At 58.0% G+C, this 57671-nt stretch carries 52 protein-coding genes and 4 tRNA genes (1 of these 56 cut by a window edge); 26 read left to right on the forward strand and 30 right to left on the reverse strand.

Annotated features, from left to right (window positions below; all coding sequences use genetic code 11):
* Positions 1-44 precede the first annotated feature (44 nt).
* A complete protein-coding gene (locus tag BQ9846_RS05465) occupies positions 45-842 on the reverse strand; it encodes a class II glutamine amidotransferase (protein WP_075879630.1) in 798 nt (265 codons plus the stop codon).
* A gap of 20 nt (positions 843-862) precedes the next feature.
* Positions 863-1285: a hypothetical protein gene (locus BQ9846_RS05470; protein WP_075879631.1), complete on the reverse strand. Its 423-nt coding sequence runs from the start codon at positions 1283-1285 to the stop codon at positions 863-865.
* A 71-nt stretch (positions 1286-1356) separates the two neighbouring features.
* On the opposite strand from BQ9846_RS05470, the gene BQ9846_RS05475 reads away from it, so the two are divergent.
* On the forward strand, positions 1357-3498 hold the full coding sequence (locus BQ9846_RS05475; RefSeq protein WP_075879632.1) for a S9 family peptidase: 2142 nt from the start codon (positions 1357-1359) through the stop codon (positions 3496-3498).
* Here the strand turns inward: BQ9846_RS05475 and BQ9846_RS05480 are convergent.
* From BQ9846_RS05480 to BQ9846_RS05510, 4 genes are all read right to left on the reverse strand, one after another.
* Positions 3470-4072: a biliverdin-producing heme oxygenase gene (locus BQ9846_RS05480; RefSeq protein WP_075879633.1), complete on the reverse strand. Its 603-nt coding sequence runs from the start codon at positions 4070-4072 to the stop codon at positions 3470-3472. The two genes, BQ9846_RS05475 and BQ9846_RS05480, sit on opposite strands and share 29 nt — an antisense overlap.
* Complete coding sequence (locus BQ9846_RS05485; protein ID WP_075879634.1) at positions 4059-5558, reverse strand: GAF domain-containing protein; 1500 nt, start codon at positions 5556-5558, stop codon at positions 4059-4061. Before BQ9846_RS05485 ends, BQ9846_RS05480 begins: the two co-directional genes overlap by 14 nt.
* A gap of 66 nt (positions 5559-5624) precedes the next feature.
* Complete coding sequence (locus BQ9846_RS16325; RefSeq protein ID WP_083651483.1) at positions 5625-9899, reverse strand: EAL domain-containing protein; 4275 nt, start codon at positions 9897-9899, stop codon at positions 5625-5627.
* 181 nt (positions 9900-10080) lie between these two features.
* Complete coding sequence (locus BQ9846_RS05510) at positions 10081-11553, reverse strand: methyl-accepting chemotaxis protein (RefSeq protein ID WP_075879635.1); 1473 nt, start codon at positions 11551-11553, stop codon at positions 10081-10083.
* Between the two features lie 282 nt (positions 11554-11835).
* Here BQ9846_RS05510 and BQ9846_RS05515 point away from each other — a divergent pair, with 282 nt between their 5' ends.
* The 3 genes from BQ9846_RS05515 to BQ9846_RS05525 all read left to right on the forward strand — a co-directional run bounded on the left by BQ9846_RS05515 (position 11836) and on the right by BQ9846_RS05525 (position 17540).
* On the forward strand, positions 11836-14232 hold the full coding sequence (locus BQ9846_RS05515; protein ID WP_075879636.1) for a putative bifunctional diguanylate cyclase/phosphodiesterase: 2397 nt from the start codon (positions 11836-11838) through the stop codon (positions 14230-14232).
* 175 nt (positions 14233-14407) lie between these two features.
* Positions 14408-16165, forward strand: a complete 1758-nt coding sequence (locus tag BQ9846_RS05520) for a methyl-accepting chemotaxis protein (protein WP_075879637.1) — start codon at positions 14408-14410, stop codon at positions 16163-16165.
* 142 nt (positions 16166-16307) lie between these two features.
* Positions 16308-17540: a sensor histidine kinase gene (locus BQ9846_RS05525; RefSeq protein WP_075879638.1), complete on the forward strand. Its 1233-nt coding sequence runs from the start codon at positions 16308-16310 to the stop codon at positions 17538-17540.
* Here BQ9846_RS05525 and BQ9846_RS05530 read toward each other — a convergent pair.
* Positions 17537-18259 (reverse strand): Crp/Fnr family transcriptional regulator, encoded by a 723-nt coding sequence (locus tag BQ9846_RS05530; RefSeq protein WP_144049382.1) that lies wholly within the window; start codon positions 18257-18259, stop codon positions 17537-17539. The genes BQ9846_RS05525 and BQ9846_RS05530 overlap by 4 nt on opposite strands.
* A gap of 293 nt (positions 18260-18552) precedes the next feature.
* Between BQ9846_RS05530 and BQ9846_RS16680 the strand changes: the two genes are divergently transcribed.
* Positions 18553-18714, forward strand: coding sequence for a hypothetical protein (locus BQ9846_RS16680; protein ID WP_159437907.1), 162 nt, complete (start codon positions 18553-18555; stop codon positions 18712-18714).
* 141 nt (positions 18715-18855) lie between these two features.
* On the opposite strand, the gene BQ9846_RS05535 is transcribed toward BQ9846_RS16680, so the two are convergent.
* The 7 genes from BQ9846_RS05535 to grxD all read right to left on the reverse strand — a co-directional run bounded on the left by BQ9846_RS05535 (position 18856) and on the right by grxD (position 24231).
* Positions 18856-19299, reverse strand: coding sequence for a YcgN family cysteine cluster protein (locus BQ9846_RS05535; RefSeq protein ID WP_160865845.1), 444 nt, complete (start codon positions 19297-19299; stop codon positions 18856-18858).
* 30 nt (positions 19300-19329) lie between these two features.
* The gene (locus BQ9846_RS05540; RefSeq protein WP_075879641.1) at positions 19330-19635 is read right to left on the reverse strand and encodes a YcgL domain-containing protein; all 306 of its coding nucleotides are present in this window, start codon (positions 19633-19635) and stop codon (positions 19330-19332) included.
* Complete coding sequence (gene rnd, locus BQ9846_RS05545) at positions 19632-20777, reverse strand: ribonuclease D (RefSeq protein ID WP_328585372.1); 1146 nt, start codon at positions 20775-20777, stop codon at positions 19632-19634. Before rnd ends, BQ9846_RS05540 begins: the two co-directional genes overlap by 4 nt.
* A 131-nt stretch (positions 20778-20908) precedes the next feature.
* A complete protein-coding gene (gene recR, locus BQ9846_RS05550; protein ID WP_075879643.1) occupies positions 20909-21514 on the reverse strand; it encodes a recombination mediator RecR in 606 nt (201 codons plus the stop codon).
* 3 nt (positions 21515-21517) lie between these two features.
* Positions 21518-21844, reverse strand: coding sequence for a YbaB/EbfC family nucleoid-associated protein (locus BQ9846_RS05555; protein WP_075879644.1), 327 nt, complete (start codon positions 21842-21844; stop codon positions 21518-21520).
* Positions 21845-21936: 92 nt separating this feature from the next.
* A complete protein-coding gene (dnaX, locus tag BQ9846_RS05560; RefSeq protein WP_075879645.1) occupies positions 21937-23769 on the reverse strand; it encodes a DNA polymerase III subunit gamma/tau in 1833 nt (610 codons plus the stop codon).
* Between the two features lie 111 nt (positions 23770-23880).
* A complete protein-coding gene (grxD, locus tag BQ9846_RS05565) occupies positions 23881-24231 on the reverse strand; it encodes a Grx4 family monothiol glutaredoxin (protein ID WP_075879646.1) in 351 nt (116 codons plus the stop codon).
* Positions 24232-24404: 173 nt separating this feature from the next.
* Between grxD and argF the strand changes: the two genes are divergently transcribed.
* A complete protein-coding gene (gene argF, locus BQ9846_RS05570) occupies positions 24405-25322 on the forward strand; it encodes an ornithine carbamoyltransferase (RefSeq protein WP_075879647.1) in 918 nt (305 codons plus the stop codon).
* 50 nt (positions 25323-25372) lie between these two features.
* On the opposite strand, the gene BQ9846_RS05575 is transcribed toward argF, so the two are convergent.
* Positions 25373-25448, reverse strand: a tRNA-Ala gene (locus tag BQ9846_RS05575).
* A gap of 157 nt (positions 25449-25605) precedes the next feature.
* Between BQ9846_RS05575 and uvrY the strand changes: the two genes are divergently transcribed.
* The 7 genes from uvrY (at position 25606) to nadB (ending at position 30856) form a co-directional block, all read left to right on the forward strand.
* On the forward strand, positions 25606-26256 hold the full coding sequence (gene uvrY, locus BQ9846_RS05580; RefSeq protein ID WP_075879648.1) for a UvrY/SirA/GacA family response regulator transcription factor: 651 nt from the start codon (positions 25606-25608) through the stop codon (positions 26254-26256).
* A gap of 75 nt (positions 26257-26331) precedes the next feature.
* Entirely contained in the window at positions 26332-28146 is a 1815-nt protein-coding gene (gene uvrC, locus BQ9846_RS05585; RefSeq protein WP_075879649.1) for an excinuclease ABC subunit UvrC, read from the forward strand.
* A gap of 93 nt (positions 28147-28239) precedes the next feature.
* Positions 28240-28788: a CDP-diacylglycerol--glycerol-3-phosphate 3-phosphatidyltransferase gene (gene pgsA, locus BQ9846_RS05590; RefSeq protein ID WP_075879650.1), complete on the forward strand. Its 549-nt coding sequence runs from the start codon at positions 28240-28242 to the stop codon at positions 28786-28788.
* 70 nt (positions 28789-28858) lie between these two features.
* A tRNA-Gly gene (locus BQ9846_RS05595) sits at positions 28859-28933 on the forward strand.
* Positions 28934-28943: 10 nt separating this feature from the next.
* A tRNA-Cys gene (locus tag BQ9846_RS05600) sits at positions 28944-29017 on the forward strand.
* A 31-nt stretch (positions 29018-29048) separates the two neighbouring features.
* Positions 29049-29135 (forward strand) — tRNA-Leu (locus tag BQ9846_RS05605).
* A gap of 137 nt (positions 29136-29272) precedes the next feature.
* The gene (gene nadB, locus BQ9846_RS05610; protein ID WP_075879651.1) at positions 29273-30856 is read left to right on the forward strand and encodes an L-aspartate oxidase; all 1584 of its coding nucleotides are present in this window, start codon (positions 29273-29275) and stop codon (positions 30854-30856) included.
* Here the strand turns inward: nadB and BQ9846_RS16475 are convergent.
* Entirely contained in the window at positions 30830-31231 is a 402-nt protein-coding gene (locus BQ9846_RS16475) for a hypothetical protein (RefSeq protein WP_159437908.1), read from the reverse strand. The genes nadB and BQ9846_RS16475 overlap by 27 nt on opposite strands.
* Entirely contained in the window at positions 31191-31484 is a 294-nt protein-coding gene (locus BQ9846_RS05620; RefSeq protein WP_075881656.1) for an FAD assembly factor SdhE, read from the reverse strand. The genes BQ9846_RS16475 and BQ9846_RS05620 overlap by 41 nt, the downstream gene beginning before the upstream one ends.
* A gap of 249 nt (positions 31485-31733) precedes the next feature.
* Here BQ9846_RS05620 and BQ9846_RS05625 point away from each other — a divergent pair, with 249 nt between their 5' ends.
* From BQ9846_RS05625 to lapB, 3 genes are all read left to right on the forward strand, one after another.
* Positions 31734-32030: an integration host factor subunit beta gene (locus tag BQ9846_RS05625; RefSeq protein ID WP_075879652.1), complete on the forward strand. Its 297-nt coding sequence runs from the start codon at positions 31734-31736 to the stop codon at positions 32028-32030.
* 88 nt (positions 32031-32118) lie between these two features.
* Entirely contained in the window at positions 32119-32424 is a 306-nt protein-coding gene (locus BQ9846_RS05630; RefSeq protein WP_075879653.1) for a lipopolysaccharide assembly protein LapA domain-containing protein, read from the forward strand.
* A complete protein-coding gene (lapB, locus tag BQ9846_RS05635; RefSeq protein WP_075879654.1) occupies positions 32425-33624 on the forward strand; it encodes a lipopolysaccharide assembly protein LapB in 1200 nt (399 codons plus the stop codon). It abuts the gene before it with no gap.
* A 12-nt stretch (positions 33625-33636) separates the two neighbouring features.
* Here lapB and pyrF read toward each other — a convergent pair whose 3' ends face one another.
* On the reverse strand, positions 33637-34353 hold the full coding sequence (gene pyrF, locus BQ9846_RS05640) for an orotidine-5'-phosphate decarboxylase (RefSeq protein WP_075879655.1): 717 nt from the start codon (positions 34351-34353) through the stop codon (positions 33637-33639).
* Between the two features lie 188 nt (positions 34354-34541).
* Between pyrF and BQ9846_RS05645 the strand changes: the two genes are divergently transcribed.
* Positions 34542-34814 (forward strand): ComEA family DNA-binding protein, encoded by a 273-nt coding sequence (locus BQ9846_RS05645; RefSeq protein WP_075879656.1) that lies wholly within the window; start codon positions 34542-34544, stop codon positions 34812-34814.
* A gap of 31 nt (positions 34815-34845) precedes the next feature.
* Here the strand turns inward: BQ9846_RS05645 and BQ9846_RS05650 are convergent, their stop codons facing one another.
* The 6 genes from BQ9846_RS05650 to BQ9846_RS05675 all read right to left on the reverse strand — a co-directional run bounded on the left by BQ9846_RS05650 (position 34846) and on the right by BQ9846_RS05675 (position 43457).
* Positions 34846-36330 (reverse strand): bifunctional 2-methylcitrate dehydratase/aconitate hydratase, encoded by a 1485-nt coding sequence (locus BQ9846_RS05650; RefSeq protein WP_075879657.1) that lies wholly within the window; start codon positions 36328-36330, stop codon positions 34846-34848.
* Positions 36331-36456: 126 nt separating this feature from the next.
* On the reverse strand, positions 36457-37635 hold the full coding sequence (prpF, locus tag BQ9846_RS05655; RefSeq protein WP_075879658.1) for a 2-methylaconitate cis-trans isomerase PrpF: 1179 nt from the start codon (positions 37633-37635) through the stop codon (positions 36457-36459).
* A gap of 98 nt (positions 37636-37733) precedes the next feature.
* Positions 37734-40352: a Fe/S-dependent 2-methylisocitrate dehydratase AcnD gene (acnD, locus tag BQ9846_RS05660; protein WP_075879659.1), complete on the reverse strand. Its 2619-nt coding sequence runs from the start codon at positions 40350-40352 to the stop codon at positions 37734-37736.
* 92 nt (positions 40353-40444) lie between these two features.
* Positions 40445-41572 (reverse strand): bifunctional 2-methylcitrate synthase/citrate synthase, encoded by a 1128-nt coding sequence (prpC, locus tag BQ9846_RS05665; protein WP_075879660.1) that lies wholly within the window; start codon positions 41570-41572, stop codon positions 40445-40447.
* Positions 41573-41677: 105 nt separating this feature from the next.
* Positions 41678-42583 carry a methylisocitrate lyase gene (prpB, locus tag BQ9846_RS05670; protein WP_075879661.1) on the reverse strand — a complete coding sequence of 302 codons (906 nt, stop codon included), beginning with the start codon at positions 42581-42583 and terminating at the stop codon, positions 41678-41680.
* An 82-nt stretch (positions 42584-42665) separates the two neighbouring features.
* On the reverse strand, positions 42666-43457 hold the full coding sequence (locus BQ9846_RS05675; RefSeq protein WP_083651485.1) for a GntR family transcriptional regulator: 792 nt from the start codon (positions 43455-43457) through the stop codon (positions 42666-42668).
* A 260-nt stretch (positions 43458-43717) separates the two neighbouring features.
* Between BQ9846_RS05675 and pabB the strand changes: the two genes are divergently transcribed.
* Positions 43718-45070, forward strand: coding sequence for an aminodeoxychorismate synthase component I (pabB, locus tag BQ9846_RS05680; RefSeq protein WP_075879663.1), 1353 nt, complete (start codon positions 43718-43720; stop codon positions 45068-45070).
* 131 nt (positions 45071-45201) lie between these two features.
* Positions 45202-45840 carry a phosphoadenosine phosphosulfate reductase domain-containing protein gene (locus BQ9846_RS05685; protein ID WP_075879664.1) on the forward strand — a complete coding sequence of 213 codons (639 nt, stop codon included), beginning with the start codon at positions 45202-45204 and terminating at the stop codon, positions 45838-45840.
* Between the two features lie 82 nt (positions 45841-45922).
* Here the strand turns inward: BQ9846_RS05685 and cysB are convergent, their stop codons facing one another.
* Positions 45923-46897, reverse strand: a complete 975-nt coding sequence (cysB, locus tag BQ9846_RS05690) for an HTH-type transcriptional regulator CysB (protein ID WP_075879665.1) — start codon at positions 46895-46897, stop codon at positions 45923-45925.
* A 241-nt stretch (positions 46898-47138) separates the two neighbouring features.
* Here cysB and trxA point away from each other — a divergent pair, with 241 nt between their 5' ends.
* Complete coding sequence (trxA, locus tag BQ9846_RS05695) at positions 47139-47459, forward strand: thioredoxin (RefSeq protein WP_075879666.1); 321 nt, start codon at positions 47139-47141, stop codon at positions 47457-47459.
* A gap of 85 nt (positions 47460-47544) precedes the next feature.
* Here trxA and BQ9846_RS05700 read toward each other — a convergent pair whose 3' ends face one another.
* Positions 47545-48675: an AI-2E family transporter gene (locus BQ9846_RS05700; RefSeq protein ID WP_075879667.1), complete on the reverse strand. Its 1131-nt coding sequence runs from the start codon at positions 48673-48675 to the stop codon at positions 47545-47547.
* A 149-nt stretch (positions 48676-48824) separates the two neighbouring features.
* Between BQ9846_RS05700 and BQ9846_RS05705 the strand changes: the two genes are divergently transcribed.
* The gene (locus BQ9846_RS05705) at positions 48825-49613 is read left to right on the forward strand and encodes an SIMPL domain-containing protein (protein ID WP_075879668.1); all 789 of its coding nucleotides are present in this window, start codon (positions 48825-48827) and stop codon (positions 49611-49613) included.
* A 3-nt stretch (positions 49614-49616) separates the two neighbouring features.
* On the opposite strand, the gene serS is transcribed toward BQ9846_RS05705, so the two are convergent.
* Complete coding sequence (gene serS / locus BQ9846_RS05710; RefSeq protein WP_075879669.1) at positions 49617-50894, reverse strand: serine--tRNA ligase; 1278 nt, start codon at positions 50892-50894, stop codon at positions 49617-49619.
* Between the two features lie 178 nt (positions 50895-51072).
* Between serS and BQ9846_RS05715 the strand changes: the two genes are divergently transcribed.
* The 5 genes from BQ9846_RS05715 (at position 51073) to BQ9846_RS05735 (ending at position 55734) form a co-directional block, all read left to right on the forward strand.
* Positions 51073-51357, forward strand: coding sequence for a damage-inducible protein J (locus BQ9846_RS05715; RefSeq protein WP_075879670.1), 285 nt, complete (start codon positions 51073-51075; stop codon positions 51355-51357).
* Positions 51354-51632, forward strand: a complete 279-nt coding sequence (locus BQ9846_RS05720; protein WP_075879671.1) for a type II toxin-antitoxin system RelE/ParE family toxin — start codon at positions 51354-51356, stop codon at positions 51630-51632. The genes BQ9846_RS05715 and BQ9846_RS05720 overlap by 4 nt, the downstream gene beginning before the upstream one ends.
* A 53-nt stretch (positions 51633-51685) precedes the next feature.
* A complete protein-coding gene (locus BQ9846_RS05725; RefSeq protein ID WP_075879673.1) occupies positions 51686-52276 on the forward strand; it encodes a DUF4202 domain-containing protein in 591 nt (196 codons plus the stop codon).
* A gap of 89 nt (positions 52277-52365) precedes the next feature.
* Positions 52366-55494: a D-2-hydroxyglutarate dehydrogenase YdiJ gene (gene ydiJ, locus BQ9846_RS05730; protein WP_075879675.1), complete on the forward strand. Its 3129-nt coding sequence runs from the start codon at positions 52366-52368 to the stop codon at positions 55492-55494.
* Between the two features lie 33 nt (positions 55495-55527).
* Entirely contained in the window at positions 55528-55734 is a 207-nt protein-coding gene (locus tag BQ9846_RS05735; protein ID WP_075879677.1) for a DUF2905 domain-containing protein, read from the forward strand.
* Positions 55735-55780: 46 nt separating this feature from the next.
* Here BQ9846_RS05735 and BQ9846_RS05740 read toward each other — a convergent pair whose 3' ends face one another.
* From BQ9846_RS05740 to trpD, 3 genes are all read right to left on the reverse strand, one after another.
* Positions 55781-56008: a hypothetical protein gene (locus tag BQ9846_RS05740; RefSeq protein WP_075879679.1), complete on the reverse strand. Its 228-nt coding sequence runs from the start codon at positions 56006-56008 to the stop codon at positions 55781-55783.
* Positions 56009-56189: 181 nt separating this feature from the next.
* A complete protein-coding gene (trpC, locus tag BQ9846_RS05745; protein WP_075879681.1) occupies positions 56190-56993 on the reverse strand; it encodes an indole-3-glycerol phosphate synthase TrpC in 804 nt (267 codons plus the stop codon).
* Between the two features lie 145 nt (positions 56994-57138).
* Positions 57139-57671, reverse strand: the 3' portion of a protein-coding gene (trpD, locus tag BQ9846_RS05750) for an anthranilate phosphoribosyltransferase (RefSeq protein ID WP_075879682.1). 487 nt of this gene lie beyond the right edge of the window; only the last 533 of its 1020 coding nucleotides appear in the window; its start codon lies beyond the right edge, outside the window; it ends in the stop codon at positions 57139-57141.

The raw sequence follows: 57671 nt of genomic DNA on the forward strand, positions 1-57671 counted from the left end.
ACGACTCTACCAATACTGTAAAACGATCGATTGAAACTTTTGTTTTATTCTGACGTTGAGTCCGTGCTAATGCGCGTTTGGATTTCGCCCTCTTTCCACACCAGAAGCTCACCAGGCGCCATTCGCTGCCAGGTCTCGTTATGGGTGAGCGGTTCGGTGGCGATCACGGAGACCACATCATTGGGCGTTGTGTGCTCGGCAAAATTCACCGTCAATTCCGCGTCCGAGAGTTCGGCCTCGCCGAAGGGCGCGCGACGGGTGATGTGCGCCAGTTTGGTCGAGCAGTAAGTGTATAGATAGATGCCATCGGAGAGCAGTAGATTAAAGACACCCAGCCCGCGCAAGCGTTCACACAGCCCATGAAGATGCTGCCACAAACGCTCTGGCTGCGTCGGTGGTTCGGGAAAGGCGCGACGTAACTCGCCCATCAAAAAACAGAACGCGTGCTCGCTATCGGTGGTGCCCACCGGCGTATAGGCGCCCAGTGGTAAGGCCTTCCACTCTTTGTTCAGTTGGCCGTTGTGGGCATAGCACCACGGCCGCCCCCACATCTCCCGAGTAAAAGGGTGGGTATTGGCAAGGCGCACGCCCCCCACATTGGCCTGCCGAATATGGCTGATGACCACGTGGGATTTAATTGGGTAGTCGCAAATCAGCCGAGCGATGGGCGAATCCACCGAGGGGTGCGGGTCGCGAAACTCCCGATACCCTCCCTCTTCGTAAAACGCGATCCCCCAGCCATCGCGGTGCGGTCCTGTCCCGCCACCGCGATGCAGAAAGCCGGCGAAACTAAAGCAGATATCGGTCGGCACATTGGCGCTCATGCCCAAAAGCTCGCACATTCTGACGCTCCTTGGGGACGTTAGAGCACCGGTTCACGGCGGCGTGGCGTTTGTGGCTCGGACTCAGCGTGCGGTTCGCGCTCCTGGCGCTCACCAGCACTTGGGCGGCGCCACCACCAAAGTGCCACACCCACCAAAGCGCCCAGCACCACACCCAATAACAACCACATCAGTCCCGCGCGAAGGGCACCGGCGTTACTTTCCATAACGCCCACGGCCGCCACCATCGCCGAGGGCGCCCAACCGGTGTAGAACTCGCCCTCTTCCACCAGCGGTAAGCGAAAACGCGCCGGTGCCCACATGGCGCCAGCGACGCCCCAGGTCACGACCAAGCGCGCTAGACGCGGGAGTAGCGCCAAGGCAAAGTAAACGGCGATCAAGACAACCAGCGAAACAGCGTAATAGCTCAACCAAAGCAGTGACATTGAATCAGCAAACAGCATAATACCCTCACACGATACGATTCTCGCGGGCCAACGTACCCGACACTCATTTAGCTAATGGTACCTATCAATTGAGCAAAGCACAGCCAAGCAACGCAAGCGCTTCGCCGGTGGCGCGCTATTTTCGCGCCGATGACCCGCACTGGCACTGGCTGGAAGACGCCGAAGCGCCCGAGGTCCGTGACTTCCTGACCGCGGCCAACGCGCAGCACGCCGCCTGGTTCGCGCCGCTTGAACCGCTCGCCAAGGCGCTCTATGAGGGCCACCTGGCGCGTCGGGAACTTGCCATTACCGGCCTTGAGACCGCGCTTGACCACTTTACCGTCTACAGCGAAACCGGCGCCGATGACGACTACCCGCGCTGGTGGCGTTACCCCATCGGCCAGCCGCAAAGCCGCGAGTGTTTTTTTGACCTCCCCGCGCGCGCCGCCGGGCACGATTTTTTCGACATTGGCGATATGGCCCTCCCCCCTGACGAGCAGTGGCTCGCGTGGACGGAGGACACCCAGGGCGACGAACGTTTCTCACTGTGGCTTAAGCGCCTACCCGATGGCGCACCTCAGCGGCTGCTCGAGGATATTGGCCCTAGCCTGTGCTGGGCGGAGGATCAAAGCGCCCACGGCGCAACGCTCCTTTTCACCCGTTTTGATACCACCCAGCGACCGGAGAGTATTTGGCGGCTCCCCCTTGCGTGGCACACCCACACCGATAGCGCCGCCGCCGGCACGCCCGAACGCGTCTTTATTGAGCCGGACCCGGAGTTTTGGGTCGGCATCGGTAAAACGCGCTCAAAAGCGTGGCTACTGGTGGAATCCGCCTCCAAGGACACCAGCGAGGTACAAGGGGTTCCCGCGCACAAGCCGGATGCCCCGCTGGTGTGCCTCCACCCGCGAACGCCCGGGGTCGAGGCGAGCATCGACCACCGGCCCGGCGCCTTCTACCGCCTGCACAACCACGCTGGCCCTCACTTTCAACTCGATGTCATCAGTGAGGCGCACGCGTTGGCGGGTGGTGTCGACGCCCAAACCCCTTGGCAAACGCTGCTTGCCCACCGCCAAGAGGCCACCCTGGAAGGTGTCGATGCGTTCGCCTGGGGGTTAGTGGTCGCCGAACGCGACCATCTTGAAGCGCAGGTTTACCTGCGCCGATTAGTGCTTGATGACCCAAGCAGCGCCTCCCCAGCGCGCCACCCGCATATCATTGGCGATGAGCGTTTAGCACTCCCCGAAACGCCCTGCTCGCAGTTTTTAGAAGACGCGCCGCACTTCGCCACCACGACGCTGCGTCTGCGCGAAGAGTCGTTTACTCAGCCGCCACGCTGGGTTGAGCTGGAGGTCACCTCCGGCCAGCGCCGTGTGGTCAAAACCCAGCCGCTTTACGGCGACCTTCAACCTGAGCAGCTTGTAAGCCGGCAAATCTGGGCGCAAAGCGCCGACGGCGAGCAGGTGCCGGTATCGATGGTGATGCGCGCCGACCTCGCCACTCAAGTGGACAATGGCCAACCGCTGCCAACACTGCTTTACGGCTACGGCGCCTATGGCGAGCCCTTGGACCCGTGGTTTTCCATCGCGCGACTGGAACTGCTCGCCCGCGGCGTTGTGTTTGCGGTGGCGCATGTGCGCGGCGGCGGCGAGCGTGGCGAGCCGTGGTACTTAAACGGTAAGATGGCGCATAAAGAGAACAGCTTTCACGACTTTCTCGCCGCGCGCGACGCTCTGGTCGAACAGGGTGTCAGCGATGCGCGCCGCATCGTCGCCGTGGGCGCGAGCGCAGGCGGCATGCTGGTGGGCACTTGTGTTAACCGAGCGCCCAACGCCTTCTGCGCGGCGGTGCTTGATGTGCCGTTTCTCGACGTGCTGCGCACCATGCAAAACCCCGAGCTTCCGCTCACCACCGCCGAATATAGCGAATGGGGCAACCCCCAAGCGCCCGAGGTGGCAGAGCGCATGGCCGCCTACTCGCCGCTGGATAACGTCACCGCACAGACCTATCCCGCGCTGTGGATAGAGGGAAACTGGTTTGATACGCGGGTGGGCTACTGGGAACCGGCGAAGTTTTATGCCCGGGTGAGCCAGTGCCAACAAGGCGGGGCGCCCGTTCTGCTGCACACTGATATGGAGAGCGGCCACGGCGGCGCTTCGGGCCGGTTTAAAGCGTGGCGCGATAACGCGCGTCAAGATGCGTTTATTCTTTGGGCGCTGGGCTTGGCGTAAGAAGAGGTTGCGCTAGGGACAATTTAGTTTCAAAGCTCGCAAACGCTTGCCATGCCCCATCCCCCACGGCTTGCCACTCGCGGGGAGCGCATTCAGCGACGGCAAAGCGCCAAAAGAGCGGCCAAAAGCCGGGGCCTAGGGGATGTGGCGCGGTGAAAAATCTCCGCGGCACGGTCTCTCCTAGACGCTTTTGCACGTGACGGGCGATCATTTCGCCCCCCAGGCGCGAGCCCTCCAGCACGTAAAGGGCACCTAAGGCGTGCGCCTTGGAGGCGGGCAAACTGGCCTTAGTCGTTATCCCGGTCGGTGCGACCCAGCCAAGCGCTGCCAGGTCGGCGGCTAACAGCGCGCTACGCGACACGACAGGGTAAGCCCATCGATAGGCAGTGGCGGCGTTCATGACGCTCTGTTCAAGCCAACAAACGGCGGGATAAAGCGCGGTTAACGCATATCCGTAGTGGTTAACCTCCAGCTTAGCCTGCATCAGCGGCTTAAGCAGGGGGTGTTGGTCTACCCGGTGGTGCGCTTGGCGCGTGTAGGCTTTGAGAAAACGCGCTAGCTTATCCGCTTCCACTGTCACGCTCCTCTTCGAGGTGACGTTTGGCTTGCTGTAACAGCGCGCGTAGTTTAAGCAGATAAAGCTGGATATTTTTGGACCACGGCCGGCTATGGCCTAGGCGCTGCTCCACCCAGGCTTCAAACGAGCGCCGAGGGGCAATACCGCGCCCGCCTTGGCGGTAATCCGCGGGTTTATCGGGGTTACCGCCCCACGTCACTTGGTAGATGTACTCCTCACGGCATAGGTAAAGATGGGCCGTTTCGTGCGGGTCCAACGGAAGGTCGCGCACCACGGCGACCCCCGCCACGCTCGTGAGCGGCAGATTAGGGCAGTCATAAGAGAGCCGGTCGCTCAGCCACAATGAGCGCCCCTCCTGGCGAATCCGCGCGTCCACCGCCGCGATGCCCTCTTTGGGTAGCACGCTGCCCTGGGTGTAATAGGTCGTACCGATTTGCAGGACAACGCCATCGGCATTGAACGTCTCCAGCAACCACTGGCTTAGCTCGGGCCAGGCTTTTTCGATGGAGCCGTGATGCTTCAATACCGTCTGCGCCTGGCCAAAGTGGTGTTGCAAGCCTTCAAATATTTGAAGCCGCCTGCGTGCTTTAAAATCGCGTAGGCGCAGGTTAAATGCATCAAGCTCTTCGCGCATCGCGCTCAGTTGGCTAACGGTCAGCGGGCGCGGGGTCGCCGCATGGCAAGAAATCAGCGCGTCGAGCTCGCCGCCGAACACAATGGGCAGCGACACCGCGGCACCCACGCCCATATTGGCCATGTACTCCTGATGGACCGGCGAGACACTGCGCAAATCGACCCAGGAGAGATTGGGTACGGCATCTTCCTCTCGGCTGACAATCGGCACCGGCTCCGCCTTGGCATCGGGAATGGCACGCCAGGGATTGGCCAGATACAACTCGCGGGCGACTTGGGGAATATCGCTTGCCGGAAAGCGCAGGCCCCTATAACGCCCCATGCTCGCTTCGCGCAGCACTTCACCTTGGACTTCCCCATCGCCTTCGGGGAGAAAACGGTAGTAAAGCACTCGGTCGTAGCCGCTCATTTCGCGTAGGGTCTCAAGCAGCTGCTGGCACTGCGCATCAAGCTCAGCGCTGTCTCGGGGGATAGGCTGCGTTGCCACCGGCGCCATCAACGCCTTGGCATGCGCTATGACCGGGTAGAGTTCAAAGAGGCGCTGCTCACCGTTGTCGCTTATGACGACATCAAACTCCTGTGCCGAGACGTGACTTTGGCCCAGATAATGCTCACCGGCATTTAGTGGTGCCGCGCCAGCATCCACCTCGCGCAAAAAATGCGGCAACGGCTGCCCCAGCAGCGCTGCGGGTGTGGCCTTTTCGCCTAACCACTCAGCAGCATTAGCCGACACATGCGAAAGCCGCCCTTGGCGGTCGCACACCAAAAGCACGCCATGGGGCTGTATGGCACCCGAGAGATGCAGTTTTTCCTCTTCGCACTGGGCAATAAAGCCAGGACTATACGCCATTCATAACACCTCTTGTGGGTCGCCCTGTTTAGATGCCATCAACGGAAACGGGGGCCGCGCTTAACGTCATTGGCGCTCGGTCATCAACCGTGTGTAATCCTCAAGCGTTAATGGGCGGGAGAGCCAATAGCCTTGAACAAAATCGCAGCCGTTATCCGCCAACCATTGAAGCTGCGCCTGTGTTTCGACCCCCTCGCCCACCGTACGAATTTTGAGGGCTTTTGCCATACCCAAAATGGCCATGGCAATCGCTTGGTCGCTCTCGTCATCCCCGCCCAAGCCATCCACAAAGCTTTTATCAATCTTAAGCTCCGCCAACGGCATCCGCTTTAGGTAAGCCAGCGATGAGTAGCCGGTGCCAAAATCATCCACCGCCAATTTGATGCCCGCCTCGCGCAGCTTCTCGATATTGCCAAGCGCCGAGCTTGAGCGATCCACGAGCGTGCTCTCGGTAATTTCAACCTGGACTAATGCATACGGCACGCGGTACTGGGTCAATAGACTGAAGAGGTGCGCGACAAAACGCTCCTCTTGGAAGCTGCGTGCCGACACGTTCATGGCAATGGGATACGGCGTGTTCCCTTGAGCGATCCAGGAGGCCAATTGTTGGATCAGCATAAAAGCCACGTAACGGTCAAGCTCCAGAATCAAACCGGTGGCCTCGGCAACCGGGATAAAATCGGCGGGGCTCACCTGGCCAAGCGCCGGATCTTGCCAGCGCAACAGCGCCTCGGCGCCCACGAGTTTGTCGGGGTCTGCACTGGAAAATTTGGGCTGATACACCAAGGTCAGGCGCTCGTGCTCCATGCCATCGCGCAGCCCCTGCTCAATTGCCACATCGCGCATTAACTGCTCTTGCAGCTCGGGCTTAAACAGCTCGAAGCGGTCACGCCCGTTCTCTTTTGCTCGGTACATGGCGGTATCCGCCGCTTTTGTCAGTCCGGCGACGTTTTCCCCGTCCACCGGGCAGAGCGCCATCCCGATGCTCGCGGTGACAAACAGCGAGTGTCGACGCACGTCAAACGGGCGAGCCAGCGACTCGACAATGCGCTTGGCAACCTGCTCCGCCCCTTCAATGGTGGTATCCACCAGAATAACAGTGAATTCATCACCACCGAGGCGAGCGACAGTATCCAGCTCGCGCACCAACTCCCGCAGCCGCGCGGCCACCTGAATCAACAGTTCGTCGCCCACATCGTGGCCGAGGGTGTCGTTGATACTTTTAAAGTTGTCCAGATCCAAAAACATCAACGCGCTGAGTTGCTGGGTGCGGCGGGCGTTAGCAATGGCCACCTGCAAGCGGTCCTGAAACAGGGTGCGATTGGGCAAGCCCGTTAGCGCGTCATGCGTGGCCAGGTACTCAGCGCGGCGCTGGGACTCTTTAATATGGGTAATATCGGAGAAAACGGCGACATAGAGCCGCCCATCGTAGCGGTCGGGCTCGATACAATTCAGCGTTAACCACTGCGAGAAAAGCGTACCGTCGCGCCGCTGGTTGAACACCTCGCCCTGCCAGAAGCCATGATGCTTGACCACCTCCCAAATGATGTCGCAGCTATCCCCACCTTGATCGCTCTCTCCATGGCTAAGCGCATCGCGGCGTAACAACTGGGTCAAATCATCGTCGGCCATTTCACTCGCGGAAGTACACGCTTCGGCCTTTTCCAGCCCCGCGTATAAAAATGTAGCGGCAGATTTCTCTATGACGTCGTGGGCTTCGAAACCGGTAATCCCGGTAAAGGCGGCGTTGACCGATTGCACCTGGCCGCGCGCGTTAATAACCACAATCGCTTCGCCGGCTTGTTCGTAAACCTTGGCGGCCACCTGCATTTCCCGCTCGGCGAGCTTACGCTGAGTGATGTCTTCCGCTTCGGTCAAAATGAGCTGCGGATGGCCTTCTTCATCGCGCAGCACCTGATGCACCGTGGAAAAGATTTTTTGTATGCCGTCATCGGCCAATGCATGCTCGGCCTGCACGATCGTCTGGTAGCGCAACGCTTCCAAGTCCCGCGTCCAAACCGAACCGGCAAACGCCTCAGGGAATACCTCAAACGGATTCTTGCCAATCAGATCCTGCTCTTTAAGACCAAACGTATTGAGAAACTGAGGGTTGGCAAAGGTATAGCGGCCGCTTAAATCCTTCAGCGCCAGCAGGATGCGAGTGTTCTCCATCAGCGCGTGCAGCTGCGCCTGCGACTGCTTCAGCTTGGCCTGGGCGAGACTGAGATCGGTGACATCTTTCAATGTCACGACCAGTAACTCCACGCGCCCCTCACGGCTAACGCCGGGTGTGACCACCCGTTGAAGCAAGCGCCCCTCAAACTCGATGGTTTGCTCGTCGGGCACCCCTTGATCCATCACCTGCGCTAATAGCGCGGGCAGGTCGCTTAGCGCCTCGGGCAACGTCAATCCCGTCACCGGTCGTGTCAGCGCCGTTGGGCGAAAGTTAAAGGCGTGAGCCGCCGGGGCGTTGTAGCGCTTTAAGCAGCACGCCGTATCAAAAACCAGCAGCGGAAACTCTAAGGCGTCGTAAAGGTAGGCATACTCTTCATTAAGGTGAGAAAGCTCAGCGGTTTTGTCGTTAAGCTCCTGGTTAAGGCTAATGAGCTCTTCGTTGGTCGCCTGGAGCTCCTCGTTGGACGCCTCCATCTCTTCGTTGGTGGCTTGTAGCTCTTCATTCGACGCTTGTGCCTCTTCGTTAAGCGTCTGCATCTCTCTGTTCGCCGCCGCCAACTCTTCCACCAGCGTTTGCAAGTGCTTGCGAGTGGCCGCTAGCTCTTCTTCCACGGTTGCGCCATCGGCAAGCTCAAGCGGTGCCATTAATCGATCCAAGGCGCTTTCATCGGTAGGCAGCTCAGCCACCGGTTCCAGAGGCGGCTTATCTTGCTCACGCCTCCCCCACGTTGGCATTGACGAAGGTGGTTGGCTTTTCTGGGCAAGCTCATGGTGGCCATCCCGCTTGCAAAAAATGCGTTCGCGCTGATCAAGGGGGGTAAAGAGCGATTCGGACTGGCTAATGCTTTCCGAGCGACCTAAAAACAGCACCCCTTGCGGAAGCAAACCAAAGTGAAAGCGCTGCAACACCCTGGCTTGCAGTTCTTTGTCAAAATAGATCAGCACATTGCGGCAGGTGACTAAATTCAAACGTAAAAACGGCGGGTCGCTCACCATGTTGTGCTTCGCGAATACGATCATGTCGCGCAGCGTCTTACCTACCTCAAAGCCGTCCTCATTTGGCGTGAAGTAACGCTCAAGTAGGGGTGGCGACACCTTTCTGAGCGCGGGCGCGGGATAGCATCCCCGCCGGGCGACTTCCAGCGCCGCCTCGTCGATATCCGTGGCAAAAACCTGCACAATGCTTTGGCTTTCCAGCTGCCGCTTGGCCTCCGCCAGCACCATCGCCACCGAATACGCCTCTTCGCCCGTGGCGCAGCCGGCAACCCACACCCGTACTTCACCCTCACCAGCCTCTTTGATAAGCGTATACGCTGCGCGCTCTAGCGCTTTAAAGGCATCGCTGTCGCGGTAAAACGCCGTCACGGAGATCAAAATATCGCGGGCGAGCCGATCGAGCTCGTCGGGGTCGCGTTCCGCCAGGTGAAGGTACTCGGTAAGATCTCCTTGCTGAGTGGCCGCCAAACGGCGCCGGATGCGCCGACTTAGGGTGGCAGGCTTATAGCCGGCAAAATCGAGCTGACAGCGCGCTTTTAACAGCGTGAGCAACTGATCTATGACCGTTTGCTGGCTCTCTTCGTGGTTTACCTGCTCGGCGCGAGAAAGCTTGGCTAAAAATTCGGCCATCGCTTCCGGCGGCAGCACGTAATCTCCGACGCTCGCCTGTAGCGCCGCGTGGGGCATACCGGCATATTGGGCGCTGTCGGGCGATTGCACCATGGTGATGCCCCCGGCGGCTAGAATTTCGCGCAAACCGGCCGTCCCGTCCGAGCCGGTACCCGAGAGCACAATCCCCACCGCGGCATCGCCGGCATCGATTGCCAGCGAGATGAAGAAATCGTTAATCGAGGGATTGGGAGTCAGGTGCGCCTTGGCTGGCGTCGCGTGGAACACCCCCTCTTTCATGGTGGCGGTAATATTGGCCGGCACGACGTAAATCACCCCGGCTTTTGGGGCCTTCAGATGGGTCAAACGCTCCACGTTAAGGCGCGTTTCTCGACTCAAAATATCCACCAACCGGCTTTTGTGCGCCGGTGAAACGTGCTGTAGCACGACGTAGGCCATCGGCAGCTCGGGGTCGAGGGAGCGTATCAGTTGGGTAATCGCCTCTAGCCCCCCTGCAGAGGCCCCCACTCCCACCACGATAGGCGATACCGAAACACTCATGAACAATCCTTGGGGTAGTTATCTCAGCAAAGCAGCGACGTATTTTGATCATTAGCATATTTTGCGGAACAGTCTACCTAGACAAAGCACAATAAGACACGCTTGCATGCACCACAAATGCCTACGCCCGCACAGAGGCGGGCGTATAACGCGGATACATGGGGGTTTAACGCGGCATAGCTTACGAAGGCAGTAGCCGCTGACCAGAGGGCGCACTGCTTGGCAGGGTGAATCCACTGACCGCGCGCACCAGCGTATCGGCGGTGGCGGAGAGCTGTTCGGCCATGTCGTGCGATGCTTCCACCGCCTCCCGCGAGAGCTCCAAGGCGTTGTGAATTTCATTCACACTCTGCTCCAACTCCTCGATGCCCTGGTGCTGCTGCTGGACAGCATTATCCATGCTGCTTAAGCGCTCGGCCACTTGCTCAAACCCTTTTACCAGCGACTGATTGGTTTCGCCGACTTTAACGGTTTGCGCCACGCCCTGTTTCACCTGATCGGTAGTGGCATTGATGGTCGTACGGATACGCGCGGCGGTCTCTTGCGTGTTGCCGGCGAGCTTGCGCACCTCGGTCGCGACCACGGCAAAACCACGCCCGTGCTCGCCGGCACGCGCTGCCTCAACCGAGGCGTTTAATGCCAGCAGGTTGGTTTGAAAGGTAATGTTATCGATTTCGCCCAGCATCTCGGCAATTTGGCTCGCCTGTGCATTAAGCGACGCCATCATCTCGCGCATGGCCGCCACTTGCTCGCCGCTTTCACGCGCCACTTTCTCCGCCTCACCGGCAAGCTGGCGCACGCTTTGCGACTCCTCGGCGGTTTCGCGGGTAGTCGCGGCAAGCTCGGTGGCACTGGTGGAAATCCGCTCAATCTGGCTGTTGTTACGCGTTGTCTGCTCGCGTAATTGCTCTTGAGCGCGAAAAAGCCGTTGGCTATAGGTGGTGACGTCATCTGCCGCGGATTGGGTATGGCGCAAACTCTGCGCCACTTGGTCACGCATTGTCGCGATCGCGGCCACGGCGGGAAGACGCGTTTCAGCCGCCGAGAATGCCATATCCAGCTTGCCTTCACCCGCCTGATGGGCAAAGCGGCTTACGTGTAAGCCCTCCGCCACCATGCGCGCCAGCACTTTAGCCAAGTACCCCAGTATCACGACTTGCACCACCACTGCACCGCCGTGCATCACAAGGCACGCTAATAGCTCGGCGATACCGTGAACGTCGCCACCCATTCCCATCATGCTGCTATAGAGGTCGACATAGCCCAAGTGCTGCAGCCAGGTAAATAGCGCGTGGTGAAGCGCGATGACGGCGCCCCCCACCATAATCACGCGCCAATCGCTGTACAGAATCAACGCCGAGAGCAGAATGAAAATACTGAAGTGTGCCTCGATCAAACCGCCGCTTTGCTCGATCAGTACCGCCGACCAGCCCATCATCACGGCGGCTTTCACGAAGCCGTTAACCGAATGGCCGGTAAAATGGCGCTGAAGCCAAAATGTCAGCGGTAGCGTCACCACAGCGTAGCTCACAGCCAGCAGGAGTGTTTGGGTAAAAACGCCCACAATCAGGCATAAAACGGCAATCAGCCCGAGGGGGAACCACATTAAGCGGTCGGTGTGCGCCCTATGGCGCGAAAACAAAGCGTTGGACATGGTGTTCCTCAGAGGCAGGCAATCGCTTGAACGTAGCGTCACTTGGGGTAGACGCTGATCAGCGGCTGTAAGTATTTTCCGGGCCGGCACTTTAAAAATCCTCGGCGCCATTATCAATCCTTTTTGTGATATCCATAGAAAGATTTCCCTACTTCGACTCACGCCATTTCAACGTAGGCTGGCATTGATGGCGTCGTATGATAGTTGCAGCCAATTACCTCGTTAGTTAACGGCTATGTATGTTACAAATAGAGTTTCCTCATATAACAAGACGCAACATCGATGAATGCCCTCAACCTTAAAGCCCTCCTACTGGTGACCATCGTCTGTCTCGTCGCGCTGGGTAGCGTCGTGGCGGTCGTCATGGGTGGGGCGGGACTTTGGGTTAGCGCCGCGTTGAGCGCGGTCACGATGCTGCTTGGGGGTATCGGCTTAGCCATCATCATGGCCAAACATAGCGCGCGCACCCGTGAACTCTCGCTCGCCAAGCGCCAGCTAGAGAGCCAAAACCGCCTGCAGGCACTGATTGCGCGCGGTGCCCCCTACCGCACCACCCTTGAGCACGCCTGCCAATTTCTTGAACAGCAAATTCCCGATGCCCACGCCCTGGTATGGAGTGCCCGTACCGGCGATGCCAATGGCGAGCTCATCTCGCTAAGCGCCGCCACCCCTTTGGCACAAAGCCGCGAGTTTCGCGGACACATGAAAACGCTCGTCGAACGCGGCATCGACCCGTTTTATCCGGTATTTAAGGCCATCAACCTCGCGGATAAAGAGGCTGTATCACCCATTTCGCAGCCCCTTTGCCAAACGCTTTACCAACACAGTTACCGGTCGGCTTATTTGGTACCCATCGATGCCACCCACCCCGACGAGCTTGGGGCTCTACTACTGATCTTCCCCACGCCGGGTGAGCCATCAGCACCGCAGCAACTGACGATCACCAACGCCACACGCCTGGCGCGACTTGCCCTAGAGCGCCACCAGAGCGAAGCGCAGCTGCATATTTTTGAGCGCAGCCTGCAGGCCAGCAGCAACGGCGTGTTAATCGCCGATGCAACGCAAACGGATCAGCCGATTGTGTACGCCAACCCGGCGTTTACACAGATGACGGGCTATCCCATTGAGGAGGTCAAAGGCCGCAACTGTCGCTTTTTGCAAGGCCCCGACACTCACCCCGAGCCGGTAGCGCAGATGCACCAGGCATTGAGCGAGGCACGCGCCGTCGACCTCACCGTGCGCAACTACCGCAAAGATGGCCGCCCCTTCTGGAACCAGGTGTTTATTTCACCGGTTCACGCAAGCGATGGCCAGGTCACTCACTTTATCGGCATTTTGAATGACATCTCGGAGCGTAAGAATCACGAAAACCAACTCGCTTTTCACGCCACCCACGACGCGCTGACCGGCCTGGGTAATCGCGCGCTGTTTGAAGATCATTTGCGCCACGATGTCGAGCTCGCCAAGCGTCACCAGCAGCTCATCGCCGTGCTGTTTATCGATTTGGACGAATTCAAGCCGATCAACGATACGCTCGGCCATGCCGTGGGGGACCGCGTATTGATCAACGTGGCCAAGCGCCTAGAGGCGACCATTCGGCCCTCGGATACCCTGTGCCGCTTTGGTGGTGATGAGTTTGTTCTGCTGCTGCCCGATCTAGCCGATCTCAACCAGGCCGAAGAGATCGCCGAGCGGGTGATCCATGACCTCGAACAGCCCTACCAAATTGACGACCATGAGCTGCATTTGTCAGCCAGCGTTGGTATCGCTTTAAGCGACGAGCACCTTAACAACCCCAGCGAACTCATCCAGCATGCCGATATGGCGATGTACAAAGCCAAGAAGCAGGGGCGTAATGCAATACAAACGTTCACCCATGACATTAATGCCAAATTGACGCAACGGCTGATGCTGCGCAACGATCTCCAAGAAGCGATCACACAAGAGCAGTTCAGCCTCCACTACCAGCCGCTTATCAACGCGGACGGCACCATCAAAGGGTTTGAGGCCCTGCTGCGTTGGCAACATCCCGACAAAGGCTATATTTCGCCGGGGCGTTTTATCCCCCTTGCCGAGCAAACCGGGCAAATTATCCCTCTCGGGCAGTGGGTCATGGAGCGCGCCGCACAGGATTTACTCGCCCTTTCGCCCTCGCTCCCCAACCACTGCCTTATCTCGATCAATTTGTCGCCGCTGCAGTTTCATCGCGAGGATTTTCTAAAAACGCTCGCCGCGACGTTGGAAACCACCGGCTTGCCGGCCTCACGGCTGGAGCTTGAGCTGACCGAAGGCGTGCTCATGAATGACACCCAAGGGGCAATCGCTACGCTACACGCCCTGCGCGACATGGGTATTCACGTCGCCATCGACGACTTTGGCACGGGATTCTCAAGCCTTAGCTACCTACGCCACCTGCCGGTCGACACGCTGAAAATCGATCGCAGTTTTATCACCCATCTGCCGGAAAACCGCAAAGATACCGCCGTTGTCAGCGGCATTATTGGCCTTGCCCACCACCTTGATCTCACCGTGGTCGCGGAAGGTATCGAAACCGCAGAACAGCGCCAAGCGCTCGTGGCGTTAGATTGCGATGTGTTTCAAGGCTACTTTCTTGCCCGCCCCATGCCCTTCACCGCCGTGGAAAATTGGCTCGCATCACGCAAGCCACAGCCCGCCTGACGCTAATAACTTCTGCCTATCCCAAGTATTATGTAAATAAATGGTAAAAATATTTGTTTTTTTCCTTAAGTAGCCATACATTTACGTCTTAAAACCTAGACAATAATAGAACTCCCCTGCAGTAAACTTGTACAACTTAAAATTAGGTAGTCTCATTTCACTTAGGGTAAATGTAATGCGCGATAATGGTGCCGTTACTCAGCGGGAGTACGTCCTCAGCGACGGTGACGTCCTGATCTCAAAGACCGATAGCCAAAGCCACATTCTTTATGCCAACCAGGCGTTTATCGATGTGAGTGGCTTCAGCTACGACGAACTTTACCAGTCGCCCCACAATATCGTCCGCCACCCGGATATGCCGGAAGTGGTGTTCAAGGATATGTGGGATGACTTAAAAGCGGGCAAATACTGGTCGGGCTTGGTCAAAAACCGGCGCAAAAACGGCGACCACTACTGGGTGCGGGCTAACGTGGTCCCTATCCGCGAAGGTAACAAAGTCACCGGTTTTTGCTCCATTCGTATTAAGCCCAGCAGCCAAGAAGTGGCGCACGCAGAAGCGGTGTACCGCGATATTCGCGAGCAGGGCGGACGTTATGAAGTCAAACACGGCGTTGCTTACCGCCGTTCGCTGCGCCGCCTTATGCCGATTAACGTTAACAGCATGCGGGTGAAGTCCGCTTTTTCAGCGCTTGTCGGCTTTGGCCTCTTCGGTGGGCTAGGCCTCGCCGCCGCCATCACCCTTAACCAGCTGGCACCGCAGAGCAGCGCGGCCATGGCATTTCTGGGCATAGGCGTGGTGGGTGGCCTCGGCGTAGGCGCCTGGCAGCTTTATAACGGCTTACGCCATCGGCGCTTTTTCTATAGCACCAACGACTTTGCCCTGCAGTTGGCGGCCGGCAACTTGGAAGCCAGTATTCCGCGTATCGGCAAAAGGGAGATGGATAATACCCTTGGCACCATGGATTTCACCCGTCGCTCGCTAGAAGCGCTGATCGGCGATCTTAACGAACGCGTTGAACGGGTCGGCCCCGCCGTGGAGAGTATCTCCCAGGGCAATGACGCCATGGCCTCACGGCTTGAACAACAGGCCTCGGCCGTGCAGCAAACGGCGGCCAGTGCTGAAGAGATCTCCTCCACCGTGGCGCAAAGCGCCGATAACGCTACCCAGGCCAGCAACGCCTCCGTGGGTAACGTCAACGAAGTGGACCACACCAGCGACGTGATGGGTAACCTTGCCAATGCCATGGAAGAGATCACTCAGCACGCCGATAACATGGCCGGCATCGTCGGCACGATCGACACCATTGCGTTTCAAACCAACATTCTGGCGCTCAACGCCTCGGTCGAAGCGGCGCGTGCCGGCGAGCACGGGCGCGGCTTTGCCGTGGTGGCCGAAGAAGTGCGCAAGCTCGCCAGCCAATCCGCCGATGCGGCCAAGCAGGTGCAGGGGCTGATTGATCAGGCGCGCAAAAGTATTCACGGCGGGCAAGCGCACGCGCATGAAGCCACCGACGCCATGGAAAAAATCCGCTCGGCGAGCCACCGGGTGAACGACCTGATGGGCGAAATTACCGCGGCCACCCACGAGCAGAGCGAAGGTATTCGCCAGATCAGCAGCGCCATCAACGATATCGACCATAGCACGCAATCCAGCGCTGCCAGCATGGGTACCTACAAGGAGGCCACCGCTGAACTTGGCGAGCAGATTCGCGGGCTCTCGCATAGCGCGATGGCCTTTTTAAACGAACGCCAACGTAATGCGTATCTCCAAAAGCTGCCGAGCGGCAAAGGTCAGGCCGCACTGCCTCACAGTAGGGAGACGCAAGGTCAGGCGAGAAACGCGTCGAGCCAACAAAGTCGGGGCCACCGCGAGGCAGCCGCTTCACACCGGCTAGGCCAAGACGCACCCGAAGCGGAGTGGGCTGAATTTTAACACCGGGGAAGGCGAGCCCAAGAGCGTAACCGTCTGAACTAACACTGAACTGCAAGATGAAAAGGAAGCATGTCGTGGCGGATACATCGCCACGAAATGCTCGACGAAGTGCCGTATAAAAATGGCACCAAGGATTCTAACGATGCCCACTGCCCCTCTCCCCCCGAACGAAGAGCAGCGCCTCGCGGTGCTTCACACGCTTGATATCCTCAATGACGACAGTGACCCCAATCTTGACCATATCACCGAGTTAGCCCAGGACATTTTCGCCGTTCCCACGGCATTGGTTTCGCTGGTGGATGCGAAGACACAGTGCTTTAAATCGCGTCAAGGGTTCACCCCCAAAAGCACGCCGCGTGATATCGCCTTTTGCGGCTTTGTTGTTTCCGACAATGCCCCACTGGTTGTTGAAAACGCATTGGAAGACGCGCGCTTTGCCGATAATCCGCTGGTAACGGGCGAGCCGCATATCCGCTTTTATGCCGGTGTGCCGATCTACCTGCACAACCGCTCCCTGCCGCTAGGCACGCTATGCGTGATTGACGATAAGCCCCGCCACTTTGGGCCTGCGGATCAGCGTCGCTTGGCGCTTCTTGCCTCCCAAGTGGAGGCCATTTTGCATCAGTACGAGCTCAATCAGTCGCTGCAGCAAGCGCGCGACGAGGCCGTTGCGTATTACCACGCAAAAAGCCGTTTTTTAGCCAAGATGAATCACGAGTTACGCACGCCGCTCAACGCCATCATGGGGTTCTCCGACCTTCTGCTTAAAAGCCACCGCCACCCCCTAAGCGACCCGCAGCACCGTCAAGTAAAGAAGATTCGCCGCAGTGGCGAGCACCTGCTGACACTGGTCAACGACGTCTTGGACCTCTCACGTCTCGAAGTGAATGCCCTACCGGTCAATCCCGAGCCATTGGACGTGGTGGAGGTGGTCAACGAGATCATGGATTCGTTGAGCGCCGACATGGAAGCACAGGGGCTTGCCTGCTATTTCGCCCCGATGAACCACGCGGGCAGCGAAGTAATGGCCGACCCCACCCGTCTGCGCCAGGTGCTCTACAACCTTATCTCCAACGCGATTAAGTACAACCGGCCCGGCGGTAGCGTCAAAATCTCGCTGGCGATTCAAGACCATAAAGCTCGCATCGGCGTGGAGGATAGCGGCCCGGGCATTGCTCCTGAGCAACACTCCCGGCTGTTTGAAGTATTCGACCGCTTGGACGCTGACGGCGACGCACCGGGCGGCAGTGGCATCGGCTTGCCGATTGCCAAAGAGCTTGTCAACAAAATGAACGGTGAGATGGGCGTCGAGAGCGAACCCGACAAGGGTAGCTGCTTCTGGTTTACCCTGCCGCTGGCCGACGCGAGGGCTTAACGTTTTGCGTCCGCCAACAGCCCCGCAAACGCATGAATCACCACTTCACGGTTAGCCACGGTGGCAACACGCTCTTTTTTCAAACGGCGAAGATGGCGATTGACGGTTTCCGGGGCAAGGTCAAGGTAGCTTGCGATCTCGATTTGCGATAACGGCAAGGCAAAACGGTCGGGGACTTTGCCTTGCTGTTTTAGCCTTGTCGAAAGGTCCAACAAAAAACTGGCCACTTTGTTGGCAGCACAACGCCCGTAGATAAGCTCAAAACGACGCTGGCGCTGGCGCAACTGACGCCCCATTTTCAACAGCAGTGCTTTTTGTACGCTGTGATGGCGCAAACCAAATAGCGTCAGCTTTCCATAGGGGATACGGCAGATGAAGGCCTTATCCGCGGCCAAAAATGACGAGCCCACGTGGGTATCGCCAATCGCCTCAAGGCCCACCACCTCACCGGGCAGATAGATATCCAAAAGCTGATGTGGCTGTTTGGAGTCGGCGTCCGCCACCTGCTTGATAAGCCCAGAACGCGCCATCAACAAGAAACGAAACGGTTCTCCTGACTGGACAATCACGCTGTCGTGCTCAAACGGCAATGGCCGCTCGACTAATTGATCAAACGACTCCAGCGCTTGACGCGGCAGTGCCGAAGGAAAACAAAATGCCCGCTGCCCACAAAAGTGGCAGCTCACATGCGGCATTTGTTGGCTACCTGTGCTGTTCACGCGGTCGTTTCCTTGAGGATGCAGAGTACCAGGGCGCAATTAAGCGATGAGAACCAGTCATTCACCTGAGTCCATGCGTTTTTTTACCACATTCCTCATACCCCTTCACGCTTACCCGCGCCGGTAATAATGCGGATCAACCCTTTCGCGCTCTCATGCACATTCTATGGAATTATTTTCCATATTTTTATGGAAATACTTTCCATAAAATAAAATTCCCGCTATATTACACCTAAGTCGCATATCAAAAGACACGAAGAGATACACACAAAAGGCATAACAGGAGCCTGACGATGGCATATCAAGAGAGCTTTCCCACCATTTGGGATACCCCCAGCAAGCCAAGCACCAAGCCACGTGCAAGCACGCCGAAAAGTGCCACCACCCCGCCCGTGGGTGAAGCACTGAAAGAAGCGATATGGTCCATTTGGGATACGCCAAAAGGCGCAGCGTAAAAAAGCCAAAACGGGAGGAGGCAAGAACCCGCGCTTCCACGAAGAGACGCTACTTGGCTGCGGGCTTACGAAACCGCTACAACTGCACTTGCGTTTAGAGGATCAGGGAGGGGGTAGAAGCCCGGGGAACGGAAGATCTAGCTACATCGGCAGGATGGCGATAATGTGCTCTTCGAGCCTGCTTTCCGGCACGCTATCTTGCGATACCGCAAAGCTTCGCACGCTAATGCCTTTGCGGTGGACACGCTCTGCATCGTTGCTTAGGAGTGGATGCCAGCCGGCTAATTTGCGCCCTTCCGCTACGCGCCGGTACGCACAGCTTTGGGGCAGCCAGGTAAACTCCTTCACTAGGGCCGGCGTCAATTGCGTGCAGTCGGGCACGCTATCAAAGCGGTTTGCATAATCGCTGCACTGGCAACTGTGGGTATCGAGCAGGCGGCAAGCGACGTTCAATACGGCGAGTTCCTGAGTATCTTCATCGTGCAACTTCAGCAGACAGCACTGGCCACAGCCATCGCATAGCGCTTCCCACTCCTCCCGCGTTAGCTCCTCAAGCGGGTAGCGCTCCCAGAACCGTTCTCTCATGCTCTCCCCCTTGTGCATTAGGCACAACGATTAATAGCGTGCTTCTGTCGGCGCCCGGTAAAGGTCCAGCAGATACGCCTCTTTGGCGGGCGGCATCTGGAAGTAAAAACCCTGTTCGCGAATGGCCGCCATGATATCGGCTGCTTTCACCCGCCCGAGGGGTTTATCGGGCGTGAGCAGTAGCGTCATCACCGGCACCGGCTTACCAAAACGCTCCATCAGCGCCTCGGGAACATCGGCGATACCGTGGCGCTTATCCACGTACAGATACATCTCCTCTTTGCGAGCGCTTTTCAGCACTTCACAGAGTAAGCGGTCGGGTGTGATGTCGGTCATTTTGTCTCTTCCTGCAAAACGTGTTCTTGCAAAACGTGGATAAGCGATGGATTCAGGCACTCTCCGCGCCAATCAGACGGCAGCGACAACGGCTCATTGGCCAGGGACTGCATCACTAGCTGCTCAATATCGCGGCGGCGCATCAGCACTTCCGGTGCCACGCCGAGCTCATCCGCTTGAGCGGTAATCACTTTTTTCAGCGCCTTGAAAAGCGGCTTGAACGGCGGCCGCGCCGGGTCGGGCCAAGCAGCGGGCAGTGCGTCCGCGGGGCACATGTGCGCCTGCTTGACCAGCGCCAAGAGCGCATCACCCTCTTTTTTTACCAGCGAGGGTTTAACGCCCTCTACGTTAGCCAGCTCAAAGCGATTTTGCGGCATCGCGTCAGCAATGGCGAACAGGACTTTATCGCTTACCAGCCAGTTGCGGGGTAAATCGCGCCGACGCGCTTCGCCTTCGCGCCACGTGGTCATCCGCCGGTAGGCATCTATCTGGCGGGGCGTTAAACGCCACAACTGACGCTGGCGGGTAAACCACTGCTCACTGCTATCCTCTTGCGCCTGCGCCACGACTGCTTGGCACTCCTGCTCCACCCAGTGTAGACGGCCAAGCGCGGCAAGTTTCTCGGCTTGATGCGACCACACCTTAAGCAGGTAGATCACATCCAGCGCAGCGTAGTGGCACTGCGCTTCACTCAAGGGGCGCTCTAGCCAATCGGACCGGGTCTCCTCTTTGGGCAAGGTTTCGCCAGTCCAGAATGCCACGAGCTTCTGATACCCCATGCCGGGGTTCTCGGAAAGAAACCCCTGAGCGATTTGCGTATCGATCAACGGCGTGGGTAACACCCCCGCCCAGCGCTGAAAGACATCCAAATCCTCGCTGCTCGCGTGCAGCAGTTTAGTCGCGTCATTTTCCAATAGCGCTTTAAACGCCGGCGTGCAGTCGGTGACAAGCGGGTCAATCAGATAGGCCGTTTCATCGCAGGCAAACTGAATCAGCGCGGGCACGGGGAAGAAGGAGCTCTCACGAAAAAATTCGGTATCCAGCGCGATAACGTCGGCACCGGCCATCTTTTCACAAGCGGCATCCAGCGCCTGCGGCGTGTCAATCCAGTGATAGGAGGGCGAGGCAATAGACAAAAGCAATACTTCCAAGTAAGTGGGTGGCTGGCAGGCACGCATCCGGTGCGCGCGAGCGCTTATTCGCAAGACACGAGACTAAGGTGCTACTCGCTCTAAAGTACCAGTCACTCTAAAGTACCAGTCACTCTAAAGGACTAGTCGCTGGAAAAAGGCAGCCGGCCGTTAAAGGCGCGGCTTAACGTACCGCCATCGACGTACTCAAGCTCACCGCCCATGGGAACGCCATAGGCTAGGCGCGAGAAACGTACGCCGTAATCGTTAAGCTGCGTAGCGATATAGTGCGCGGTCGCCTCCCCTTCCACCGTGGGGTTGGTCGCCAGCACGAGCTCTTTTACTTCACCACGGGCCACCAACGCCTCCAACTGTTCTAAGCCAATCGCCTCTGGCCCGATGCCATCAATGGGCGACAGGTGGCCATGCAGGACGAAGTAGCGCCCTTGAAAACCACCCGCCTCTTCGATCGCCAGTTGATCGGCGGGAGACTCCACCACACACAGGAGCGTGTCGTCACGGCGCGGGCTTTCGCAGAGGGCACATAGTTCGGCTTCGGGGAGGGGACGGCAGCGCTGACAATACCCCACCTCTTCGATCGCTTGCGCAATCGTCGCCGCCAGCCGTTGCCCGCCGTTGCGCTCACGCTCCAGCAGATGCATCGCCATGCGTTGAGCCGTTTTAGGCCCCACGCCGGGAAGCACACGAAACGCTTCCATGAGCTGTTCAACCAGGGGGGAGAAGCGCATCGCTTAAAACGGCATTTTGAAACCAGGCGGCAGATCGAGCCCCGAGGTGGCTTCTTCCATCTTCTGCTTGGAGCTGATTTCAACTTTACGCACCGCGTCATTCACTGCCGCCGCGAGCAAGTCTTCTAAAAGCTCTTTGTCTTCCTCCATGACGCTTGCATCGATATCGACATCGATCACGTCGTGGCATCCGTTCATGGTCACTTTCACCATGCCGGCACCCGCTTCGCCCAAGACTTCCGCATTGGCAACTTCTTCTTGGGCGCGCTGCATTTTTTCTTGCATCTCTTGGGCCTGCTTCATCAGGTTGCCCATTCCACCTTTCATCATGGCAGTGTCTCCATCTGTGACGATCTGAGGTTCAGTGTAAACAACAAATTGGAAAATAAGGTTGAGAGAAACCGTCGGGCGCTTGGTGCGCGTTAACGAGACGGATGCACCGGTTTAACGCTGGATTCTATCAGCTTTGCCCCAAACACCTGCTCCAGTTTCTGAATATGCGGGTCACCGCTGAGGGCCTCAACCGCGTGAGCGTGACGCTCCCGGGCTTGCCGCTCTTCGCGCTGATGCGGTGTCTCCTGCGTGGGATCAAGCTCTTCGACGTGAAATGTCACCTTCCGTTCAATGCCCTGGGCGCTTAATGCCTTGGCGATCCGGGTTTGATGGACCTCGGCCTGCATCGCGGCCTGGCTGGGCGCCAAGCGTAGCGTCAGCGTGTCGCCGTCATCGCTTTCACACTGGCAGTTGGCCGCCAAGTTGCGTGTTAGCCCGCCAAGGCCCAACGCATCAAACAGCGCCAACCATTCGGCATGGTTCAAGCGTCCGGGTTCACCTGACTGCGCTGCAGCGGCTGGCTCGGGGGCTTCGCTCTGCACGCTGAGGGGCGAGGCAGGCGGTGCTTCCGATTCAGGCTCAAATGCTGGCTGAGGCGTTGCGCTTGGCTCAAGCTCGGGCGCTAACGCTGACGCCGGCTCAGGCAGCGGCTCAGCGTCATCATTGGCCCAGGGCGGCGGCTCGGGTGTGCTCGGTGCTACGCTGGGTGCCGGCGGCTCCGGGTTAGCTGCCGCTGCGGAATTTGGCACGCCTTGCGGCGAAGGTGTCTCCCGAGAAACCGGCTGCAGCGGCAATGGCGTTTGCGGCGGCTTGGGAACGCCTTGGGGGCGAAACGCCAGCATCCGCAGTAACGTCATTTCCAACGCGCTGCGCAAATCCGGGGCATGCACCATGTCGCCACGCCCTTGAATGCCGATTTGGTAGTAAAGCTGCACGTCTTCGGCGGTAAAGCGCGAAGCCAACGCCAGCACTGTATCGCGGTCGCCGTGGCTATTATCCACCGCATCGGGCACCATCTGCGCCACCGCCAAACGGTGCAAAATCGCGGTGACATCGTCCAGTACGGCGGCAAAATCGGGCCCCTGCTCAGAGAGTTGCGACACCTCACGTAAAAGCCGCGCCACATCGATATCGGCGAGCGCCTCCACCAGCGCCAGTACGTGGCGATGATCCAGCGTTCCCAGCATGGCCGCTACGTCGCTGTGGCGAACTTCCCCTTGGCCAAAGGCAATGGCCTGATCGGTCAGGCTCATGGCGTCGCGCATGGAGCCTTCCGCCGCTTTACCCAATAGCCACAGCGCGCTCTCTTCGTACGCTACGCCCTCCGATGTGAGCACGTGCTGCAAGTGCTCGACCACGCGCTCTGGCGGCATGTGTTTCAGCGTGAACTGCAAACAGCGCGACAGCACCGTGGGGGGAAGTTTTTGCGGGTCGGTGGTGGCCAACAGGAACTTGACGTGCGGGGGTGGCTCTTCGAGGGTCTTGAGCAGCGCGTTAAAGCTACTGGTGGAGAGCATGTGTACCTCGTCGATGAGGTACACCTTGTAGCGCCCCTGCGTCGGCGCATACTGTACGTTATCTAACAGTTCGCGGGTGTCTTCGACTTTGGTGCGCGAGGCGGCGTCGACTTCAATCAGGTCAACAAAACGCCCCTCGTCAATGGCTCGGCAGCTATCGCACTGCCCGCAAGGCGTCGAGGTCACCCCTTCATCGCCACGACCGTTTGCCGTGCAATTCAAGCATTTGGCAAGTATGCGCGCGAGCGTGGTTTTCCCCACGCCACGCGTACCGGTAAAGAGGTAAGCGTGGTGCAGCCGCCCCTGATCAAGGGCATTGACCAGCGCGCGCTGCACATGGGTCTGGCCCACAAGCTCGTGAAATGTGCGTGGCCGCCACTTACGGGCCAGAACCTGATAGCTCATGGAGCGAATTTCCTTTGGCGAGCTGAAGTGCCTATGGCAACGACGTAAAAGCCGCCATTCTAGCGGCTGCGCGTAAGCCCGCCAACCGAAGACGCGAAGGCGTTACGCTATTTACGCGTTACCGCTGTTTTCGGCGCTGTTCGCCCGCTCACCCGCGGCCTTGACGAGCTTTTCCAGTTCGCCGCTCCCATGCATTTCCATCACGATGTCGCAGCCGCCAACGAGCTCGCCCTCTACCCACAGCTGCGGGAAGGTCGGCCAGTTAGCCACTTTCGGCAGTTCCGCGCGAATATCGGGATTATCCAGCACGTTGACGAACGCAAAGCGCTCACCGCAGCTCATCAGCGCTTGAACGGTTTGCGCGGAAAACCCGCACTGCGGCAGCTGTGGCGTACCTTTCATGTAGATCAAAATCGGGTTTTCGCTGATCTGCTGCTGAATGTTCTCTACCGTGGTGCTCATACCCTCTCCTCGTTTTCTGACGGTTATCTCATTGACAGCCTAATATTTGACTACGTCCTTAATACTTGACTGCTTTACTGGGCCTTAGCCGTGATGGCCATTCTACCCATGCGGCGCGCGTTGCGCATCCCCCGGTGCCTCGCTAGGATAGAGTTTTTGAGCGGAGAACGACCATGGCGGCACGCCATTTCCTGACCCTGTTGGACCTAACCCCTGACGAACTGAACTATCTCATTGCGCGCGCCATTACCATCAAAAGCAACCTAAAAGCGCAAGGGCCCAGCTACACCCCGCTCCCTAACCGCACGCTGGCGATGATTTTTGAAAAATCCTCCACGCGCACCCGGGTATCGTTTGAAACCGCAATGGCCCACTTTGGTGGCCATGCGCTATTTCTCTCACCGCGCGATACCCAACTCGGCCGCGGCGAGCCGATTGGCGATACCGCTCGCGTACTGTCTGAAATGGTTGACGCGGTGATGATTCGCACCTTCTCCCATGCCGGGCTAGAAGCGTTCGCTGCTGCGAGCGACGTGCCCGTTATCAACGCCCTGACCGACGATTACCACCCCTGCCAGTTACTTGCCGATGTCATGACTTGGACGGAGCTGCGCGGCAGCGTAAAAGGGCGCACGGCCGTTTGGGTCGGCGATGGCAACAACATGTGCCAATCGTGGATTAATGCGGCCCGTCAGTTCGATTTCAACCTGCGCATTTGCTGCCCGAAAGGATACGAGCCTAATGCCGAGATCATGGCCGCCGCCGGCGATCGCGTCACACTGACGCATGATCCACAAGAGGCGGTGAAAGACGTCGACTTAATCACCACCGATGTCTGGGCATCGATGGGGCAGGAGGAGGAGCAAGCGAAACGCGAGGCCGACTTCGCCGGCCTTCAGGTCACCGAAGCGATGCTCGACCAAGCCAAGGAGGATGTCCTGTTCCTCCACTGCCTGCCCGCCCACCGCGGCGAAGAGATCAGCGAGACGCTGCTTGACGACCCACGCGCGGTGGTCTGGCAGGAAGCCGGCAACCGCTTGCACGCCCAGAAAGCGCTGATTGAGTTTTTGCTACTCGGCAAGGTGAGCTAACAAAAAAAAACCGCCCGATATCGCAAAGGATATCGGGCGGTTTGAGAAGATGGTGGAGCCTAGCGGGATCGAACCGCTGACCTCGACACTGCCAGTGTCGCGCTCTCCCAGCTGAGCTAAGGCCCCTAAAAAGACGCTGCCTTTGGCAGCGGCGAGGATATTACGTCGCTACTTGAGCACGGTCAAGTTTTTTAGCACTAACGCCTTAGTGCTAATTCTCCTTTGCCAAACCCTATGGCACTATTTTAGCGTCTACCGCCGAAGCCATGTGCAGGAGCCCCCCTTGATCAACGTTTTAATCGCCGATGATCATCATCTGGTCAGAACCAGCATTGCTCACCTGCTTAACCAAGAGAGCGACATCCGCATTGTGGGTGAAGTCAATGATGGCGAAAGCGCGGTCGCCCAATGTCGACGGCTGCGGCCCGACGTGGTGCTAATGGATATTCGTATGCCCGGCATAGGCGGTTTGGAGGCCACTCGGCGCCTTCACCGCGGCATGGAAGACATTCGCGTGCTGATCTTAACCGCCCACATGGAGGATAACGTCGCGCGGAAAATGCTAGAGGCCGGCGCAACCGGCTTTTTGAGCAAGGGCGCCGAGCCCGCCGAGATGATCGACGCTATTCGCCAGGTCTTTCATGGCCACCGCTACATTAGCCAGGAGATCGCCCAGCGCCTTGCTCTGTCCAATGTCACCCACAAAGATAACCCCTTTGCGCCGCTTTCCCATCGCGAACTGCAAATCGCGTTGATGATTGTCAACTGCCAGCGCGTCCAGGATATCTCCGACCGACTGCACCTAAGCCCCAAAACGGTCAATACTTACCGCTACCGCCTGTTCGATAAACTCAGGGTGGGGACCGACGTGGAGTTAACGCACCTTGCCCTGCGCCACGGGCTGGTGGAGGGCTTTGAAAGCGCCGAAGGGTAATCGCAAAAAGAGCACGCTAAAAACCTGTTAAACTGCTGACCTAGCACAGACCCCGTCAGCAGAAATGGGCGATAGATGAGCTTTAATCCCAAGCAGTTCTTAACCACGGTAAGCGCCTCTCCGGGCGTATACCGCATGCTCGATGAGAGTGGCAACACGCTTTACGTCGGCAAGGCGAAGCGCCTCAATGCTCGCCTGGCAAGCTACTTTCGTGGCAACTTGAACGCCAAAACCCAGGCCATGGTCAGCCGCATTGCGGATATTCAACTGACCGTGACCCGCAGTGAAACCGAAGCGCTGCTGCTTGAACAGACACTGATCAAAGAGCTTCGCCCTCCTTATAACATCCTGCTGCGTGACGATAAGTCTTACCCCTTTATTTTTGTTAGCGACCGCCACCCCTATCCAGCCCTGGAGTACAAACGCGTCCGCCAGCGGCGCAACGACGGCCGCTACCTAGGACCGTACCCTAGCAGCGGCGCCGTACGGGAAAGCCTGGCGCTTATGCAGAAAATTTTTCGTATCCGCAACTGCGAAGACAGTGTGTTTGCTCACCGCTCGCGCCCCTGCCTGCAGTATCAAATCGAGCGCTGCAGCGCTCCCTGCGTGGCGTATATTTCTGAGCCGGAGTACCGGCGCGACGTCGAGCACGCCGTGATGTGCCTAGAAGGGAAAAGCGAGCACGTTACCCAAGCGCTAACCGACGCCATGGAAGCCGCAAGCCAAGCCCTCGATTTTGAGGAGGCGGCGCGCCTTCGCGACCAGATTCAGCAGCTGCGCCAGCTACAGCAGCGTCAATTCGTGGATAACGAGCGCGGCGAAGCCGACATTTTTGCCCTCGCCCAACGTCCCGGCGGCTTGTCGGTCTCCATCCTGAGCGTTCGCGACGGCCGCATGCTCGGCGCGCGCCACCACACCCCCAAGAATGACTTGGATTTTGCCCCCTCGACCCTGCTGACCGAGGTGGTTAGCCAATACTACCTAGGCCAGCCCCACGAAGTACCGGCGGAGGTGATTACGAGTATCGCGCTCGACGATAGCGAGCTGCTTGCCGATGCGCTTTCCCAGCAGGCGGGCAAGCGCGTTCGCGTGACCCACCAGGTGCGCGGCCACCGCGCCCAGTGGCAACAGCTGGCCATCACCAATGCCGAGCAACAATTAGCCTCTAAGCTTGCCAGCCATCAGCAGATGAGCGCACGCTTCGAGGCACTACAACAAGCGCTTGGGTTGGCGCAAATGCCCGAGCGCCTAGAGTGTTTTGATATCAGCCATAGCCATGGCGAGGCCACCGTGGCGTCTTGCGTGGTGTTTGATCAGAACGGTCCGCGCAAAAGTGACTATCGCCACTTTAAAATTGAGGGCGTCGCTGCCGGTGACGACTATGCGGCGATGGAGCAAGCGCTCACCCGTCGCTTGAAGCGGGTTAAAAGCGGTGAAACCACGCCACCGGACATACTCATCGTCGACGGCGGCAAAGGGCAGCTGAATATGGCGCGCGACGTGCTTGAGCGCTTAGGGCTTGAAACGATCACGCTGCTGGGGGTGGCCAAAGGCACCACGCGCAAAGCAGGGCTGGAAACGCTGTTTCTCTCCACGCCGGAGCAGCCGCTAGCGCTTGATTCAACGTCGCCCGCCCTGCACTTAATTCAGCATATTCGCGATGAGTCGCACCGCTTTGCCATCGCCGGTCACCGCGCTCAGCGGGACAAAGCGCGGCGCACCTCGACTCTTCAAGAGATTGAAGGCATTGGCCCCAAGCGGCGACGTGAGTTATTGCGCTTTTTTGGCGGCTTACAGGGCGTGCAAAAAGCCAGTCGGTCGGAGCTCGCCCGCGTACCAGGCATAAGTGAAGCCTTGGCTAACACGATTTATCAGGCGCTTCACGGATAAAGTGGCACCGAGCATGGATGCTGTCGCTTAAGGCGGATAGAATAGCGCCACAATCGCCCTTCTTTTTGTCTTCGGCAAGGATCGCAGCCTGCGATGAATATACCCAATATCCTCACGCTTATCAGAGTCGCCTTTATTCCGCTTTTGGTGGTGCTGTTTTACCTGCCTTTTAGCTGGAGTATGCCGCTTGCCGCCGGTCTCTTTGCTCTCGCCTCGATAACCGATTGGCTTGACGGCTACCTCGCGCGGCGCTGGAATCAGTCAACCCCGTTTGGCGCTTTTCTCGACCCGGTGGCCGACAAGCTGATGGTAGCTATCGCGCTGGCCTTGCTTATCGAGCGCTTTGACACCTGGCTACTCACGCTACCGGCGCTGGTTATCATCGGCCGCGAGATCGTGATTTCCGCGCTGCGGGAGTGGATGGCTGAAATGGGCAAGCGCGGTTCAGTCGCGGTATCCTGGATTGGCAAACTCAAAACCACGCTACAAATGGTGGCCATTTTAATCTTGATCACTTTCCCTCCGGGACACTCGCTCTCGATATTGGGCATCACCACCCTCTTTGTCGCTGCCGCGCTCACGCTTTGGTCGATGATTCAATACCTTAAAGCCGCTTGGCCGCATTTGAGCCGTTCCATGTAGGGTCGTTATAGCGACGAGATTAAGTCATTGACAAGGCAGGCGTAACGCGTATAATTCGCTCCCAAGTCAAGCGGGAATAGCTCAGTGGTAGAGCATCGCCTTGCCAAGGCGAGGGTCGGGAGTTCGAATCTCCTTTCCCGCTCCAATGACCTTGAGGCTGGATGGCAGAGTGGTTATGCAGCGGACTGCAACTCCGTGTACGCCGGTTCGATTCCGACTCCAGCCTCCATTTTTTCGTGCATCGACCCTCTCGCTGCACCGCCCGGATGGCGAAATTGGTAGACGCAAGAGACTTAAAATCTCTCGGGGGCAACCCCGTGCCGGTTCAAGTCCGGCTCCGGGCACCATGAATACACCCCTCCTGTAGCGCACCCTCTTGTATTACTGCCTCTCGCCACCCTTTTGCCTGCGCTGCCTCTTGGGTTTGTTTGCATTGAGACTATGATGTAAACGACCATTCATCGGGCGCAATAGGAGCGGCTACATGAGCGCGTCTCAATCCGACGTTTTAATTATCGGCGGCGGCGTCGCCGGCCTCACCTTGGCGCTGACGCTAGCAGAGCGTTTTCATATTGTGCTCGTTCGTCCCGCTCAAGATGACCAGGGCGCCAGCCGTTGGGCGCAAGGGGGCATCGCCGCAGTACTCTCGCCTGACGACAACCTTGAAGCCCATGTTCAAGACACGCTGATCGCCGGCGACGGGCTGTGCGATGAACGCGCCGTGCGCTTCACGGTAGAGAACGGCCCAGCGGCGATTGAGTGGCTCATTGAGTGCGGTGTGCCGTTTACCCCCGATACGACGCCGGATGCCCGCTATGCCTACCATTTAACCCGCGAAGGCGGGCATAACGCGCGGCGCATTATCCACGCCGATGACGCCACGGGAAAAGCCGTTGTTGAGACACTTAGCCGCCTGGCATCGGCGCACCGCAATATCACCCAGCGTGACGATATTTCCGTTATTGATCTATTAGCCGATGACCATGGTGCTTGCTGTGGCGCCCTTGCCATCGACGCTAGCGGCAAGTCCCACTCTCTTTTGGCAAACCACACCGTACTGGCGACCGGCGGCGCCAGTGGTCTCTATCAGCACACCACCACCCCCTCTCCAAGCAGCGGCGAAGGCATGACGATGGCCGCTTCACTGGGCGCGACGCTGATGAACCTGGAGTTCCAACAGTTTCATCCGACTTGCCTCTACGACCCCGATGGCCCGGCATTTCTTATCAGTGAAGCGGTAAGAGGCGAAGGTGGGCACCTGCTAAATGAGGCGGGCGAGCGCTTTATGCCCGCTTTAGACAGTCGCGCGGAGCTTGCGCCTAGGGATATTGTCGCACGCGCGATTGACGCGCAAATCCAGCAAGGCTCGCTCGGTCACGTTTGGTTGGATATTCGTCATTTAGGTGCCGACGCGATCCGCCATCACTTCCCGACGATTCTCGCGCATTGCGCCTCACGCGGCATGGATATTACTCGCGAGCCCATTCCGGTTGTTCCCGCGGCACACTATAGCTGCGGCGGCGTCGCCACCGACTTAAGCGGCGCCACCAGCGTGTCTAACCTCTATGCCATTGGAGAAATCGCCTGTACCGGGCTGCATGGCGCCAACCGAATGGCCAGCAACTCACTGCTGGAGTGCTTGGTGTTTGCCCGTAGTTGTGCCAAGGCCTTATTAACCGCCTCTTCTGGCACCACATCGGCACCGTCTAGCCCGGCCATCTCCCATATCGAAGCGGACTTTCCTCTCGATCGCACCGCCTTAAACCAGCTACGCACGACGCTGCGCGCCACCATGAGCCAACATGTCGCGATTGTGAGACACATCGAGGGATTAGCGGCCGCATCGCATCAGTTGGCCACGCTTGCGTCGCGATTAGTCAGCTTAGATCCCGATATAACGCATCCTGAAAGCCGCCGCTTGTGGCATAGCCTGAGACTTGCACGTTTGACGGTCCTGGCCGCGCAACAGCGCCATGAGTCGCGCGGGCTGCACTACTCTCCCGACTGGCCTTACCACGCCGAAACGCCGCGCCCTTCTCGCTTATCGCTCAGGGATATAGAGCAGTAACCGCCTAAGCTTTCGCTGGGCGTCATACGGCGCGCTATCCGGCCACAGCCATAAACGCTCGCCGCCCACATTGAGACGCATAAGGCGTGGCCCCAGATAGTCGCAACGTAACATTTGCGTGTGGCCCACATCGCCACTGTCATATACCCAGTGGCTCTGTATAACGCCGGCACGCTCCTCGACCCATAGCGTGCGGGACGCCGGCGGATGCCAGCGCCACCCACAGAACACTATCGCTAAAAGCCCTAGGCTTAACGCCGCAGCAAGCTCCAATTGCCAGGCTGCTAACGCAATGCCACCCGCGCATAGCGCCGTGTCACAGGCACGCTTCCCGTTAGAGGGTCCGATAGGCAGAATTATCGGTTGACTCGGCATGCTCGACAATCATCTTCACAATGCGCCTAAGCGTTGCGTTACTCGGCCATTCGCGGCGCATCAACCAGGCAAACAGGTCCTGGTCCTCTTCTTCTATTAACTGCTGAAAGGCGAGCTGATCCTCCGCGCTTAGGCTATCGTAACGCTGCTGGAGAAAAGGAATCAGCAGCAGGTCCAGCTCCCACATACCACGGCGGGAGTGCCAATAAAGCCGTTTCCTCATGATCGCTTCGTGTGATGTGTCGTCGCTCAACTTAAGCCCCACTGCGTGAATGAAATGTCACCTCAGTATACCTGAGCATGAAAGTCGCGCCAGCGGCGCCCCTCACCTATGCTATAAGAGCGAAACCGCTTTTCGCTAGTACCTTGTTTTATCGGCATTGTTTTATCTGGGCTGTTTATTTTACCCGAATTGTTTTATACCGCCCTGCACAGTATGCTGAGCCACACAACGAGATTGCGAAACGCGCCACGGCCTATCACGTTCGCATGGAGCTAACCGATGACTAAGTCTGAACTAATCGAACAAATTGCAATGCGTCAGCCGGAGCTATCGGCCAAAGAAGTGGAAACCGCCGTTCGTCTCATACTCGACGATATCACCGACACCCTTGCTGGTGGGGGGCGCGTCGAGATTCGCGGCTTTGGTAGTTTTTCGCTGCATTTTCGCGAGCCGCGCACGGGGCGTAACCCCAAAACCGGCGAAGCAGTAGAGCTAGACGGCAAGTACGTTCCGCACTTTAAACCCGGCAAAGAGCTGCGCGAGCAGGTCGATGCCAGCCGTGCGTTAGGCTATTAATGCGTGCGCTTTGACCTTCTGCGTGGTGACGCGCAGCCAAGAGTCATACACAATAGAGACCGCAAACGTCACAGACTAGGAAACTCACATGCGTTGGATCAAAGGGCTGATTTTAGCCATCATTTTGCTTGTGGTGCTGTTGGTGGGCATCCTTTTCGCCGTTAACAACCAGCAAACCATCGGCTTAAACCTGATCTGGGTTGAACTTCCCCCGGTATCGCTCTCCGTTTGGCTGCTCGCAAGCTTAGCTGTCGGTGTCATTGTCGGCATGCTGGCAATGCTGGGCGTTTATACCCGTCTCAAAGCGGGGCTGGTACGCGAAAAACGCCACAACAAGCAACAGCAAAAAGAGCTCGACCGGCTGCGCACCCAGGAGCTTAAGGAACTGGCGTAAATGATGGATGCCGTGCTGCTAAGCGTTCTGTTGGCAGCCGTTGCCATTGGCTTTGGGTTGGGCTACCGCCAAGCACGAAAGCGCGACAAGCCAACGCGGCAGGCACTCTCACCCACGCTCTCGCGTGACTACTTCGTCGGGTTGAACTACCTGCTCAATGAGCAGCCCGACGAAGCGATTCACACCTTTATTCGTGCGCTGGAAGTCAACAGCGATAATGTTGATACCCATATCGCGCTAGGCAAACTCTTCCGTACCCGCGGCGAAGCGGACAAGGCCGTGAGCATTCACCAGAATTTACTCGCTCGCCCGGCGCTGACGGCACCGCAAAACGAGCAGGTTCAACTCGAACTCGCTCGGGATTTTATCGCCCTGGGGGTGCATGATCGCGCTCAGCGTCTGCTGGAATCCGTTATTGGTCACACCCAGCAGGATGATCACCGCATCACGGCCAAACGCTTACTGATCGATCTGCTTGAGCGTGAAAAAGCGTGGCAGCAAGCCCTTGACCTCGCCCTCCCTATGCTCAAACAGCAGCCTCAGCTGCGCCGCCCAGCGGCGCACTGGCTGTGCGAAATGGCCGAAGACGAGATACGTCAGGCCAGCCGTGCCCTTGCCAAACGCCATTTGAAAAAAGCCCTACAATTAGACGAGCAGTGCGTACGCGCCAATTTGCGTCTTGCTGAACTCGAAATGGATAACGGTCACTATCGCCATGCGATCGCGCGCCTTAAATCCATCCCACACCAAGCACGGGCGCATATTCCCACCATGCTTCCTACGCTAAAGCGCGCCTACTGGCGCGCCGATGATATGCCGGGATTTGAGGCGTATTTGCTCGACCTGCTTGAAACAGCGCCGCTGACTAGCGTCATCGTCAGCCTAAGCGAGGTGATCCACCAACGCGATGGGGTTGAGCGTGCCATCGAGGTAACCGGGAGGTACTTGCATCAATCGCCCAGCCTAGGCGGGCTGGATCATCTTATTGATCTGTATATAGAGAGTCAGCAGTTAAGCGGTCGCGAAAACCCCGATAGTCGCTTACTCCTTCTCAAGCACCATACCCAAGCACTATTAAGAAACCGACCGCGTCACCGCTGTCAGCGCTGCGGCTTTAGTGCCGACAGCCTACATTGGCTGTGCCCCAGTTGCCGCCACTGGGGCACGGTCGAGCCCATTACCGGCGTTGAGGGAGAGTAACAGCTCGCACGCCTAGTGCTCGGCGAGTTCCGCCTCAATAGCCGTCAAGGCTTCCATCGGGTCTGGCGCCTCGGTGACCGGGCGCCCAATCACAAGGTGCGTACTTCCCGCCTCCATCGCCGCTCGGGGTGACATAATCCGCGCTTGATCGTTTGCGGCGGCAAAGCTTGGCCGAATCCCCGGGGTTACTTTCAAAAACCCTTTACCGCAACAGGCGCTCAGCGCTTTGGCTTCCTGCGCGGAGCACACCACCCCCTCCATGCCGCTGTCCTGCGCTAAGCGCGCCAAACGCTCGACGTGCTGCGCCGGCGAGGTCGTAATACCCAGCTCGTTGAGATCCTCGGCTCCCATACTGGTCAGCACGGTGACCGCGATCAAATGCGTTTGAAGCCCATTGGCGTGCAGGCGATCAGCGGCGGCTTGCATCATTTTTCGTCCGCCGCCGGCATGGACGTTGACCATCCAAACCCCCTGCTCGGCGGCCGCCTGTACGGCGCCGGCTACTGTATTGGGAATATCATGAAACTTAAGATCGAGAAATACCTCGAAGCCGCGACCGTGCAGCGCCTCGAGTACTGCCGGTCCGCTGCGGGTAAATAGCTCTTTTCCCACTTTCACTCGGCAGCGGGCGGGGTCGAGCTGGTCGGCCATGCAGAGCGCCGCATCAAGAGAGGGGTAATCCAGCGCGATAATGAGGGGAGACTGAGTAAGAGGAGATTGAGGGGTCACACGACGGCTCCATTGCCTGTTACGGTTTCGATCCAGTATATCAGCCCTACAAAAGCTGTAAGCCCTGCACTACAAACAAATAGTCATTGGCTTACACGGATTGGCGTCAATCGCTTACAGCAAACCCACCCGCCCCAACTAAATTTAAAGAGCCACATGAATGACAACTTGCCATTAAGGGGATTTTTATGCGCATTAAGGGATTATTAACGGCACTGCTATTGAGCGTAAGCCTGGGGCTTTCAAGCGGGGTATTGGCTCAGCAAGTCGCACCTATCAACGTGAATACCGCCGACGCGGAACTCCTCGCCGAGCTTCCCGGCATTGGCCCCAGCCGGGCCAGCGCAATTATTGAAGAGCGCGATAGCAACGGCGAATTCGCAAGCGCCGAAGATCTCGCGCGCGTCAGCGGCATTGGCCCAGCAACCATTGATCGGATGCGTGATCAGCTGGCGTTTTAACGCTTGAGATCTGCCCCGATTATTACCGACCCTAGATGATCCACTGCTGCATAAACGTCGGCACCGGCATATCGCCCAAGGTGTCGGCGTTTTCGCATTGGGCCAAAATCGTCTCGCAGCGTGGCTTAGGAAATCGCGTGGCGAGATTGTGGGCGAACTTATCCACCAGTAGCGGCAGCCCCTCTTCGCGCCGGCGGCGGTGCCCTACCGGGTACTCGACTTCGACTTTATCGGTCGCGCTGCCGTCGGTGAAAAATACCTGAACCGCGTTGGCAATCGAGCGCTTATCCGGGTCGTAGTACGCCTCGGAATAACCCGAATCCTCGACGACCTGCATCTTCTCGCGAAGTTGATCGATCTCCGGGTGGGCGGCGTGGAAGCTATCCTCGTAGTGCTCCGCGGTCAACGCACCAAAGATAAGCGGTACCGCCGTCATGTACTGCAGGCAGTGGTCACGGTCGGCGGGATTTGCCAGCGGCCCAGTTTTGGAAATAATCCGAATGGCCGAATCGTGCGTGGTCAGCTCGACTCGCTCAATATCGTCAATACGGTCTTTCACGTGAGGATGAAGCGTTATCGCCGCCTCGCATGCGGTCTGGGCATGAAATTCCGCAGGAAAAGAAATTTTAAACAGAATGTTTTCCATCACATAGCAGCCAAAGTCGCGCTGAAACCGAAAGCGCCGTTCACTTTCCGGTTTCGTCGCCAAATCTTTATTGCGATGGCTAAACAGGACGTCATAAAAACCCCACTGAGGTGCGGTAAGCGCGCCGGGAATCCCCATTTCGCCGCGCATGGCGATATCCGCCAAGCGTACCGCCCGCGATGTCGCATCTCCTGCCGCCCAGCTCTTACGCGAACCGGCGTTGGGCGCATGGCGGTAGGTGCGCAGGCTCTGCCCGTCAACAAAGGCGTGAGAGAGCGCTGAGAGCATTTGCTCGCGGTTGGCGCCCATCATTTTCGCCGCCACCGCGGTTGAGGCCACCTTGACCAGTACCACGTGATCGAGCCCCACGCGGTTAAAGCTATTCTCTAGTGCCAGCACGCCTTGAATTTCGTGCGCCATGATCATTGCATGCAGCACATCGTTCATGGTCAGCGGTGCCTCCCCGCTGGCCATGCGCTTCTGGGAAAGGTGATCGGCGACGGCTAAAATCGCCCCCAGGTTATCGGAGGGGTGCCCCCACTCCGCGGCAAGCCAGGTGTCGTTATAATCTAGCCAGCGCACGATGGCGCCGATATCCCAGGCGGCTTTCACCGGGTCTAGCCGATACGGCGTACCGGGCACATGCGCACCAAAGGGTACCGTTGTTCCCTCCACCAGCGGCCCCAGGTGCTTGGTGCATTCGGGAAAACGCAGTGCCAGCAGCCCGCACCCTAACGTATCCATCAAGCAGTAACGGGCGGTATCCAGCGCCTCAGGCGAGGGTGTATCAAAGTTGAGGACGTAATCGGCAATTTTTTGCAGCTCGACGTCGTACTCAGGACGTTCATTCACCTCGGACGTAGCGGTCATTGCACGGCTCCTTGTCGTTTGATGAAAAGTCATTAGGTTGAATCGGCTTCGCGCTCTCGTTTTCAGTATGGTGCGCTAAGGCCTGGCACGCCAATAACCGCCCGCTTTCAAAGCGATTAAACTCGATTAAAAACTATCGCCCGGCACCCGCACGAAGCCTTCCATCAGGACGCGAGCACTGCGGCTCATCACCGCCTGATCAATGTTCCAGCGGCCGTCAATCAAGCTTGCTTCAGCGCCGACCTGCAAGCTGCCGGAGGGGTGGCCAAAGGTCACGGCATGGCGCTTGCCACCGCCCGCGGCGAGATTCACCAGCGTGCCTTCGATCGCGGCGGCGGCGCCAATGGCAACGGCAGCGGTGCCCATCATGGCGTGGTGCAGCTTGCCCATGGAGAGCGCGCGTACCAGCAGATCCACCTCCTCGGCATTGACCTCTTTACCGCTAGAGGCGACGTAGCTTTTGGGTTTCGCCACGAACGCCACCTTGGGCGTATGCTGACGGTTGGCCGCTTCCGAGATATCGCTAATCAGCCCCATCTTGAGCGCACCGTAGGCGCGGATGGTTTCAAAGCGGGTCAGTGCATCGGGATTACCGTTGATCGCTTCTTGAAGCTCGGCGCCGGTGTAGCCAATGTCTTCGGCGTTGACGAACACCGTAGGAATCCCGGCGTTGATCATGGTCGCTTTGAGCGTCCCTACCCCCGGTACTTCCAAATCATCGACCAGGTTACCGGTGGGGAAGATCGCGCCCTCGCCATCCGCCGGATCCATAAATGCTACCGGTACTTCCGCCGCCGGGAAGGTTACCCCATCAAGCTCGAAATCCCCGGTTTCCTGAACTTCGCCGTTGGTGATGGGCACTTTGGCCACGATGGTCTTTTGAATATTGACCTGCCAGATACGCACTTCCACGACGCCATTTTGCGGGATGCGCGCCGGGTCGACCAAGCCGTTGCTCACCGCGAATGGCCCCACCGCCGCCGAGAGGTTGCCGCAGTTGCCGCTCCAGTCGACAAAGGGCTTGTCGATGGAGACCTGGCCAAACAGATAATCCACGTCATGCTCGGGTGATTCGCTCTTGGAAAGAATCACGGTTTTGCTCGTGCTTGAGGTGGCCCCGCCCATGCCATCGATCTGCTTTTGGTATGGATCGGGGCTGCCGATCACTCGTAGCAGCAGTTTATCCCGTGCCTCGCCCGGCTTTTGTGCGGTCTCAGGGAGGTCATCAAGCTTGAAAAAAACGCCTTTACTGGTCCCGCCGCGCATATAGGTCGCGGGAATTTTAATCTGGGGAACAGATGACATAGCCAAACTCCAAGGTGTTATAAAAAAAGGGATTAGATAACAAACACCCGGCACACGAGGCGCCGGGTGAGAGTGATCCACGCTACACAGGTACCGCGTTAGGCAGGCGTTGCTTCGCTGGACTCCAAGAAGTCCTGGGCAAAACGCTGCAAAACGCCACCGGCGGTGTAGATGGTGACCTCCTCGGCGGTATCCAGACGGCAGATCACCGGCACACGCTCGACATCGCCGTTTTTCCGCTGAATCACCAGCGTGAGTTCCGCCCGCGGCGACAGCGCTCCTTCCACATCGAACACCTCGGTACCGTCCAGGTTCAGCGTGTGGCGCGTGGTACCCGGCTGGAACTGCAGCGGCATCACGCCCATGCCGATCAAGTTGGTGCGGTGGATGCGCTCAAAGCCTTCAGCGACGATCGCTTCCACACCGGCGAGTGCCACGCCCTTGGCCGCCCAGTCCCGCGACGAGCCCTGGCCGTAGTCGGCGCCGGCGATGATAATCAGCGGCTGCTTGCGCTCCATGTAGGTCTCGATCGCCTCCCACATGCGCGTGACCTTGCCTTCCGGTTCAACGCGCGCCAGCGACCCCTGCTTCACTTCACCGTTCTCGTCGCGCACCATTTCGTTGAACAGCTTCGGGTTGGCGAGCGTGGCGCGTTGGGCGGTAAGGTGATCGCCGCGGTGGGTGGCGTAGGAGTTAAAGTCCTCCTCCGGCAGGCCCATCTTGTGCAGATACTCGCCCGCCGCGCTATCCATCAGAATCGCATTGGATGGCGACAGGTGATCGGTGGTGATGTTATCAGGCAGAATCGCCAGCGGGCGCATGCCTTTCAAGTGGCGCTCGCCCGACATTTTGCCTTCCCAGTACGGCGGACGGCGAATGTAGGTGCTCTGCGCGCGCCAGTCATACAGCGGGTTGGTTTGTGCCGCGGCGCTCTTGTCCAGATCGAACATCGGAATGTAGGTCTGACGGAACTGCTCCGGCTTGACGGCGGTTTTGACGATCGCATCGATCTCTTCATCCGCCGGCCAGATATCTTTCAGCGTCACGGGGTTGCCGTCGGGGTCGTAACCCAGGATATCCTTCTCGATATCAAAGCGGATGGTACCGGCGATAGCGTAAGCCACCACGAGCGGCGGGGAGGCCAAAAACGCCTGCTTGGCGTAGGGGTGAATGCGCCCGTCAAAGTTACGGTTGCCCGAGAGCACGGCCGTGGAGTAGAGATCGCGGTCGATGATCTCCTGCTGGATCTTCGGATCCAGCGCCCCGGACATGCCGTTGCAGGTGGTGCACGCATAGGCCACCACGCCAAAGCCGAGGTCTTCGAGCTCGTTCATCAGGCCGGCGTCTTCAAGGTACATCTTGACGGTTTTCGACCCCGGCGCCAGCGACGACTTCACCCACGGCTTGCGCGTCAGGCCCAATTTGTTGGCGTTGCGCGCGATCAGCCCCGCCGCCACCATGTTGCGTGGGTTGGAGGTGTTGGTGCAGCTGGTGATCGCGGCGATGATCACCGCGCCATCGGGCATCAGGCCCTTGGCTTCCTCCTCGCGCGCCTTGTCCAGCCCCACGGCGATACCTTGATTGGCAAGCTCGCTGGTGGGTAGCTTGGCGTGCGGTTTAGAGGGGCCGGCCAGAGTGCGCGATACGCTGGAGAGATCAAACTCCAGTACGCGCTCATACTCGGCGGTTTTAAGATCATCCGCCCAAAGGCCGGTGTGCTTGGCGTACTTCTCGACCAGATCAACCTGCTCGTCATCGCGACCGGTGAGCTTCAGGTAATCGATGGTTTGATCATCGATGTAGAACATCGCCGCGGTAGCACCATACTCCGGGGTCATGTTAGAGATGGTGGCGCGATCGCCCACGGTCAGGCTGTCGGCGCCTTCACCGAAGAACTCCAGGTAGGCGCCAACCACTTTGGCATCGCGCAAAAATTCGGTAATCGCCAGCACCATATCGGTGCCGGTCACGCCCGGCTGTAGCTTGCCGGTCAGCTTGACGCCGACGATATCGGGCAGGCGCATCATCGAGGCACGGCCGAGCATCACGCTCTCGGCTTCAAGCCCCCCGACACCGACCGAGATAACGCCCAGCGCATCCACCATCGGGGTGTGGCTATCGGTACCCACACAGGTATCGGGGAACGCCACGCCGTTTTGCTTCTGCACCACCGGCGACATCTTCTCCAGATTGATCTGGTGCATGATGCCGTTGCCGGGCGGAATCACGTCGACGTTCTCGAACGCGGTCTTGGTCCAGTTGATGAAGTGGAAGCGGTCATCGTTACGGCGGTCTTCGACCTGGCGGTTCTTCTCGAAGGCGTCCTTTTCGAAGCCAGCGTGCTCAACCGCCAGCGAGTGGTCGACGATTAGCTGGGTGGGCACCACCGGGTTGACCTTAGCCGGGTCACCGCCCTTCTCGGCGATGGCGTCGCGCAGACCCGCCAGGTCAACCAGCGCGGTCTGGCCCAGAATGTCGTGGCACACCACGCGCGCTGGGTACCAGGGAAAGTCCAAGTCACGCTTGCGCTCGATCAGCTGCTTGAGCGAATCGGTAAGCATCTCCGGGTCGCAGCGGCGCACCAGCTGTTCGGCCAGAATACGCGAGGTATAGGGAAGCGTGGCATAGGCACCCGCCTTGATATCGTCGACGGCCTCACGCGCGTCGAAGTAATCCAGATCGGTGCCGGGAAGAGGTTTGCGGTATTCGGTGTTCATTGCGGAAAACTCACGGCGAGAGGATACGTTAGGGGTGGCCTCCCGGCATTTGTTGGCCGCCGGGAGGAGGAGCAAGCAGCGACTTTTCTGGATTAGTCGCGCTGCTCGATCGGCACCCATTCGCTCTTTTCAGGGCCGGTATAGTCGGCGCTCGGGCGAATAATGCGATTGTTGGCACGCTGCTCGAAGACATGCGCGGCCCAGCCGGTCACGCGCGAGCAGACAAAGATCGGCGTGAACAGCTTGGTCGGAATGCCCATGAAGTGATAGGCGCTGGCATGGAAGAAGTCGGCGTTACAGAACAGCTTCTTTTCGCGCCACATAACGTCTTCGCAACGCACGGACACCGGGTAGAGCACGGTATCGCCCACATCTTCGGCAAGCTTTTTGGACCACTGCTTGATGATCTCGTTGCGCGGGTCGGAGGTGCGATAGATCGCGTGGCCAAAGCCCATGATCTTCTCTTTACGCTCAAGCATGCCCATCATTTCGCGCTCGGCTTCTTCGGGCGACTGCCAGTCTTCGATCATCTCCATCGCCGCTTCGTTGGCACCACCGTGCAGCGGACCGCGCAGTGAACCAATCGCACCGGTCACGCAGGAGTGCATATCAGAGAGCGTGGAGGCACATACGCGCGCGGTGAACGTCGAGGCGTTGAACTCGTGCTCGGCGTAGAGAATCAGCGACACGTTCATCACATCAGCGTGCAACTTGCTCGGCGCCTCGCCACGTAGCAGGTGCAGGAAGTGCGCGCCTACCGACTCGTCATCGGTTTCCGTCTCAATGCGCACGCCCTCATGCGAGAAGCGGTACCAGTAGCAGATGATGGACGGCAGCACCGCGACGAGGCGATCGCTCGCGTCCTGCTGTTCATCAAAGCTCTGCTCGGTTTCCAGGTTGCCCAGCATGGACGCGCCGGTGCGCATGACATCCATCGGGTGGGCGTCTTTCGGAATCTGCTCAAGCACGGCCTTGAGCGCATCCGGAAGGCCGCGCAGGCTCTTGAGCTTGGTGATATAGGCGTCTAGCTCGGCCTGATTGGGCAGCTTGCCCTTGAGCAGCAGATAAGCGACTTCCTCAAACTTGGCCTTTTCCGCCAACTCTTTGATGTCAAAGCCGCGGTAGGTCAAACCTGAGCCGGTCTTGCCCACGGTGCATAGAGCCGTTTCTCCCGCGCTCTGACCGCGTAGACCTGCACCACTGTTTTTCTTCTCTGCCATGTTACGTACTCCTTCAAACGGTGATCTCATCATCGCGCCAGCAGACGCGATATACGTTGTTATTAGCGTCGTGGCGATTAGCGTCGTGTCAGTGACCGACGAGGATTAGTTGCCGCCCTTTTCAGCGAACAGTGCATCCAGTTTCTGCTCAAAGTCGTGGTAGTTCAAAAAGTCGTAGAGCTCTTCACGGGTTTGCATGATATCGATCACGTCTTTCTGGTGACCGTTATCCAGAACGCTCTGGTAGACCTTGAGCGCGGCGGCGTTCATGGCGCGAAACGCCGAGAGCGGATAGAGCACCATGCGGCAGCCGACTTCTCCCAACTCTTGCTGAGTGAACAGCGGCGTGGCGCCAAACTCGGTGATATTGGCCAGAATTGGCGCATCGACGCGCTCGCAAAACGCTTTATAGTCTTCAAGGGTATGCACGGCTTCGGCGAAGATCGCGTCGGCACCCGCTTCGATGCACGCCTGTGAGCGCTCGATAGCGGCATCCAGGCCATCCTTCTGGAACGCATCGGTGCGCGCGATCAGATAGAAATCGGGGTCAATGCGTGCGTCAGCGGCGGCCTTGATGCGATCGACCATCTCCTGCTTGGACACAATCTCTTTATTGGGGCGATGGCCACAGCGCTTCTGTGCCACCTGATCCTCCAGGTGAACCGCTGCCACCCCTGCGCGCTGCATCTCTTTCACCGTACGCGCGATGTTGAAAGCGCCGCCCCACCCGGTATCGATATCGACCAGCAGCGGGACATCCGTTGCGCCGCAGATGCGATGGGCGTCTTCAACCACGTCGTTCATGGTGGTCATGCCCAGATCCGGTAGGCCGAAAGAGGCGTTGGCCACGCCGCCACCGGAGAGATAAATCGCCTGGTGGCCCACGCGCTCCGCCATCATGGCGGTGTAAGCGTTGATGGTACCCAGAATCGGTAGCGGACGATTAGCTTCTAGCGCCGCGCGAAAGCGCGCACCCGGTGTTTTTGCTGGATTGCCTTGTAAGGTTGACATGCGGTGTCTCCTGTTCTGTTTTTTTGCGTTTTTTGTAAAGCGTGACGCTGGTATGGGATTCGTTACTCTTTGGCCCGCAGCGCTAGGCCGACGTTGGCGCTTGCGCTGACGCCTCACTTAACGTTGCCGCATAGCGGTTGGCGACGTTGGCGCGGGATGCGCTAACGTGGCGGCGCATCAATAGTTCGGCAAGCTCGGCATCGCCGGCTTCAATGGCATCAACGATGCGGTGGTGCTCCACAAAAGCCCGCTGCGGACGCGAACCGCTAGCGCTGAACTGGGTGCGATAAAGTCGCACCAAGTAGTAAAGGTCATCGCAAAGCAGGTTCATCAACATCTTGTTGTGGCTACCCAGCACAATCCGGTAGTGAAAATCGAGATCCCCCTCGCGCTGGTAGTAGGCCTCGCCGCGCTTTAAATCGTCTTGGCTTTCATGCACCGCCAACACGCTGCGCAGCCCCGTTATCTCGTCGGCGGTCATGTTCTCGGCCGCCAAGCGCGCCGCCATGCTCTCTAACGCTTCACGTACGTCGAATAGCTCTAAGAGCTCTTTCATGGAAAGCTGTACCACACGTGCACCCACGTGAGGCACGCGCTCAATCAGCCGGTGCGCCTCCAAGCGGCGCATCGCTTCGCGCAGCGGCCCGCGGGAAATGCCGTAGGTTTTGGAAAGGCCCGGTTCGGTGATTTTGCTGCCCGGGGCGATTTCACCGCGCACAATAGCGTCCTGTAGCTGGTGAAATACGCGCTCGGCGAGGGTACGCACTTCCGGGGAGCCCTCCTCATCAGCACGCTCTGGGGGCTGCTTTGCGCCCGACGACGTAGCGTGTTCGCGCGGGGTGTGTGGGACAGAAGGCGTGGTCAGTAATGTCATATCAAATTGTCGACAATCAGGAGTTGAGGGAACTTTAGCTCTCTGGCTATACCGCGTCAACTAGGTGATATCGCCGATTTTATCCACCTTTCGTTGTACTCACTGCTTTTACAGCGCACCCTGATGTCAACAATCTTGCATTATTTGAACACTTTTCACCCTAAGCGCCTTGCGTGAAAACCGCGTCGGCTCGCTGGCTGGTGCATCGCCTTGTCGCCCTCTAAAATGTGCCGCTCTTTACTCACCAGGTTGATGTTTGCATGGCCACGGCGTTATCGATCTCTGCTTTTCCCTACCCCTCCGATCCGTTAGCGCTTTTTGCGCTACTTCGGCATCGGCCTGGCGCCGTGCTGCTCGATAGCGGACGGCCAGTGGCAACGGGGCGCTACGACATTATCAGCAGTGACCCCCTCGCGACGCTGAGCGTGGATGAACAAGGCCATTCAAGGATTGAGAGCTCAACCCTCACGCCGCCCGAAGGGCTGGGCGATGCGTTTGCCTATCAAGCCTGGCTACTGCAGCAGCTCGACATAGAGCCCCCGGAAAGTGAGCTACCTTTTACCGGCGGCTTGATAGGTTATTGGAGCTATGACCTAGGCCGCGAGACCCAGGCGGTGGCAAGCACGCGCCCGGCGCCAACGCAGCTTCCACAGGCGCGCCTTGGCCTTTACGACTGGGCCATTACGCTGGATCACGTGATGCAAAAGGCGTGGCTGATCGCCAGCCACGCGCGACGCCGCGAGGTGACCACCTGGCTAGACCAAAGCGCCGAACTGTCACCGCCGTTTGCCCTCACCTCCCCTTTTCAGGCCGAGCTAACCCACGCCGACTACCTAGCACGTTTTGCGCGCGTTCAGCGCTATATCCGCGCCGGCGATTGCTACCAGATCAACCTCGCCCAGCGCTTTTCCGCGTCGTTTACCGGCGACCCTTGGGCCGCGTATCTGCGCCTGCGCCGCGCCACCCCGACGCCCTTTTCGGGCTTCATGGCCTGGGGAGAGAAAGCCGTCCTGTCACTCTCGCCCGAGCGCTTTATCCAGTCGCGCGGTGGCCACGTCGAAACTCGCCCTATAAAAGGCACCCGCGCGCGCGGGAACTCGCCAGAAAAGGACCAAGCATTGGCACAGGCGTTATTGGCCAGCGAAAAAGATCGCGCCGAGAACGTGATGATCGTGGATCTGCTGCGCAACGATTTGGGCCGTGTGTGCCAACCCGGCAGTATTCGTGTACCGCAACTGTGTACGCTTGAAAGCTACCCCAACGTGCATCACTTGGTCAGCGTGGTACAGGGCAAGCTTGCCAAGGGGTATTCCCCCCTCGCCCTGCTCAAAGCGGCTTTCCCAGGCGGCTCCATCACCGGTGCGCCCAAAATTCGCGCCATGCAGATTATCGACGAGTTAGAGCCCTGCCAGCGCAGTGTTTATTGCGGTAGCCTCGGCTACGTCGATGTGCGGGGCAGCATGGATACCTCGATTGCTATTCGCACCGTAATCGCCGACGCGGGCAAGCTTCACCTTTGGGGCGGCGGCGGCCTCGTGGCCGATTCCGAGGGGAAGGCGGAGTACACCGAGACACTGGATAAAATACGCCACTTAATCTCCTCTTTGAAATAAAAAACAAAAAATCTACATCAAAAAGAAATATAAAACCCAAACAAAACGGTATTGGGGTGAGATCAGTGGCATTTGGTAGCCTGGTGGCATAACCCCTTTATGCCCTTTTTGCATGATATCAAGGAGGCAAAATGCCCACCTCATCCCCCACGGCTTTCGACCTAGACGACATCAACCAAACGCTGGGCCAGCGACCACAAGCGTTGGTTGAGTGGGCCATGCAGCAGGGTGAGCGGCCTATCTGCACCACCAACTTTCGCCCTTTTGAAGCCGTGATCCTTCACATGGTGACGCAGGTAAAGCCTGATATCCCCATTGTCTGGATGGATAGCGGTTACAACACCGAGGCAACCTACCGCTTTGCCGACGACGTTATTAAAACGCTCAACCTCAATATCATCACCTACCTGCCGCTGCGTACCCGCGCTCACCGAGAAGCGTTGGAAGGCCCCTTTCCTGGCATCGACGATCCGCGTCACGCTGCCTTTACCCAAGAGGTCAAGATCGAGCCGTTTGAACGCGCGCTAGGTGAAATGCAGCCGGATGTGTGGTTTACCGCGTTACGCGCCGAAGACACCGCCGAACGCGCCAAGATGCAGTCTATCAGCCAAACCGACAGCGGCTTATTAAAGGTGGCCCCGGTACTGCACTGGCGAGCGAAAGAGATGTACGACTACCTGCAAGCGCACGGATTGCCCAACAACTTTGATTACTTCGACCCCACCAAGGTGGAAGAGAAGCGCGAGTGCGGGCTGCATTTGCAGCACTAAACTCTCCAAAGGGCCATACAACGCCACGCGCCCCCTGCCAGAGACAGAGGGCGCGTGGGGGAAGAAAAGCATTAATAAAGCGCTAGTATTCGGGAAGCTCAACTTCGTTAAACAGTGCTTGCTCGTGACGCGGGCCTGCCGTTAACGCCGAATCAACACGATCGCGCGTGAGATGCGGCGCAAACCGTTCTAAGAAATCATACATATAGCCCCGCATGAAGGTACCGCGGCGAATACCAATTTTAGTGGTGGAGCTTTCAAACAGATGCCCCGCCTCAAGCGCCACAAGATCAGAATCCTGCTCGGGGTCAACCGCCATGTGCGCGACAATACCCACGCCCATGCCAAGGCGCACGTAGGTTTTAATCACGTCCGCATCGGCGGCGGTCAGCACCACATTGGGGGTCAAGCCCTTGGCTTTGAAAGCGTCATCGAGTTGCGAGCGCCCAGTAAAGCCAAACACATAGGTCACCAGAGAGTACTGTGCCAGCGCTTCCAGCGTCAGCGGACCCTCGATATTGGCCAAGGGGTGGCCTTTTGGCACCAGTACGCAACGGTTCCAGCGGTAGCATGGCAGCAGCACCAGATCGGTAAAAAGCTCCAGCGATTCGGTCGCGATGGCGAAATCGGCCTGACCCTCGCTCACCATTTGCGCGATTTGCTTAGGCGTCCCCTGCTGCATGTGCAGCGCGACATCGGGGTATTTTTGCGTGAACTCGGTAATAATCGGCGGCAGCGCGTAGCGGGCTTGCGTGTGTGTGGTGGCGATGGCCAAGCTGCCACGGCGCTCGTCGCTATGCTCTTGCGCCACCTCTTTAATGTTATCGGTCAAGCGCAGCACTTGCCCGGCAAGCTCGATAACCGCCTGCCCAGCCGGCGTCGCACGGGTCAAGTGCTTACCACTACGGGCAAAAATCTCAACGCCGAGCTCGTCCTCTAACAGCCTGATTTGCTTGGAAATCCCCGGCTGTGAGGTGAACAAACTCTGCGCCGTTGCCGAGACATTGAGGTTGTGACGGCTAACTTCCCAGATGTAACGTAGTTGTTGTAACTTCATCGCGTCGCCCTTTTTGAGCCATCGGTTTGGGTCGCTGCCAAGAGCGGTCAGCCCAAAACCAAAATTTATAGCATATAAAGAAACTTTATAATACCTTTATAGTATAAACAACTGTACCGCGCATGGCTTCATCCGGAGGTAGATTTTCCCGGCATATTTGCCAGCCTTCGTTATCGTCGCTAACATTGATCGGCTTGGCGCGGTGCAAGAGCGCTTTCACTAAGCAAAACAGGAGAAGCCCATGTCCCATGTTGATGTCACCAACGCCAATTTTGAGCAAGAAGTGTTAAACGCCGAACAGCCCGTGCTACTGAAATTCTGGGCCCCTTGGTGCGGCCCCTGCAAAGTCATGGCACCGGTCGTCGATGAAGTCTCCGATGAACGCGGTGATAACCTGAAAGTCGTTAGCATCAACGTCGACGATGCCCCTGAAATTGCCGCTGAACAAGGCGTTCGCGGTGTACCCACCGTGATGCTTTTTAAGTCAGGCACGAAAGTCGCTTCACTGGTAGGCGCACAATCCAAGTCTCAGCTGACACAGTTCATCGACCAGAACGCCTAATCTCCCCTGCAAGCCCTTACGAGTGAGCTGATCGACACCGACCGCCGCCCTGCCGGCGGTCTTTTTATGCGTTATGGGTTGTTCGTCAGCGCTCACGTTTAAGCGGCGGTTTATCGGCATCGCGCAGGTGTTCGTGTTTCTCCTCGCTGATACGCGCCCCTGGGCCAAGAAGGTGGGCCATCCAGCGGGTTTGCGGGTGGCTATCCAAAGCAATTTTCAGCGTCATGGTTAACAGCACGGACAGCAGCATTCCCGCGGCACCAAACACCCAGCCCCAGACCACGAGCGAGACAAACGCCACAAGGGTGGAAAGCCCGAGTGCCCGCCCCATCAATCGCGGCTCAACCAAGTTCCCCAGCACAAAGTTGATACCCAGATACGCCAGCGCAAGCACAAACGCCTGCCAAATGCCGCCATCCTGAGAGACCAGCAGCAAAAGTACCGGCGGCACCGCCGCGATCGCCGAGCCAATATTGGGAATAAAGTTAAGGGCGAAGGCCAACACCGCCCAGAGCAGAGGAAACTCAACGCCGACCATGAGACAAGAGAGCCACACCAATACAGCCGTTGCCAAACTGATGATGGTCTTCACCGCCAGGTAACGCTTGAAGGTACGACTGAATTCCGCAAAACGCTTTAGACTTGGCGCCGGGTTCTCCAGCGCAAGAGAGACCTTGTCGCGAAAATTGAGCGTCTCAAACATCATAAACACCACCAGCAGCGAAACCACGATACTCTGCATAAACAGATTACCAATCTCACTCAGCACGGCGGGTACCCAGGTCGAGCCGCTTTGCATATCAAACAGCGAGTTAAGCTGCTCGGGGTCGATGGCAAGCCCCATGTCCGACAGCCGATTCAGTACGCTCCAGTAGGCTTCGTAAAGGCGGGTTTCAATGTCGGGTAGAGAGCTGACAAAGGTACTAAAACTATTGACCACCAAAAGCCCCAAAAGAGAGACGAGGCCGAGTAACACCAGCAGGGTTAAAAATACCGAGAGGCGCATGGGTACCCCCCAACGATGGAGCCACTGCACCGGAGAGGTGCATACCACCGCGATAAAAAACGCCAATAACATCGGCACCAACAAGCTCGAACCGGCTTTCATTCCCGCGATAATCACTACCAACGCCGCCAGTGAAAGCGTGGCATTGAGCGGCATGCTCTGGTTACTCCCCTGACCCAGGCCTGGGCCCTCCTCGTTCTGTTTCGGCATAACCCCTACCCTTAGATGCTTATCCACTTATCATGGGGCCAACAACGGCTTAGCACAAACACGGCTGTTTCTCGACGAACTTTCCCTGCGCAACATGCTCACAATAGTCGCTCGGCATAAGTTCTCCCAACTCTCAAGGAAAACCCACCATGACCATGTCCGCTACGCTCACACGACGCTTACTACTCCTTGTGCTCGGCGTTAGCCTTGCTGCCGTCTTTGCCCTTCCTGCCAAGGCGAACGAGGCCATAACGCAAGAAACGCCGCGCCTGCATGTCTCCGCGGAGGCCTACGTGGAAGTTGCACCCGATAAAGCGACCATAAGCGCCCGACTCTGGGAAGACACCCCTGCGATTAGCCAGCGAGAGAAAGACTCCTTTGAGGCGCTCAGCGACGCGCGATCACAACTCGAAGAGCGTGCTCGAAAGCTGATTCTTACCCTAGAAGAACACGGCGTTGCCCGCGACGCCATTACCGCCGGCTCGCTCCACATCACGCCGCAGCAGGTACACAACGCCAATTCCGACAGCGAGCGCGAAACGCTTAAACGCACCCGCGTTGAGCGTCCGGTGACCGTTGAACTAAAAGAGATTGAACGGGTGAGCGCGATTCTCGATGCACTGGTTGCCGCGGGAGTTAACCGCCTCGATGGCGTTGCATTCGGCCTTAAAGACCGCGACGCCGAGACCGATCGCGCCTTGGTGAAAGCGCTGGAAAAAGCGCGCCACAAGGCCAACCTTATGGCCACAACCCTCGACGTTGAACTCGCTGGGGTGATGCGCATTGAAGAGACGCGCTCGCCCGTGTTCCAACCGCAGATGATGGCCGTGCGCGCTGAAGGCAGCGACGCCTCAGCGGGGGCAACGCAGAGCGAATACCGCCCCGGCACCCTCCGCATCGATGCCGGGGTTAACGTCGTATGGTCGCTTAAAGAGTGAGCCTTATAGCGTGATGGTTTGCGCGCCACCCATATAGGGCTGTAGCGGCGCGGGAATGCTCACCGCCCCATCGGCCTGCTGGTGGTTTTCCAACACCGCCAGCAGGCAGCGGCCCACCGCCAGGCCTGAACCATTGAGAGTATGCAGCAATTGCGGCTTCTTAGCGTCCGGCTGACGGAAGCGCGCCTGCATCCGCCGCGCTTGAAACGCCTCACAGTTGGAAATCGACGAAATTTCGCGATACGTTTCCTGGCTAGGGAGCCACACTTCAAGGTCGTAGGTTTTGGCTGCGCCGAAACCCATGTCGCCGGTGCATAGCGTCACCACGCGGTAAGGCAGCTCCAACGCTTGCAGTATCGTCTCGGCGTGGCCGCGCATCTCTTCAAGTGCCTCGTAGCTTTTCTCCGGCTCAACGATCTGCACCATCTCGACCTTATCGAACTGATGCTGGCGAATCATGCCGCGGGTATCGCGCCCGTGGGCACCGGCCTCCGCCCGGAAGCACGGCGTATGCGCCGTTAGCTTTATGGGCAGTGCCGCCTGCTCGACGATCTCGTCGCGCACGAAGTTCGTCAGCGGCACCTCCGAAGTGGGAATCAGGTGGTATTCGCGCTCATCGTTAAGCTTGAACAAGTCATCGCCAAATTTCGGCAGCTGACCGGTCCCCATTAACGAGTCGCGGTTGACCATGTACGGCACATAGCACTCTTCATAGCCATGTTCTTGCGTTTGCGTATCCAGCATGAACTGCGCCAACGCACGGTGCAGACGCGCCACCGGGCCGCGCATCACGGCGAAACGCGCACCGGTTAACTTAGCCGCCAAGTCAAAATCGAGGTAGCCCGACTTTTTACCCAGATCAACATGATCCAGCACCTCAAAATCGAATTCACGCGGCGTGCCCCAGCGGTGCAGCTCCACGTTATCCTTTTCGCTCTCACCTTCCGGCACGCTTTCGTGGGGCAAGTTGGGAATACCGCTGACGATGTCTTCCCAATCCTCCTGCATGGAGGCCAGTTCGCGTTTCGCCGCATCCAGACGGTCGCCCAAATCGCTCACTTCATCCAGCAGCGGTTGAATATCCTCCCCGTTGGCCTTCGCTTTACCAATCGCCTTGGAGCGTGTATTGCGCTCGTTTTGCAGCTGTTCGGTTTGCGTTTGCAACTCGCGACGACGCGACTCAAGGGATGAAAGCTCCTCGGTATCTAGCACAAAGCCCCGCCGGGCCAGTTGTTGAGCAACACTGTCCAGGTCACCACGCAGCAGTTTCGGATCGAGCATAAAGTCTTGTCTCTTGGCCGGAAATCAGAAAGTCAACGCCCAGGAAGGTACGTCAAGAATGGCGCCTATTGTAGGCAAAAGCGCTGCGAGGGACCATGGGGTTTCTACAGTGCTCAATGTTGTCAGCAGGGTATTGTGCTAACATTTGTACATACAGCGATGTCGGCAGGAGCTTACCATGGACACCAGAATACAGTTTCGCGTTGATGAAGAAACCAAGCGCTTAGGCCAACAAATGGCTGAAAGCCAAGGACGAACCCTTAGTGATGCCTGTCGTGAATTCACCGAACAGTTGGCTGAGCAGCAGCGTCAATTGCTATCTCATGATGCATGGCTTATCCAGCAAGTACATTTAGCTTTTGAGAAGCTCGAAAAAGGCAGCGCCTCCTTTTTAGATCACGCTACTGCCCAAAAAAAAATGGCTGAGCGCAAAGCAAACATTCGTCTTCAGCACCCAAAATGATTTTATGGGAAGAAGCTGCTCTTGATGATCGGGAAAAGATCTTTGCGTTTCTTTACCGCCACAATCCTGTGGTAGCAGAAAAGACCGATGCCTTAATTGAAGCCAAGGCTGAAAATCTCCTTGATCAGCCATTGATGGGCGTGCAAAGAGATGGCATTCCAGGCAGGTTGCTCATTATCACTGAAATTTCAATGATAATGTCCTATTCACTCGAAGGTTCAACCATCCGCGTAATGCGTGTGCTTCATCAGAGACAAAGATTTCCAAGCAACTGATACCAGTATCTCCTGCAAACAAAACAGCCATCTTCTAGCCGAGCACTATCACCATGCCTTCTGCGTTTGAAGACACTCTCGCTGCCATTGACGCGCTGCACGCTCAAGACCCACGCTCAACCACGCTTGAGGATGGGTCTTCCCTACCTCAAGAGCTCGCTTACGCCCAGCGTATGAGTGCCTGGTTGAATAAAGTACACGATGCGCCCGACGACGTGCTGACATTGGCGGTACGCGCGCAGCATCTGCAGCGCTGGCAAGTTCCCCGGACGGACTACCCAGAGGGGCGCGTTGGGTATTTGACCTGGCGCAAAGACCAAGGCAAACGGGCGGGTGAAACCACCGCGACGCTGATGCGCAAGGCCGGTTACCGCGAAGCCGACGCCGACCGTGTCGCTACGGTTATTGCCAAGAAAGGGCTGGGACGGGATCCCGATGTGCAAGCACTGGAAGATTGCGCCTGCCTGGTATTTCTTGAGAACTATTTTGCCGATTTTTCACGCAAGGTCGCGCACGATCACATGGTGCGTATTGTGCAAAAAACCTGGCGTAAAATGTCGCCGCGCGCCCATGAACTGGCCTTGGCGCTCCCCATGTCGGCAGCGTCCGCCGCTCTGGTGAAAGAAGCCTTGAACGGGGCATAATGCCGCTCCCGAGATGCAGCCAGAGAGTCGCTGCGGTAAAGTAGCGATCTTCCTTTATTGCGCCCCTGGCATTGACGGCTTGTTCACCTATGATTGCATCCTTGGATACCCGTACCGTCGCGCTCAACCGCTTGAGCAAAGAGTATGTCCGTTTTCTCAAAGCGCTCAAGACACGCGGTTTTGAGGGTGAAATCGCCCCCGATTACGCCAATCGCACGGTCATGGCGACCGATAATTCGATCTACCAGCGTTTTCCCCAAGCGGCGATCTACCCCAAGCATGCCGAAGATTTAGAGCGTCTGGCAAAACTGGCCGCGCAAACGTCTTATCGCGATATTGTGTTAACCCCGCGCGGGGGCGGCACGGGGACCAACGGGCAGTCGCTCACCGATGGCATCGTGGTGGATGTGTCGCGTCATATGAACCGCATTTTGGACATTGACGTGGAAAACCGCCGCGTGCGCGTTCAGGCCGGCGTAGTGAAAGATCAGCTCAATGCCGCGCTGAAGCCCTACGGGCTTTTCTTTGCCCCAGACTTATCCACGTCTAACCGCGCCACCATCGGCGGCATGATTTCGACCGACGCCAGTGGCCAGGGTAGCTGCGAGTACGGCAAAACGCGCGATCACGTGCTGGAACTCGATACCGTGCTGCTGGGTGGCGAGCATCTGCACAGCCGCCCGCTTAGCGCGCAGGATGAGCACGCGGCGCGTCAACAAGAGGGTATTAGGGGCCGCGTCCACGCGACCGCCGCCGATATTATTGACGAGCAGCGCGCGCTGATTGAGGCGACATTTCCGCCCCTGAACCGCTGCCTGACCGGCTACGATCTGGCCCACCTGCGCGACGCGAGCGGCGAGCTTAACCTGAATAGCCTACTGTGCGGCTCTGAAGGGTCACTGGGGTTTCTCAACGAAGCCACCCTCAACGTGCTACCGATCCCCAAACACTCGACGCTGGTGAATGTACGCTACCCCAGCTTTATGGAGGCGCTGCGTGATGCCAAAGCCTTGATGGCAAGCTCGGCCAACCCCACGTCGATTGAAACCATCGATGACACCGTGTTGTTGCTGGCGATGGATGATTTCGTCTGGGACAGCGTGGCCGAGTTCTTCCCCGAAAGCGCGGCACCTATTCGCGGCATCAACCTGATCGAGTTTAACGACGACGACCCTGAGCGGCTGGCAAGCCGCGTCCAGGCGTTTACCCGCCATCTTGAGCAAGATACCACGGTTGAGCGGTTCGGGTTTACCCTTGCTGAGGGGCGCGCTCAGATCCAAAAAGTCTACGCCATGCGCAAGCGCTCGGTGGGCCTTCTTGGTAATGTACAGGGTGAGAAACGCCCCATAGCGTTTGTTGAGGATACCGCCGTGCCTCCCGAGCACCTGGCGGATTTTATCGGTGAGTTTCGCGCGGCACTCGATGCCCGCGATCTCTCCTACGGTATGTTTGGCCACGTGGATGCCGGCGTATTGCACGTGCGTCCTGCCATTGATATGAAAGACCCCGAGCAAGCAGCGCTTATTCGCGAGGTGTCCGATGAGGTCGTGGCGCTGACGCAAAAATACGGCGGGCTGTTTTGGGGGGAGCACGGCAAGGGCGTGCGCTCCGAATACGGCCCTAAATTTTTTGGCAAGCTCTACCCCAGCCTGCAGCGCGTCAAGGCGGCATTTGACCCCTACAACCAGCTCAACCCGGGTAAAATCGCCTCGCCGCTCTCACCGCCCCCACAAGATCACGCAGCGGACGGGCTGATCGCCAAAGAGAGCGACCCCGCCCTGCTCACCATTGATGGCGTCACCACGCGCGGCGAGCTGGATCGCACTATCGATGAGCGCGCCTGGCAGGAGTACGACGCCGCGGTCTACTGCAATGGCAACGGCGCCTGCTATAACTATGATGTCGACGACCCCATGTGCCCCTCCTGGAAGGCGACACGCGACCGTGTCCACTCACCCAAGGGCCGCGCTAGCCTCGTCCGCGAGTGGCTGCGCCTACAGCAAGAGGCGGGTATCGATGTGGTGGAGGAGTCGCGCAAAAAGAAAGCGGAAGGGTACATCGGCTTTGTCAAAAGCTTCCCGCGTCGCGCGATCAACACCCTTAGCAAACGTCAGCGGCACGACTATTCTCACCAGGTGTATGACGCCATGGCCGGGTGTCTTGCGTGCAAATCCTGCGCCGGTCAATGTCCGGTCAAGGTCAACGTACCGCAGTTTCGCTCGCAGTTTTTGGAGGTGTATCACGGCCGCTACCTGCGTCCGCTTCGAGACTATTTGGTGGGCGGTACCGAGTGGATGCTGCCGGCCATGAGCCGGATTGCGCCGCTGTATAACGCGCTCCTCGGCCAGCGCTTTGTTGACCGTTTAATGGTGAAAGGAGTGGGTCTCAGCGACTCTCCCTTGCTCTCCCGCGCCAGCGTCAAAAAACAGCTGCGCGCTTGGGGTGTGGCGGAGGCGACGCCGACGGCGCTTTCGCTACTGACCGAACAGCAGCGCGCGCAAAGCGTGATTCTGGTGCAAGATGCCTTCACCACCCATTTTGAGGCGCAGGTAGTCATCGACATCGTCGAGTTACTTTCGCGCCTTGGCCTTCGCGTCTTTGTCATGCCCTTCTCAGCGAATGGCAAGCCGCTACACGTGCAGGGCTTCTTGGGTGCCTTTGAGCGCACCGCTGTTAAACAAGCCAAACGGCTACGCACCCTTGCGCGCTTTGATGTGCCGCTGGTGGGTATCGACCCGGCGATGACGCTGACCTATCGCCAAGAGTATGTAAAATCGCTTGGGGCTGATGCCGTGCCCAAGGTGCTGATGCTGCAGGAGTGGCTGGCCACTCGCCTTCATACCTTAGCCCCGAGTCAGCCGATACACTCGGACCCGGGCTTTAAGTTACTCTCACACTGCACCGAAAAGACGAATGCTCCTGGCAGCCCCAAGGCGTGGCAGCAAGTCTTTGCGGCGTTTGGGCTAGAGTTAGAGCTTGTGGCCACCGGCTGCTGCGGCATGTCAGGCACGTATGGCCACGAGACACGCAATGTCGACACCTCAAAAGCCATCTACGCCCAGTCGTGGCAGCCGCAGGTAGAAGCGAGTCATAACGATGGGAAGTTAATCGCTACCGGCTACTCTTGCCGTAGCCAGGTTAAACGCTTCTCCGAGCAAACCTTGCCGCATCCGCTGCAAGCACTCCTGCAAACGCTAAAAGCAAGCAGTGGTAGCTAAAGCAGGATAAGCCCACAGACCTGAGAGGCCGCTATGTCGAAGACGCTGATCGTGGTGGGATTGATCATCGTTGCCATCGGGCTTTTTTGGCCGTGGCTATCGAAATTACCGCTGGGGCAGCTCCCCGGTGACATTGTGATTCGCCGCGAGAATGCGGCTTTTTACTTCCCTATCACCACCATGATTCTCGCCAGCGTGGTGATATCGGGACTGCTCTGGCTAATCGATCGCCTGGGGTGAGCGCCAAAAGCAGCCCCTGTCGCTAACAAGGCTCGTTATTAGCGGTTCACTTTTTTTGTTTGAGCCGGCGGTGACGCGCCGTGGCATAAAGCACCACGGAAAGCACGCCAATCAACATCATGATCCAACCAACGCTCTCCGCAATGGGTGCCGCGCCACGGGGAACGCCGATGAGAATAATACCACCCAAGACAAAGTTGTAAGCCGCCATGATCAAAAGCACTATCAGGCTCTTACGCGGCTCCTCTTTTACCACCGTTTTGGGATCTTCCATCGATACCTCCCTTGCAGTTTCCATGTGGTCGCCTCAAGAGACGTGGTGACTCTTTGGCTAACGTCAAGTCAACCTTCAGCCCACGCTCCTTTGACGAGGCCATGCGCGTAAAACATCATAGCCTAATGTCCAGTGTAGAAGTAAATCGCGATGTGACCAGAGCCTTGGTCGCTTTGCCACATCAGAAAAACAGTCTTTTCAACGCATTGCCGGGATCTTCTTCGCGCATAAAGACTTCACCGACCAAAAAGCCGTTAATGTTGTGATCACGCATTAGCTCGATATCATCGCGCGTATGGATACCCGACTCGGTAATCACCGTGACATCGTCGGGAATCCGCGGCAGCAAATCCAGCGTGGTATTCAAGCTGGTATCGAAGGTGTGCAAATTACGGTTGTTGATCCCCACTAATTTCAAGTCCAACGCCAGCGCGCGCTCAAGCTCATCGGCGTCGTGGACCTCAACAAGCACATCCATGCCCAGCGCATTCGCCTGCTGATGCAGCTCTTTGAGCTGAGTATCACTCAAGGCCGCCACAATCAGCAAAATGCAGTCGGCGCCAATGGCGCGCGCCTCGGTGACTTGATAGCCGTGGGTAATGAAGTCTTTACGGATCACCGGCAGATCGCAGGCATCGCGCGCCGCAATCAGGTAATCCTCATGGCCTTGGAAAAAATCCGCATCGGTAAGTACCGAGAGACACGCAGCGCCCCCTTCGGCATAGCTTTTGGCAATCTTTGCCGGGTCAAACGCCTCGCGAATGACGCCTTTTGACGGCGAGGCTTTTTTTACCTCGGCAATCACCGCCGCATCGCCCTTAGCGATGCGCGCGTTCAAGGCCCGAATAAAGCCACGTGGGGCGCTCTGTTTTTCCGCGAGTGCCCTCAAATCGTCTTCGGAAACCGCCAGGCGGCGCTCGGCGACCTCTTCGTCTTTGCGCGACAGGATACGGGTTAAAATCGTGGGCGTGGCCTGTTGTGTCATGGGAATCTCTTTTTGCTTGAGTCACGCTGAGAGTGAACGCTTGGTGTTTGCAAAGTCGGTGTTTGCAAAGTCGGTGTTTGAAAACCGGTTTTTTGTAAACCGGTTTTTTGTAAACCGGGTTTTTATAAATAGAGTGTTTACAAGCTCACTGTTTGAAAACGCTGGTGAAGTGCGCAAGCTCTTTGAGCTTTTCCAGCGGCAGTTTGGAGGCTTGGGCATCTTGCGCCACCATGACCCCCTCTTTCAGCGTATCGGCCACCCCCGCGCAGTAAAGCGCAGCGCCCGCATTGAGCGCGACCATATCCGCCGCTGGCCCTTCTCCGCTGAGCGCCGCCTTGACCAAGCGCAGGCTATCCTCGGCGCTAGCGGCTTTTAGCGAGACGAGGCTTTGACGCTCAATACCCAGCTCTTCCGGCGTGATGGTGTACTCGCGAATGGCGCCATCTTTAAGCTCTGCCACCTGCGTGGGTGCGGCCAGCGAAATTTCATCCAGGCCATCCTCGGCGTGTACCACCATGACATGCCGACTCCCAAGATGCTGCATGACCTCTGCCATTAACGGCACCAGCTCAGGAGCGTAAACGCCCAGCACTTGGTTTGGTGCGCCCGCTGGGTTGGTGAGCGGGCCGAGAATGTTAAACAGGGTACGCACCCCCATCTCACGCCGGGGGCCAATCG

Origin of the sequence: Vreelandella massiliensis (genome assembly GCF_900155385.1) — a bacterium.
GTDB lineage: Bacteria > Pseudomonadota > Gammaproteobacteria > Pseudomonadales > Halomonadaceae > Vreelandella > Vreelandella massiliensis.

Bases quoted from the DNA above. Each gene is read 5' to 3' on its own strand.
- BQ9846_RS05465 (WP_075879630.1), bottom strand. From the start codon at position 842: ATGTGCGAGCTTTTGGGCATGAGCGCCAATGTGCCGACCGATATCTGC.
- BQ9846_RS05470 (WP_075879631.1), bottom strand. From the start codon at position 1,285: ATGCTGTTTGCTGATTCAATGTCACTGCTTTGGTTGAGCTATTACGCT.
- BQ9846_RS05485 (WP_075879634.1), bottom strand. From the start codon at position 5,558: ATGGCGTATAGTCCTGGCTTTATTGCCCAGTGCGAAGAGGAAAAACTG.
- BQ9846_RS16325 (WP_083651483.1), bottom strand. From the start codon at position 9,899: ATGAGTGTTTCGGTATCGCCTATCGTGGTGGGAGTGGGGGCCTCTGCA.
- BQ9846_RS05510 (WP_075879635.1), bottom strand. From the start codon at position 11,553: ATGTCCAACGCTTTGTTTTCGCGCCATAGGGCGCACACCGACCGCTTA.
- BQ9846_RS05515 (WP_075879636.1), top strand. From the start codon at position 11,836: ATGAATGCCCTCAACCTTAAAGCCCTCCTACTGGTGACCATCGTCTGT.
- BQ9846_RS05520 (WP_075879637.1), top strand. From the start codon at position 14,408: ATGCGCGATAATGGTGCCGTTACTCAGCGGGAGTACGTCCTCAGCGAC.
- BQ9846_RS05525 (WP_075879638.1), top strand. From the start codon at position 16,308: ATGCCCACTGCCCCTCTCCCCCCGAACGAAGAGCAGCGCCTCGCGGTG.
- BQ9846_RS16680 (WP_159437907.1), top strand. From the start codon at position 18,553: ATGGCATATCAAGAGAGCTTTCCCACCATTTGGGATACCCCCAGCAAG.
- BQ9846_RS05535 (WP_160865845.1), bottom strand. From the start codon at position 19,299: ATGAGAGAACGGTTCTGGGAGCGCTACCCGCTTGAGGAGCTAACGCGG.
- BQ9846_RS05540 (WP_075879641.1), bottom strand. From the start codon at position 19,635: ATGACCGACATCACACCCGACCGCTTACTCTGTGAAGTGCTGAAAAGC.
- recR (WP_075879643.1), bottom strand. From the start codon at position 21,514: ATGCGCTTCTCCCCCCTGGTTGAACAGCTCATGGAAGCGTTTCGTGTG.
- BQ9846_RS05555 (WP_075879644.1), bottom strand. From the start codon at position 21,844: ATGATGAAAGGTGGAATGGGCAACCTGATGAAGCAGGCCCAAGAGATG.
- dnaX (WP_075879645.1), bottom strand. From the start codon at position 23,769: ATGAGCTATCAGGTTCTGGCCCGTAAGTGGCGGCCACGCACATTTCAC.
- grxD (WP_075879646.1), bottom strand. From the start codon at position 24,231: ATGAGCACCACGGTAGAGAACATTCAGCAGCAGATCAGCGAAAACCCG.
- argF (WP_075879647.1), top strand. From the start codon at position 24,405: ATGGCGGCACGCCATTTCCTGACCCTGTTGGACCTAACCCCTGACGAA.
- uvrC (WP_075879649.1), top strand. From the start codon at position 26,332: ATGAGCTTTAATCCCAAGCAGTTCTTAACCACGGTAAGCGCCTCTCCG.
- pgsA (WP_075879650.1), top strand. From the start codon at position 28,240: ATGAATATACCCAATATCCTCACGCTTATCAGAGTCGCCTTTATTCCG.
- nadB (WP_075879651.1), top strand. From the start codon at position 29,273: ATGAGCGCGTCTCAATCCGACGTTTTAATTATCGGCGGCGGCGTCGCC.
- BQ9846_RS16475 (WP_159437908.1), bottom strand. From the start codon at position 31,231: ATGCCGAGTCAACCGATAATTCTGCCTATCGGACCCTCTAACGGGAAG.
- BQ9846_RS05625 (WP_075879652.1), top strand. From the start codon at position 31,734: ATGACTAAGTCTGAACTAATCGAACAAATTGCAATGCGTCAGCCGGAG.
- BQ9846_RS05630 (WP_075879653.1), top strand. From the start codon at position 32,119: ATGCGTTGGATCAAAGGGCTGATTTTAGCCATCATTTTGCTTGTGGTG.
- lapB (WP_075879654.1), top strand. From the start codon at position 32,425: ATGATGGATGCCGTGCTGCTAAGCGTTCTGTTGGCAGCCGTTGCCATT.
- BQ9846_RS05645 (WP_075879656.1), top strand. From the start codon at position 34,542: ATGCGCATTAAGGGATTATTAACGGCACTGCTATTGAGCGTAAGCCTG.
- BQ9846_RS05650 (WP_075879657.1), bottom strand. From the start codon at position 36,330: ATGACCGCTACGTCCGAGGTGAATGAACGTCCTGAGTACGACGTCGAG.
- prpF (WP_075879658.1), bottom strand. From the start codon at position 37,635: ATGTCATCTGTTCCCCAGATTAAAATTCCCGCGACCTATATGCGCGGC.
- acnD (WP_075879659.1), bottom strand. From the start codon at position 40,352: ATGAACACCGAATACCGCAAACCTCTTCCCGGCACCGATCTGGATTAC.
- prpC (WP_075879660.1), bottom strand. From the start codon at position 41,572: ATGGCAGAGAAGAAAAACAGTGGTGCAGGTCTACGCGGTCAGAGCGCG.
- prpB (WP_075879661.1), bottom strand. From the start codon at position 42,583: ATGTCAACCTTACAAGGCAATCCAGCAAAAACACCGGGTGCGCGCTTT.
- BQ9846_RS05675 (WP_083651485.1), bottom strand. From the start codon at position 43,457: ATGACATTACTGACCACGCCTTCTGTCCCACACACCCCGCGCGAACAC.
- pabB (WP_075879663.1), top strand. From the start codon at position 43,718: ATGGCCACGGCGTTATCGATCTCTGCTTTTCCCTACCCCTCCGATCCG.
- BQ9846_RS05685 (WP_075879664.1), top strand. From the start codon at position 45,202: ATGCCCACCTCATCCCCCACGGCTTTCGACCTAGACGACATCAACCAA.
- cysB (WP_075879665.1), bottom strand. From the start codon at position 46,897: ATGAAGTTACAACAACTACGTTACATCTGGGAAGTTAGCCGTCACAAC.
- trxA (WP_075879666.1), top strand. From the start codon at position 47,139: ATGTCCCATGTTGATGTCACCAACGCCAATTTTGAGCAAGAAGTGTTA.
- BQ9846_RS05700 (WP_075879667.1), bottom strand. From the start codon at position 48,675: ATGCCGAAACAGAACGAGGAGGGCCCAGGCCTGGGTCAGGGGAGTAAC.
- BQ9846_RS05705 (WP_075879668.1), top strand. From the start codon at position 48,825: ATGACCATGTCCGCTACGCTCACACGACGCTTACTACTCCTTGTGCTC.
- serS (WP_075879669.1), bottom strand. From the start codon at position 50,894: ATGCTCGATCCGAAACTGCTGCGTGGTGACCTGGACAGTGTTGCTCAA.
- BQ9846_RS05715 (WP_075879670.1), top strand. From the start codon at position 51,073: ATGGACACCAGAATACAGTTTCGCGTTGATGAAGAAACCAAGCGCTTA.
- BQ9846_RS05720 (WP_075879671.1), top strand. From the start codon at position 51,354: ATGATTTTATGGGAAGAAGCTGCTCTTGATGATCGGGAAAAGATCTTT.
- BQ9846_RS05725 (WP_075879673.1), top strand. From the start codon at position 51,686: ATGCCTTCTGCGTTTGAAGACACTCTCGCTGCCATTGACGCGCTGCAC.
- ydiJ (WP_075879675.1), top strand. From the start codon at position 52,366: ATGATTGCATCCTTGGATACCCGTACCGTCGCGCTCAACCGCTTGAGC.
- BQ9846_RS05735 (WP_075879677.1), top strand. From the start codon at position 55,528: ATGTCGAAGACGCTGATCGTGGTGGGATTGATCATCGTTGCCATCGGG.
- BQ9846_RS05740 (WP_075879679.1), bottom strand. From the start codon at position 56,008: ATGGAAGATCCCAAAACGGTGGTAAAAGAGGAGCCGCGTAAGAGCCTG.
- trpC (WP_075879681.1), bottom strand. From the start codon at position 56,993: ATGACACAACAGGCCACGCCCACGATTTTAACCCGTATCCTGTCGCGC.